Raw genomic sequence first — 57,671 nt, 5'->3', positions numbered from 1 at the left:
CTTAGCCATATCCAGATTAACCTCTTCGGGTTCTCCTTCTCCATTTTTCAAATATTTTGTAATTTCTTTGAATAATGATGTAACCTTATTTTCTCTGGCATATGGTTTAAGTTCTTGTTCTGCATTTCTTAAGGGAGCTAAATATGAATAATATATTTGTTGTGCTTCTTCTGGTTTTACCGGCTGTCCTTCGAGTTCGCCACCCCAAATACTCCATCTTAATACTTTGTTCCCTTTCTCATTTGTATCTAAAAAATATTTGAAATGAATTTGTATATTCTGGTTATCTGGATTATCAGCATCTTGAAACACCATTGAATTAAAATAAAATCTATCCTGTGCATCCTCAATTTTAAAAGTGAGGTCGAATTCTATAGGCTCTAATTCATCTGAAATCACCGTCGTGTCGATATAAAAGTCTTCGTCATTTCTTATTCCAATATCTCGCCATTGTTTACCTATACTTAAGCAAATACGTAAAGCATCTATTATTGCTGACTTACCAGCATTATTTTCTCCGATAATAATGTTTACTCCTTTATTAAATTCTAAGGTAATGTCATTAATTGACCTAAATTTTTTGATGCTTAATGTCTCTAAATACATGATTTTATATTAGGTAGTTTTTTGTTCTTCATAATCGAACTCTGGAGTAACACTTGCTATCCATCTGGTGTATATTTCCTTATGAAATTTATATTTTTCTATTAACCCAAAATCGAAGTTTTGCATGACATCAAATTCCTTAATTAGAAACAAGAAATTAGGATAGCCAAGGCCTTTCTTTAGTGAATTATACAAAATCAAGAAAAGCTCATCTGATGATAATTGTGCTCTCACAATTGAGGCATAAAATTGCTTTTCTTTTTTTTCAATAAGTCTATTTGTAAAAATGAACTTATAAACGTGATAGATATTCCTAAAGTAGTGACTAAGAAGTTGTTTGTATTCATTGAAATAGAAAGTATCGTAGGCTTCCATTAGCCGCGATTCTGCAACTTCTAATGTTTGTGCTTCATTAGGAGTACTTATAATCTGTCCATATTCATCTTGTTTATTTGTGGAATTAATATATTCAATTCTGTGATTCAAATCGATAAATGCTTGAGATAAGACTTCCCTTTTTTCCAGGTGTCTATTCTCTCTGAAACCACCACTTTTTTTAATGAAGTTGAGCTTGTCTATTATTTCATGATGCAAACTAAGTAATTGAAAAAAAGTATTTTCAAATCGTTGATTTTTTAAAGTTATACTTTGTTCCGTAAAAACTTTTCTTGTTTCTTCTAATTCAATTCTTTGTAGTTTAAATTCTTTAATTTGTTGTTGCAGAGCTTCTACTTGTGTTTCTAGTGTTTTCCTATTTATTTGAATATCTTTTTTTTGCTCTGTCAAGGCAACATAGAATAAAATTACTCCAGCTAAAGACCAAATTGATCCAATAATTCCACCGATAAAATCTCCAAACTGAGAGAATTTCTCCGAGTCAACAGCACTACTAAAGGAAATTGACTCTTCCCACAGGAAAAGAAAAATACCCGAAAAGAATAAGATAACTCCACTTGCTAATAATCTGATGCTATTTTTTTCTGATAGTATTTTCATTATAGGTTAGGAATTGTTTTTATTCAAAATTACGCACAAGGTGTGTGTAAGTGTTTGATATACTTATTTCTTATTACCGGTCAGTTTTTTTACTAGCTGTTATTGTTTGTTTTACCTCCCCGAATATATAAAATATGTTTATCAAAAGGAATGATTTCGAAATACAAGTTAAACCTTTCGCTGGTTCTGAGGCGGGCAGAAGGGAAGCGAGCTTGTTTCGGGTTAACTAAACTCACCCCTGAGTCTTTTCAATCCTGTCGGATTGTATCGACTCTTCCCCGCTCTTTTGAAAAAGAGGGGAAAGCCCACTGTGTGGGCTTTGGGAGTATGTTTAAAACTATTCGGATCGTGAGAATAGCAACTGGCCCTAGGCTGCTTTGTTGCTGTGAAGGCCTATTGCTTGCCGGAGGTTCGTCTGCCGATGGCTTCCAGTGCCGGAATCAGCAGTTCGGGTTCATCGGTTTGGATGATGTTGGCCTGGTATTTTAAAAGGTTATCGAGGGCTTTCTGCAGGCTTCCGGAACGTATGATGGAATCCTGAGTTCCGAGGGCATTCAGGCAAATGCGGGCGCCATGGTTTTGGATCAATTGGCAAACTTCTTCGGTGTAAAACGAATGGTCGATATGCACCACCGGCGGTTTGAAAAGCATGAGGGCCGAGTCGGCCATTTGATAGGAGTAGGCACGGGGCATCAACATCGCGCCGGGCTGCCTGTCGCGCACTTCCTGTAAGGCCAGGTAGTCGTTGTCAAAGAAAAAGATGTGATCCCAGGTGTCCGTTTGGGTAATGACATCAACAATGGGCTTGAGATGGCTGGTTTTGATGTCGATGTCAATCATGGCCTTGCCTTTGACCAGCAGCAGCGCCTCTTCGAAAGTGGCTATTCGCTCGTTGGTCAGGGTACCATCCGGCATCTCCAGCCGAAATTGTTGCAGGTCCTTCCAGGCATAAGCTTCCGGATCTCCGGTCCCATTGGTTGTGCGGTCAATGGTTCGGTCGTGGTTTATAACGACCACACTGTCGGTAGTTACTTTCACATCCAGTTCAATGATATCGACGCCCAGGTCAATGGCATGCCGGATGGCCGGAAGCGAGTTTTCGGGGTAACCATTATGGGCCGCGCGGTGGGCAGCCACCATCACATAGCTGGAGCTTGGATTGTGAAATTCGGCCAGAATATGCGCTATGGGCTGCTGTGGTTTGCAGGACCAAATCGTAAGAGCAAGCAGGACTGCGAGGCGGAGAACGGAACTTTTAAGAAAAGGGCGCATATTTTTTTAGTTGTTGGATTGATGACGTTTCATGATTTCTCGCCAGGTGGTGAGCACAATGCCGTGATCTTCAAAAAACCGGATGACCTCCGGATCGGAAAACATCTTGGCTTCCCAAACCCGCTGTTGCCACGAGCCGGTAATGCTTTTAAGGTGGTCGGTTTCAATGGACGGATGAAAGATAATCTCGGTAAGCCCGGGATCGAGCGCGTTGACCAGCTGAAAGAAGTTGGCCTTCTTTTCTTCGTAGCTTGATCCTTTGGGCACACTGGTAAAGTTGTCGAGCTTCGGAAGTTGGTAAGCGGCCAGCTGGGCAATGGTTTCTTCTGAAATGGGATAGCCGGCTTGCTTGTAGTAGGCGGCCACCTTGGGGTTGGAGAGGTCGATGGCATTTGCCGGAATCTGGTATTCCTGCGCCACTTTCAAAAATACGGTCAGAAATTTGGCCGAGCCATAGAGTGTTCCCATGTGCGTATCGATATGCGTTGGTTGGTACCCAAGCGCAAGCATGCGATCAATCTGCGCGCGAATCTCTTGTTCCACCTCTTCGGGACTGGCATGGCGAACCACATCAATGACTTCGGGCCAAAGTTTTCCCTGGGGATCAATCAATCCGGGAACTTCAGCAGCCACAGCCAGGGGCCCCCAGCGATAGCTTTTCCACTCACTGGTCAGCGTCAGGTGAACACCGATGTCGGCCTGTGGGTGTTTCTTAGCCCAGGCCACCATTTCTTCTGCGTTGGGGCAGGGCATCATCACGGCCGCCGATTGAACGTGGTTTTTCAGGGAATAGGCCATCACCGCGAGGTTGGCTTCTTCACACATTCCGGCATCGTCGGAGTGCAGCAGCAGGATCTTTTTTCCTTTGGGGAATCCCAGCTTTTCGGCATTGGTTGGTGCTGAACTTTGGGCGGTCGAGGTCTTGCCTGCAGCAACTATGGCCGCCAGGAATACACCAGCTAAAAGCATTCGACCTGTTTGTTGTAAGGAGTTGGCTCGTTTCATGATGCGCTTATTTTTGTTGGTTGTTTTGATGTGGATTTTCGAGGTAGTAAAAATGCCCGTCTTCCGCTCCAATTAAAAGATCGGGGATGCCATTCTTGTCCCAATCAACAAGGGTTGGCGAGGTGGTGTGTCCAGCCAGCCGGTGCTTGGAAACCGGGCCCATGTCTTCTAGAACTGTCCGGCCGTTTTGGACGCCTTTGTTCCGCAGGAAATTAACGTTTACGCTATTGACCAAGAGGTCGGGCAAGCCATCGCCATCCCAGTCGGTGATGCAGAACTTCCTGCGTCCGGAGCCTCCGGCCTCCCCGGTGTTGAGGCGTAGTAAGCCATCTTTGTCATTGGTAAATTTATCATTGAAGGCTTGTCCTTCAGCAGCGGTGAACAGGCGTTGCCCGGGTTTCAGGTGAAGTTGGCCGTTCTCTTCATAACGCTCCCAAAAGCAAAGGTAGCCTTCGTGATCCAACATGATGAGGTCCATCAGTCCGTCCTGGTTCCAATCGTAGCCAAGCGGTGTCGTGCGCCATTGGGTTGCCAGGGTGTTTCCTTCCGGACTCCACCAGTTCCAAGCCGGCTTGGGATTGTCGCCTGGCCAGGCAACTTCCAGCGGTTGCGAAGCGGCCAAAGCCGGTTTGCCGGGAACGCCAATGTTTTTGAACCAGCCAACTTTCCCCCAAATGGAGTTGTAAAGAATATCAAGCAGCCCATCGTTGTCCCAGTCCACCACGGACAGTGTTGTATAGCCCCATTTCTTTTCGGCAGGCCCTTGGATGGAGCCGTTTTCTCCGGCTTGAATAAGAATGGTTTTGCCATCGGCCTGAAGGTACTTGGGCTCGGCCCATTGAGGTGGATTTCCGCCATCGAGGTTTTCGATGAATCCAATGTGCCCGGCGGTGTTCCCGCAAATTAAGTCCTCATCGCCATCCTGATCCCAATCCACGCTATAGGGCGTAACCAGTGCGCCGAATTTTAGGTGTTGTGCTTCCTGGCGCAGGTATTCCGGCTTTTGAAAGATCGGGCCATCGGAATTGGTTTTTCCGGTATTTCGAAGATAGACCACGCGCCCGTCTTCAATGCCTACAACCAAATCCATGTGTCCGTCCTGGTCCATATCGGCTGCAGTGGGCACGATCATTTCCAAATCCAAGTGAAGTACTTCTCCGTCGATTTTCAGAAACTTAGGCGTGGCATAGTTTGGATGCTTGCGTGTTCCTGTATTCTCAATCCAGCTTAAGCGATCGACAAATTCTCCAAGAATCAAATCCAGATCACCATCGCCATCAAAATCTTCGAAAAGCGCCCCTGAAATGCTGTAATTGTCAATCGGTTGGCCTCCCGCTAAAACAGGAACGGGCTTTTTATACGTATTGGCGGCTTCCTGCTCGATGAGGTAAACGGTTCCATGCAGCGGGCCGTTGGTCCAAATACCTGCTTCATTAAAGGCATTGTCCCAGCCGTAGTCCGTCCAATCGTCAATAGCAAGGATTAAATCCAGATCGCCATCCAGGTCATAATCAACCTGACGCCAGAGGTTAAAACGGGCCTTCTTGACAAGGTGCTTGTAAAAGCTTTCCGAAATGATGGTATCTGGCTTTTGAAAGAAGGAATGCTTAAAATCGCGGTAAACAACACCGGGAGTCATGGCCATGATTTCATTGTCGATCACCGATAGTTGCAGGTTTCGTTTGCTCTCAGCCAACCAAACAGGGGCTTTAAACAGCAGCTCGTTTTGATCGTCCCCATTGTTCTCAAAATACCAAAGCCCGTTGAAAGGCTTATCAGGGCAATTAACCAGTAAGTCGAGGTCTCCGTCGTTGTCAAAATCAACCGGAAAAGGCCAGGCCCACAGCCCGACTCCAAGGTCGGTATGCAGGTCTGTATGGTTGTATTGAACTCTAGTAAGCTGATTGGACTCATTGGGTTGAGCCCCGCAAATGAGAGTCAGCACAACACAGCTTATGAGAAAAAATCCTTTGAGAATAATCGGTTTATTGGTTTTCATTGCGTCGGTTCTAAGCGGATTTTAACGATTGGGCCATTGTCCGTTTTTAATGGGTTTGGTGCTTAATTTTTTGGGATCGACCACCACATGCTTGATTAGCTTTCGGTTCCAGGTGTAGGTAATGTGAATCATGCCATCCCGGGTTTGAATGACGGCCGGATAGGAATATTCAGAATCCGGATCGGAATCGTTTTCAAGCAGAACGGCTGCTTCCCAGTTGATGCCATCTTTGGATACAGCTAGGTTGAGGATGTTGCGATCGCCCCATGATTCAGCCGGACGGACGTGGTTGTAGATCAACACATGTGTGCCATCGTTTAAGGTAACGCCATCAATGCCCGAGTTGGGGTTGGGCAGGTTGATGGGAGTTAAGGGGGTCCAGCTGCGGCCGTTATCTTCCGACCAGGTCGATAAAATCTGCTTATTCTGACTGCGGCACAAAGCCTGCAGTTTGCCATTCGGATGAATCAAGATGGTTGGCTGGATAGCTCCAACTTCTTTACCGTCATTTAAGGATTTGGTCCGCTCCCAGGTTTTTCCCATATCCGAAGTAATTTCCATGTGCACCTGCCAGCCGGTAAGCTCGGTGCTTGAAGGGCAGAGCAGATCGCCATTGGCTAAGCGTACCGGTTTGTTTTTGATGGGCCCCCAGATTTCTTCGGGCAGGTGCTCGGGTGTCGACCAGCTTTTCCCATGATCCGTTGAGCTAATTACTTCTCCCCACCAGTCGGAACAGTTGGGGCCTTCTTTGTAAAAAAGCTCGATGGAATTACCCGTATTGAATAAAACCGGGTTCCAGGTAGGATAGCGCAGGTCTTTGTGCTGAATGCCGTTGGCCACTTCCTTGGGATTAGTCCATTTGCCGTTAGTCCAGCGGCTCACCCAAATCCCCACATCGGGGTCTTTCTCGGCAGTGCCTCCAAACCAGGCAGCAATGAGTCCTTCATCGGTTTGTTCAATGGTGGAAGCATGACAACTTGGAAATGGAACGTCAGCGGACTGGTAGATAAATTCTGATTTTACGATGGCTTGATCGCTATTGAATAAGCTTTGTGCAATGCCCGAAAATGTCGTAAGCAACAGGGCTAGGATTAGCAGGTGTTTCATTGTTCAGTTTATTAATCAGTTAAACAGATTGAGTTTGTTTCTTGTTGAATAGCTTCATACTCAGAAAGCCAACAAGGAAAATAACGAGCGTACCAATAACAATGGTTAGATTACTATGGAAAGGGCTTCGAAAAGCCAAGAGATCTTCATCATTGAAATAGAGGGGCGACAGGCTCATCCAAACGATCACCAGAACACCCAAAATAACCCCAATGAGTGCGTCAATGTTGCGTACTTTTTTCGACATAAATGCCAGTAAAAAAAGGCCGAGCATGCCGCCGCTAAAAATGGAGGCTAAGGACCACCAGGCATCCAGAACACTTTCAACACCAACAAGTGTCAAGGAGATAATGACCCCAAGGCTTCCAAAAACGATCGATGAAATGTAAAGCACAGTCATCGATGATTTCTCAGAGGCTTGCTTGTTGATGTAGCGTTGGTAGTAGTCGGACAAAACAATGGTGGCGGTGCTGTTCAAGCTGGTTGATACCGTACTCATTCCAGCCGCAAAAATAGAGGCAATGAGCAAGCCAGTGATGCCACGGGGAAGCCCATTCACAATGAAATAAGGAAATACCTTGTCGCCGGCACTGGGATCTTGCAGTTCGGCGGGTAAGAGGTTGGGCTGGGCGGTATAGTACGAATACAAGGCGGTTCCGATGTAGAAGAAGACCAGCGAAACAGGAACATACAGTAAGGCGCCAAATAAAGCCGATGATTGGGCTTTTTTATTGGAGCTGGTAGTCATGTAGCGCTGAACAAAGTTTTGGTCGATGCCATAGTTTTGCAGGTTGATAAACAGTCCGTAAATGAGCACAACCCAAAAGGTGGAGTCGGCCAGACTGGAGCCAAAGCTGCCCAAACTAAGTTTATCGTTGGCTGCAGCAATTTCAAATACCTGTGCCGGCCCTTCCGGCATGGAAAAGGTTAACACAGCTGCACAAACCAAAGCTCCAATAATCAGGATGATTCCCTGAATGGCATCGGTCCAGATCACCGCCTGAATTCCTCCCATCATGGAATAAACGGTCACAGCAATGCCGGTGACAATGATGATGGTTTTGATGTTCCAGCCAAATAAGGCGTTGAGGGGGAGTGCCAAGAGTAGCAGAATGGCCCCAGTTCGCATCATTTGCGTTAAAATGTAACAGGTTGAAGCATAAATGCGGGCCCAGCTCCCAAAGCGTACTTCCAGATAGTTGTAGGCTGAAATGCTGCCAAGGCCGCGGTACAGCGGAACAAAAAAGCGGGACGCAAGAATCGCAGCCACCGGGATGGCAAAGCTAAAAACCAAAGCATTCCAGTTGGACATATAGGCTTTGCCGGGCAGTGCCAAGAAACTAATGCTACTCACAAAAGTGGCAAATATGGACATGCCCACTACCCAGGCCGGCAACTTGCCTCCGCCGGAAGTAAACTGATCCGATGTTTTATTTCTTAGGAAAAAGCTGGCTCCAAAAATGACGTTTCCAAGGGTTATAATGATAAAAACAATCAGGTCGATAACCGGTAAGTTCATAAGTCGTTTTTTAGTTGGGTTGGTTTATACCATTTAGTTCTTGCTTGCCATTTCCTGTAGGTTGGCTGCCAGCTGCTTTTGTTGTTCGGGGCCAAATTGCCGGAAAGGCATGGCAACAAACCCATTGCAGATTCCCATGATGGAAAGGGCACATTTAATACTCTTAATGTACTTTGAACCTTCATGCCCGACATTGTAAACCTTATCTTCAATTTGAATGATTTTTTCGCGGAATGCAGCAATTGCTTTCGGATCTTTCTTTTTGCTGGCATCGTATAAGTCAACAAAAAGTTGGGGAAAGAGGTTGGCTCCTCCCGGAACAGCACCATGCCCGCCATTGATCATTGTTTCAGGAATGAATAGTTCAGTTCCTACAATGATAGAAAATTCAGGAGAATCTTTAAACTCTTCGATTAAGGAGTACAGGTAGGCCAAATCGCCTGAACTGTCCTTGATTCCTATAGCTCCCAGCTCTTTGGCTTTTCTTACTGTGTTTAACGACATATGCATTTTAGTACAAGAAGGCATATTGTATAACATAAAAGGTAGTGGAAGCAATGGAACCAGGTAGCGTAGGTAGGCCACCATTTCTTCCTGCGACATGGGAACGTAGTAAGGGGTTGAAATAACAAGGGCATCGGCTCCTGCTTCATAAGCTACTTCGGCAACTTCCAACGATCCGGTAATTGAGGTATCCGTAATTCCTACTACTACCGGAATACGCTTATTAACTAGTTGGCAAGCTTTTCTTACAAACGCTTTTCGCAGCTCATAACTTAAGTTGGGACCTTCGCCTGTCGTTCCCAACAGAAACACGCCATGAACACCGCCAGCAATGAGGTGTTCAATCAACTTCTCCAATCCTGCTATGTCCAGTTCGGTATCGCTAAGCAGAGGGGTTACAATTGGTGGGATCACTCCGGTTAATGGTAATTTCATATTGATTTAAAAAGGTGTTAAAGCTTCTGTTAAAATAATTGGGGATTTTGCAATCCATGTATACAAAGGAACTGCAATCAGCAACCAATTGCTTAGTGTATCTTGTTTGTTTTACATTGAATATTGACCTGAACCTTTCCAATAATTGCCTATATTTGTTAGGAACGGTTAAAAAAGTGTATTATGGAATTTGTCTATGAAAAGATCTTTGTTCCCCACAAACACTCCTTCATCACCCGGCGTCTTCAAATGGATCCCAATTCGGATCAGATGCATTCCCATAAAAATTTTGAGCTAAACCTGATTACCGAAGGGGCAGGCCGACGGATCGTGGGAAACCATATTTCGAGTTATACACCCGGCGATTTGGTCTTGCTGGGACCCAATATTTCACATTGCTGGGAGGTCTTGGAAACGGAAAAGGATAAGGAGCCGGAATGCATTGTAACACACTTTTATGAGAACATCATCAGTTCTGATTTTTTCAATATTCCGGAATTGGAAGATGTCATTGAACTGCTGAAAAAGGCAGATAGTGGAATTTTATTTAAAGGGCCAAAAACAGAGCGGGTGGCAGCAACTTTAAAGCGAATGGTTGACTTGAAAGGGCTTGAACGTTACATTGGCCTGTTGAAGGTGTTTAATCTTTTGCTGAAGATTGAAGATCGTGAATTTCTGGCTTTACCTTCTTCGTTGCCCAGTTCGTATGATAAGGATCGGGATCAGATCAATAAGATCTACGAGTATGTTTTTCAGAACATTCAGGAAGGGATAAACCTGAAAGAGGCTTCGAAACTGGTTTTTATGGAGCCCAGTTCGTTTTGCCGTTATTTTAAAAAGAAAACCAATCAAACTTTTATGGAGTATGTGAAAAGTGTGCGGATTGGTATTGCTGCCAAGCTTTTGGCTGAGACGGATAAGCCCATTACCCAGATTTGTTATGAATGTGGTTATAACAATCTGGCAAATTTCAACCATTATTTTAAAGTTATTATGCAAAAAACACCTTCTGAATACCGAAAGGACTTTAAGTAGTTGACAAAATCAACAGTTTAGTTATTGGCTCTCTTTAAAGGTTTTGACGTTATTGCACCAATTGTTGTTTGTCGTTTGTCTGAATTTATTTCTTAATTTATTCTGTTAATGAGCACGTTGGTGACGGGTTTGCTTTTCTACTTAATCCGGCTTAACTTCCTCAAGTTAATATTGTATTGAAAACAGCCAACAAATGTGAGGTTTAGGAACGTAATCTTTTGTTTTTTTGATTGTTCCCGATTTGCTGGCTATTTTTTAAAGTAAAAGAAAACAGCTTAATTTTTATCGATATGATTTCAGCAAAAGCCATAATTTTTGATATGGATGGGGTATTGGTTGATAGTGAACCGCATCATATCCGGTCGGAAAGACGGATGTTTGAAAAAATGCAAATCCCGATCTCGCAGGAAGAGCATGCTCATTTTATGGGAACAGCCACCGATGTGATGTGGTCCAGGATAATTGAGAATAAGCAACTTGATCTGGAGTTGGAGGAAATGGTGGCTATGCAAAACCGGGAAACTCATTTGTATTTTTCGGGGTTACCATACATGGAACCGATGTCAGGTTTAGTTTCGTTTCTAAAACAGATCAAGAAACAAGGAATACCGATGGCTGTGGCTTCATCATCCAGCGTGGGAACCATTGATATTGTTATGGAGAAATCGGGTTTGCGGAGTTTCTTCGAGCATGTTGTAAGTAGCAGTGTTGTTGGAAAAAGTAAACCAGCACCTGATGTTTTTTTATATGCGGCACAGTTGCTGCAAACACCACCGGAAGACTGCATGGTGATCGAAGATTCAACAAATGGTGTTCGAGCCGCGAAGGCCGCCGGCATGTATTGTGTGGCCTACGCCGGTGCCAGCAGCGAAGGACAAGATCATTCCTTAGCTGACCGGATTATTTACGATTATGCTGAACTTGAGGAACTCGTGACGACAGTAATCGATCGAGGATCCTGAGCAATGAATTGACAACCTAATCATAACTGAATGAAACAACTATTCTCCGATTTTTACTGGATCAACCCGCCTGATGAGTTTTCGATTGAGGAGCAAGAGGTTTGTTGGCAGACCAAACCGCAGACTGATTTGTGGCAACGTACGGGTTATGGCTTTCGGCACGATAGTGCTTCGCTTTTCGTAACGGAGGTCACCGGCGACTTTTCATTCCAGTTAAAAACAGCTTATCCTAATGCGGAGTCTTTGTACGACCAGTGTGGGATCGTGATGTATCAAAATAGCGAGCAATGGCTGAAAGCTTCGGTTGAGCTCATTTCCCGGGACCATGCGCATTTGGGAGCCGTATTGACGCAACAGGGGTATTCGGATTGGAGCAGTACTGATATTCCTGCTTCGGAGAGGGAGATGTGGTACCGCTTGAGTCGGCGCGGCAATGATTTTTATCTTGAAAATTCGGAGGATGGAAAGTTGTTCAAACAAATGCGTCTGTTCCATTTTAAGTTGGAAACAATAAAAGCCCGAATTGGTGTTTATGCTTGCAGCCCCACATCCGGAAGTTTTCAAGCTTCCTTTTCTGAATTTGAGCTCGGCCCATGTACCTGGAACCTGAAATAGATCAAACAAACACCTAAACTTCAATACCATGAATCGAACGAACTGGTTAAAACAAAGTGGCATGATCATTCTTTTAGCATTAATAACAGGTGCTGGACAGCAATTGAAAGCACAGGACAATATGTTGTGCCAAGGACGTTATTGGACCGAAGATGAAGGTGCAGAAATGATGGCTATATTTCAGCAGGAGTGGCATGATCAGGCTTCGTGGGAAAAGCGGGCAAATCGTATTAAACAAGGGCTTATCGAAGGCATGCAGCTGGATCAAATGCCTCCCAGAAGTAGCGAGTTTAACGTTCGAATAAGCCATGCACGGAAAATGGATGGCTATTGGGTTGAAAATATTGTACTGGAGAGTTTTCCTGGCTTTTACATTACTGGTAATTTGTACCGACCAGTTGACTTGAATGGAAAATGTGCAGCTATTCTTTGTCCGCATGGACATTTACCTGATAAACGATTAAAAGAGGATGTACAAACCCGGGCGGCAGCATTCGCGCGGATGGGGGCGGTGGTGTTTGCTTACGATATGGTTGGTTTTGCCGATTCGAAACAGGTCACGCACGATATTCCGATTGCCTTGGTTTTGCAAACATACAACAGTCAGCGCGTGTTGGACTACCTTTTATCGCGAGCGGATGTGGATGCCGAGCGCGTAGGGATAACCGGAGGCTCTGGTGGTGGAACACAGTCTTTTATGTTGACCGCTATTGACAATCGCATAACAGTGGCTGCTCCGGTGGTTCAGGTGTCAGCCCATTTCTTTGGCGGTTGTGTCTGCGAAAGTGGAATGCCGGTACACAAAAGTGCTGATCATCAGACCAACAATGTGGAGATTGCTGCTCTGTGCGCTCCTCGTCCCTTGTTGCTCATCTCCAATGGAGCCGACTGGACCCGAAATACCCCAGCTATTGAATTCCCTTACGTCAAACGTGTTTATGAGGCTTATGGTGTTCCTCATCGGGTGGAGCATGTACACCTGCCGCTCGAGAAACACGACTATGGCCCCTCGAAACGTGCTGCTGCCTATAACTTCTTTGCACACCACCTTAAACTGAAATTGAACAAGCTACCCTATAAGAATGGTTTTGATGAACGTTTCGTGCATGTCTTTCAACCTGACGAATTACGGGTTTATTCAGCCGACAATCCATTGCCTGCAAATGCCTTGAAAGGCAACCAGGCGGTGATGGATTACCTGGGAATTTGGGGAACAGATTCGAAATAACGAATTGCAAGCTAATCAACTAAACGGATTATGGAAAATTCAAGGTATTACTTGGGAATTGATATTGGAGGAACTAAATGTGCGGTGGTGGTTGGCAATGCCAAATTTGAAGTGCTGAAGAAGGTGCAGTTTCCAACGCGAACACAGGAGCGAGGTTATGAGGAAGTACTGCAGGAGTTTCATCGTCATATTGAGAACCTGTTTACGGCATTCCCGAAAGATCAATTTGTAAGCATTGGAATCAGTTGTGGAGGCCCTTTAGACTCTGTTCAAGGGGTGATTAAATCGCCGCCGAACTTGCCGGGATGGGATGAGGTTCCCATTACCGATTGGTTTCGCAAGCAATATGGTATTCCGACTGCCTTGCAGAATGACGCGAATGCCGGCGCATTGGCTGAGTGGATGATGGGAGCAGGTCAGGGAGCACGTAACATGGTGTTTCTGACTTTTGGGACGGGTATGGGTGCTGGCTTAATTTTGAATGGGCAGCTTTACGCCGGAACCAATGACTTGGGCGGTGAAGTTGGGCATATCCGCTTGGCTGATCAAGGTCCTGTTGGCTTTGGAAAGGCTGGATCGTTTGAAGGTTTTTGCAGTGGCGGAGGAATTGCCCAGCTGGCTCAAAAGATGGTGCGCGACAGCTGGGAGCAAGGAAACGATGTTGCCTTTTGTCGGAATGAGGAAGAGTGGGAAGGCCTGGGTGCAAAAACGGTTGCTTTAGCTGCGGCTGAGGGAGATGCTTTGGCGCTGGATATTATTCGGATTTCAGGAGAATTCCTAGGGAGAGGATTGGCTGTATTGGTTGATATTCTGAACCCGGAGTGTATTGTTATTGGCAGCATTTATGCGCGAAATGAATCGCTGTTCAAGCCCTTTGTTGATCGAATTTTACAGGAAGAGGCCATCCCCGGAGCTTGGCGTGTTTGCCAGGTGAAACCTGCCGCTTTGGGTGAAGCTATTGGCGATTTTGCGGCCTTGTGTGTGGCCATTTACTCCAACCAGCAAATGTCAGCCGAATGAATGATCATCCTGCCTTAAAAGAGCTGATAAACCGTTATCCGGAGTTGGAATCGCAGGGGCCTGCTATTTCCGAGGCAGCTTCTTTGTTGGTTCACTCTTTTCGGCAAGGAAACAAGCTGTTGTTGTGCGGGAATGGCGGAAGCGCTTCGGATACCAATCATCTGGTAGGCGAATTGGTTAAAAGCTTTGAGGCCAAACGGCCACTATCAACTTCCTTTCAGCATAAATTGAAAAAAATGGATGAGCAGCGGGGCACTTTTTTGGCTAAAACCCTGCAGCAAGGTGTGTCAGCCATTTCATTAGCCAGCAACACCGCTTTATTGACGGCCATTAGCAATGATCTGTCGGGAGACCTGATCTATGCCCAACAAATCATGGGATACGGACAAGCCAACGATGTGCTGCTGGCAATAAGTAGTTCCGGTAATTCCCGCAATGTGCTCGATGCCTTGCTGGTAGCTCGTGCCAAGTCGTTAAAAACAATTGGGTTGACGGGAGAAACGGGGGGCCAAATGGTTGCTTGCTGCGATGTACTAATTCGTGTTCCGGCTACTTCTACACGCTTGGTTCAGGAATATCATCTACCCGTTTATCATACCATTTGCCTGCTCATTGAAAGCGAGCTATTTGGCTCTGAAGTTTCAGAATTATAGGTATTCACCTGTCTGCAAAGTATTGATGCATCGTTTTCTTTTTCTCTATGAGAAGATGTTGTTAGAACTATTTTGATTTAAATACGGTATAAATGAAGTGAAAAGAAATTGCTAACGATTAAAGCTTTGTGATATGCCTATTTTTATGGATCGCCACGATGTGTCAGAAAACGTAACCGCAGCGCATGTTGCTCAGTTGCATCAGCAGGATTTAAAGATTCAGGACCAGTTTGGCTGTCGGGGATTAACCTATTGGTTTGACGAAGATCGAAAAATGGCATTTTGCTTGATTGAAGCACCTTCAAAAAAAAATATCATTGCCATGCACAATACCGCTCATGGCGAAGTTCCCAATCAAATTATTGAAGTTAATGCTCAGGTGGTTGAGTCTTTTCTGGGGCGAATTAAAGATCCGGTAAGTGAAACGGATGATCATTTAACGATCATTGATGATTCGGCCTTCCGTTTCATTATGGCAGTTGGGTTTATTATTGGTGAGGTAGGTGATCGTTACGGGCCAATGGAAGAAAGAGGGCTTTTAACTTGCATGCAAACACTGGGAGGAATTATCGCCAACTTTGATGGAACCATTGCAAGCCAGGAAAAAGATTATTTTTTGGTGTCTTTTCAGTCAGTTTCTCAAGCAGTTTTGTGTGCCCTTGAGCTTTATTCCACTTTTGAGACTTGGGCCGAAAATGCCCCTTGTGAGCGGGGACACCTTAAAATTGGGATTAGTGCAGGAGTTCCGGTTGAAGGAGAACGTCCATTCTTTGAGGATGTGATTGAGCAGGCCCGGAACCTATTCTTCATTGCCAGTGAACACATTGTGGTTTCTCATGAAATCAAGCGGCTTTATAAGCAGGAAAGCCTGAATACTTTTGTGGATGAGAGCTTGTTCCTGGTGCTCAGTCCAACAGAAGAGAAGTTTTTGACCCTATTGATGAATTACATGGAAGAAGCCTGGCAGAATCCCAACCTACAAGTGGAAGACCTTGGAAAGAACTTAGGCTACAGTAAGTCGCAATTGTACCGAAATATCGTTCGATTAACCGAGATGTCTCCCAATGCTTTCATAAAAAACTACCGTTTAAACCAGGCCATTGATAAGATTGGGAAAAAGGCCGGACAAATTGCAGAGATAGCCTATGAAACAGGCTTCAATAGCCCTTCTTACTTCGCAAAATGCTTTCACGAGCGGTACGGGATGTCGCCCTCTGAATACCAACATCGTAGCTTTTCCTAATTCTTCTTTAGCAGAAGGTTGTCTATCTTCTGTTTTATCTGCTTGATTCGCCTCAAGGAAGTTGAAGACGAGGATGGACAGCCTTTGCACCTTTTTCCTTAGCATTCTTGATTTTTCTGAACTTCCGAAGCAATTAGGCATCTGTTTTAGAAATAAAAAGACTTAAAAGTCTTAATATTTGGTCGAAATGTGATAGGTATCTGCTTTTGGACTGTCGTAACTTTGGTTGTAATCGGCTGATGAACAGCTTTGGTCATTATGGTATGCATCTTACATCCACGGATTTAATCACTCAAAAAAATAGGAATAATATGGAAAAAAGTCTATTCGAACGTCTGGGAGGGACCGATGGGATCACTCAAATTGTAGATGATGCAATTGATGCGCATATGAATAATCCGCAGGTTAGCGCTCGCTTTTTACCCTATCGGGAAATGCCGGAACAATTGGCTCTGGTAAAGAAACATAGTGTTGAATTTTTTAGCGAAGGGAGTGGAGGCCCTACGAAATATTCAGGAAAGGATATGTCTATAGCGCACCGGGGAATGAACATTAGCCCGGCGGAATACATGCATGTGCTCGATGATATTCTGGAAACATTGGATAAGCATAAAATTGATGAAGGGACGAAAAAGGATGTACTATCGATTTTGTGGTCGTTGAAAGATATGATTATTGCGCAGTAATTGGTAATCGTGAAAAAGGGAATAAAATGACACGTAAAGTAGTTGAATTGGATCAGGCTGTCGTCGAGCAGTTTGCTGCTGGAGTTCGGGGGGGAGTTGTGCTCCCGAATGATCCAGACTATAGTGAAGAATGCAAGGTATTCAATGGGATGATTCATAAGCATCCGGGAATGTTTGTTAAATGTGTTGATGTTGCCGATGTAATTTCGGCCGTCAATTTCGGTCGCGATCAGGACTTGTTGGTGGCGGTTCGCGGAGGAGGTCACAATGCCGGAGGTTTAGGCGTTTGTAACGATGGTTTGGTCATTGATTTGGCGGGACTCAAATTTGTGCGAGTTGATACTAAAGACAACACCGTGAGGGTAGGAGGTGGCAATGTGTGGGGAGAAGTTGATCATGCCACGCATGCGTTTGGATTGGCTGTTCCGGCAGGAATTATCTCAACAACCGGAGTGGGCGGATTAACACTTGGCGGTGGCGTTGGACACTTATCCCGCAAGTTTGGCTTAACAATCGACAGCTTATTGGAAGCCGATATGGTTTTAGCCGATGGCTCTTTTGTGACGGTCAATGCCAATGAACACCCCGATTTGTACTGGGCAATTCGCGGTGGAGGCGGAAATTTTGGTGTGGTTACTTCGTTTAAGTTTCAGGGACATCCGTTGAAAAATGTGTTTGCCGGGCCGACCTTGTGGCCGGTTGAGAAAACGGTTGAAATCATGGAATGGTATCACCAGTTCATACATCAGGCACCGGACGATTTGAATGGGTTTATTGCAACCATGATCATTCCGGGACCTCCATTTCCAGAGGAGTTGCACGGTAAAAAATTCTGCGGTATTGTGTGGTGTTACACCGGTGGAACCGAAAAAGCAAAAGACGTTTTTGCGCCTGTTTTGGCCAAAGAACCCCTCTTTGAGCATCTGGGAGAAATGCCTTACCCTATGCTGCAATCTTTGTTTGATCCCCTGTTAGGACCCGGATTACAATGGTATTGGCGGGCCGACTTTTTTGATGAACTGGGGCCGGAAGTGTGTCAAAGTCATCAGGAGTTTGGCTCCTCTATTCCAACGCCATTGTCTCAAATGCACTTGTATCCCATTAGCGGGGCGGCAGCTAAAAATGGCAAAGATGAAACGCCGTGGGCCTATCGGCATGCCAAATACGCCGGGGTGATTGTGGGGGTTGATCCGGAACCTGAGAAGACCGAACAAATCACCCAATGGTGTAAAAACTATTGGGAAGCTTTGCATCCGTATTCTTTGGGGGGCGCTTACTCCAACTTTATGATGGATGAAGGGCAAGACCGGGTGAAAGCGAGTTACCGGCAGAATTACGACCGCCTGGCGAAGATTAAAAAGAAATATGATCCGACGAACTTCTTCCGGGTCAATCAAAATATCCAACCAGCAAATTAGTCAGACCAAGTTAATAAGGAGCTAGCCAACCATCGGTAAAAAAGCCCTATGCCGATGGAATTGGCTAGTTGAAGGGAGGTGATGTGACGATCGGGTTTCCAGCTTCATTCAAACTTGTACTGAGCGGGTGTAGGCTTAGGAACAATTGATGACCTTGGTTTTGGATAAGCGATCGTGCCAGCCAGAGCCTTCAGACCCTAAAAATGAAAAGGGCTCAAAAGGAATAAATCGGCATAACGAACGAACCAGGATGGTGCTAATCTTAGGTTGCTCCCCATGCTCATCGACAACTTTGGTTTTGGTTATAAACTTTGCGGGAGTACGACCACATACAATTTCCAGAGTTGAATAGTAGATCATGCCGGCAATAACTCCAAGCGCATAATTAATGAGCCTGTTGTCTTCTTCAAAAATCCAGAGGGAGTCGGGAGAAAATAAAACAAGGATAAGTCCAAGTATAATTCCAAAAAAGAAACTGAAGATCAGGTAAAATACGAGGTCTATTAAGTAGTTGGCAAACCTTTTGCTTTGGCTCGCTGTCTGTTTTAAAATCTCCGTTTCCTGGGCTTTTAGTTCATGTTGAGCTTTTTGCTCTGCATCTTCTTCATAAAACTGGCAGGATAGCTCAACGTCTGCAGGAGCGTTAGTCAGTCCGCAAATAATTCCTTGCCGGGCATCAAAAGTTTGGTGTTTGCAAACCTTGCAGTAGCTGAGTTGCTCGTCTCTTGTCATCAGTTTACCCTTTCTAGTAATTTAAGTTGAATGATTTTATTGGTAAAATAACAGAAATGTCTGGATTAAATTAGTTTGTATTATGCTTATTTCCAACTGGTCATTTGTTTTTTTCGTAGAGGTCTAGAATTTGATTTGAGCACAACAAGGGCATGTTAGCTTTAATCCTTTCAATATCCCAGTTCCACCATTTCAACTCCAATAAACATTCAATCTCATGGTCTGAGAATCTTTTCTTGATTGGTTTCGCCGGATTTCCTCCAACAATGGTATAGGGTGCTACATCTTTGGTGACAATGGCTGCCGTGGCAATTACTGCACCGTCCCCAACGGTTATGCCGGGCATAATTATGGCCTTGGCACCAATCCATACATCATTACCAATAACGGTGTCGCCGGCTCTTTTAAAGGCATCTTTGGCGTCTTCAAACCCTTGGTAAAAGAAAGGGAAGCTGCTCACCCAATCGTGGCGGTGTCCTTGATTTCCGGCCATCATAAAGATGGCTCCATCGGCGATTGAGCAGAAATTACCAATCCTTAGCTGGTCAACATCATCCCGGTCAGGCATCAAGTATCGGGCGCAATCATCAAACGAGTGACCGCTGTAGTACCCTGAATAATAGCTGTAGTCTCCGACAATAATATTGGGATTGGTAACCTGATCTTTTAGTTGTTTACCAACGAAAGGCGATTCAAAGAAGTTCGTTTTCATGGGTTGCATTTTTTGCATGATCATATTTGTTTTTCGTGGGAGCGTTTTGCTCTGGACTTATTTTTAGGGAATTGGTATAATCTTTTTTGTAATTGTATGAAGGAAATTATAAGTCCGATTGCTATAAGTGGATATATTATAATAAGATCAGCTCGGATGAGGGGACCTTCTGTATTTTGTTTCCATGAATTCAAAAAAACAAATTCCCATAATAAATATGAGGTGATAAGGAGAATGGTAAGCCATTGTATTGTCGTGATTTGTTTAAGGAAAGCTTTCATATACTTATTTGGAGATTAAATCATTTGCCCGGTATAATTGCTTGTCTCGTTTCATAGTTATGATCTAGAATAGCGCGTTTTGAAGCACAACCCGATAAAAGTACAATTAGAAGAGTCGATGTAATCAGTATTAGGTTTCGCATATTATAGGATGTTTTTTACGCTGCTGAAAGTAGTAATAAAAACTTTATGTTGATATATCAGGCTTAGCTATTTAGCCGAAACTGATATTCTCTATCCAACGCTATTCATCGTCTATTACTCGAGCTGTAACTGCTCATCATGTTTTAAGCTTTTAACTAAAGAAAGACTCACAAGCACCAAGATAATTGCAAACGGAAATCCTGTTGAGATGGAGGCTGATTGAAGTGCCGTTAAACCACCTCCGACTAATAAGGCAATGGCAATAGCTCCTTCCATAAAAGCCCAAAATATTTTTTGTCCTTTGGGGGCATTCAGTTTTCCTCCTGCGGTCATCATATCGACAACCAAAGAGCCACTGTCAGATGAGGTGATGAAAAAAGTACCGACTAAAATAATGCATACAAATGCGGTGATTTCATAAAAGGGTAGGGTCTCCAGCATTTTGAAAAGTCCAATGGAGCTGTCTTGTGCTACAATGGATGCCAGATCCAAATTCCCATCCAGTTGCAGGTTAATAGCGGTTCCGCCCAGAACAGACATCCATAAAAATGAAAAGACAGAAGGTAAAACCAAGCCAAAAATGGCAATCTCCCGAATGGTTCTCCCCTTGGAAATCCGGGCAACAAAAGTTCCGACAAAGGGTGACCACGAAATCCACCAAACCCAGTAGAACATCGACCAGCCCTTAAACCAGCTTCCGGCGGTACCATGTTGATTTCGGAATAGGCTTAATTCAATCAAATCAGAAAGGTAGATCCCTAAGCTTTGTACAAACCCATCGATTAAGCGAACGGTGTTTCCTAAGATTAGCACAAATATAAAAACAATGAGGGCGATGATAATATTGGCATTACTTAGGTATTTTAGTCCTTTATTTAAGCCCGTTACAACAGAGATTGTCGCAATTAAAGTAATTCCGATAATAGAACTCACTTGTAAGCTGGTGTTGTTTTCCAAGCCAAAATATTCTGATAAGCCGGTACTGAATTGCAGTGCACCAAAGCCCAGTGAGGTCGCTAATCCAAATAGGGTGGCTAAAACCGCAATGACATCGATGAGATAGCCAGGCCATCTATTCATCCGATGGCCAAATAAGGGAATCAAGGTCGATTTTAATGATAAGGAAGTACCTTTATTAAAGGTAAAGTAGGCCAATGCAATTCCGAGTAACATGTAAATTCCCCAAACATGAAAGCCGTAATGAAAATAGGTGTTGCGAATGGCTAAGCGGGATTTATAAACATCGGAGGCCCCTTTAACAATGGGATGACTAAAATGCAGCATGGGTTCTGCTACACTAAAATAGACTAAGCCAATCCCCATTCCTGCTGAAAACAGCATGGCGACCCAGGAAAACTTGCTGAAGCTGGGTTTCGCATCCTTTCCGCCTATTCTGATTTTGCCATATTTGCTAGATGCCAGGTAGAGTACAAATATTAGGTAGTAATTTATGCTTAGCGAAATAAACCAACCAAAATTACGCGACATATAAGCCTGAAAACCTGAAAATACAGCTTCGGATTGTTCATTAAAAATGATCGTAAAACTGACAAATAAAAAGGTGATTATTGCTGCCGGAATGAAAACGGGCTTTGAGATATCAAAATACTTGTTCTTGAAATTATTCATTACTATTGCTTATGAGATTGAGAACTTCTGTTGATGATTTAAAATGCTTTTTCTTTACTTGAAACCTTTTAGGTGGAGTAGGCCAAAATGGAAATAGGAGCCTGAGCCGTTCTCTTCCTCATTTGACACTGAGAATTTGGAATAATTGTATGGGGAATGGCGTTTGTCGTAGTGAAAAACACATATTCACTTTTCTCGACACCATTTCCTTTAAGGTCTTTTTCTGTGCTGGGTTGGGGTTTAGCCAACGCGGCAGTTTGATCCATAAAAGCTGTTGTTAAAACAAATACTTAAATTTTTAATTGGCAGAAGTATTCTACGAACAAGTTTTAATACGGGAATAATCAGGTTGGTGTCCTGGTAAGAATGAATTAAATTGAATGCATATACCGCACAGTTCAAAGTGAAAAAACACTTTAAAGCTGCATCGTTTTCATTTCTTACACGATTGTATCGGAGCAAAACTGGTTAAGTATTAAAGCGCAGATAGAACCCATCGATGAGTTCTTATTAGAATTGATAAACCCCTCACTCCTCAACCATTTGTTACTTCATTACGGGAAGACAAATTCCACCTTGCGACCGATGGCCTATACTTGTATTGCAGAAATCTTCCCATAGAAATTTTGTCTTTCGTCATAAATAACCATTTTCAAAATGGTGTGCGAAATAACAAAATACATTCAAACTTTTATAATTTTTGAGACATTATCTGTTTGCGGACTAAATGTGTATGTCGTGTAAGTGGTTGCTATAGGTGGTTTTAGGTGCGATAAAAATATTTCAAAGAAAATGGTTTGTTATGGGAATGATGATTTGGTTATCGACTTAAGTCCCATTTCCGAAAAAGTTGAAATAAGCGTATGTAAGTTTCAATGCATCATTTTGTTTACCATGACATAGCTTATTGAACATTACCCAGCCATTGGCTAGACAGTCTTGACAAATCATTAAAAGATGTCGCCTGCTTGCCAGACGAACGCACCAACCAGCCAGAGGATGAAGCCGAGTGCCCGGACGATCTCAGCGACTCGCCGGAAGATGATGGCCAAGCGCCAGACGAACTCGCCGATGTGTTAAATGAACTCGGCGAGAAGCTTGAAGAACTCGCCAACCGTCAAGAAGTCAGTTCGCTAGAGCCGGACGAACTCCGCGACTGCCAAGAAGTCAGTCCGGAGGCGTTAAATTAACTCGCCGAATCGTTAGACGAAGTCCAGCAGCCTCTAAAACAGCTAAATCACCTAAAAACCATCGTTGAGCGCAAACCAAGCAATACCCCATTACAACCAAATAGGCTCTTTTTAATGATTTATGAAATGAATTATTATGATTTTAACCATTATCTTTAGTAGCCAAATGAAGAGCCTTGGAATAGCAATATGTAGTTGCAAGTACAGATACTGTAAGCTTCCCTGGCATGTTGAAAACCGATAAAACCAAATAATACAATGGGAATATTTAATTTTTCGAAAAGTAAAAAAGGCGATGTCTCGACTATAAACAATCAAGCGATAGCAATAAAAAAGCAAATTCCTAATTTAGAACTTCTATACTTTTCTGACCTACCAGCTAATAAAATACCACACATAGGAATGGGGTTTGTAATCAATATAAGCTTCATCGACGGGAGTCCACAAATTAGAGAAGAAGAAAAACTTGACCCAAGCACAATATTCACATCACTTCCCATATCTAAAATAAAATCTCAGGAGGAAGTAGAATCTTTACCTTATTGGCCTAACTATGCATCGATGAGTCCTAAGCAAAGGTTTGCATATTTGACTTGGCTTCAAGATGTAACAAATCCAATTGATACGGGATATGTGTTTACCTATTATTATGGACTTGAAAGACAATTACTTTTTGGAGATTTTGAAAAAGCATTTAATGAGATTATAAAACTTAGAAAACACCATGACAATAAATCATTTCAAAAATATAGTGAGAACGCCTTGATTTTTTCAAGTTTTTATAACAATCGATTGGACATATTACTTAAAGATTCCGAACAGGCCTCTTTAGATAGATTCTCCAATATTCAACTTCAATTCGCAATTAATCAAAATCTTAATCTTTCTCCACAAAATTTAATATCAATCTTTAAGGAACTAAAATTATATAAGTCGCTAATAAAAGGATTTGAGGAGTTATTTGAAAAATGTGTTATAAATACGTTAAGCACAGAATATAACTCAACTTATTTCCCTTTTGGGAATAAGTTTGATATTTCAAAAATAAAAACAAGAAAAGAACAAGCTTTTGCAAACTATTCTTTTCCAGAGGAACTACGTTATCCGGAGGTGAAAGACATTTTAAATTCTAAAGATTTTAAAAATGAAATAACCAAAATCTTCAATTATTCATACGAGGAACTAAAAAAAGAAAAAGCGATACTTAGAAAGGTTAAAAAGGACAATTTAACTGTAGTAGAAAAACAAAAATTAAGACTCCAAAAGGAAAAAAATAGATTGAAAAAATTATATGATACAAATGTTCTTAAAAAAGATGAATATGAATTATTGATTCAAAAATTAGAAAGTGAATCCTAAAAAACAATAAAAACAGGACCACCTAAAACGTGGCATAAGGCGTGGCTTGGGCATTTAGCCAACTCTAAAAAGGAAGCGAATCACAGCAAAAGAAAACTAATGAATGCTGATTTTATAAACTTAACTAATGAAAATATTGATAATGAGCATTTATGTTGCATTATCCGTAGTAAAAAGCCCCATAAAGGTATTACAGCAAAGCGACAATGGCTTTCAGAGCGATTAAATGAAGGGCATGTCTTTAGAAAACTAAATGCTGCAAAGGCTACGGTTTTTATTGAATATGCTCCTCTTGAAACAGCTTGGGTTCCCATAACCGGAGACAATTATTATTATCTGTATTGTTTGTGGGTCTCTGGAAGTTACAAAGGAAAAGGATACGGCAAGTTGCTGTTGGAGTATTGCTTGGCTGATGCCAAAGAAAAGGGTAAATCTGGTATTTGTATGCTCGGAGCAAAAAAGCAAAAATCGTTTCTCTCAGACCAATCATTTGTAAAGAAGTATGGTTTTGAAGTTGTTGATATCACTGATAATGGATATGAACTCCTTGCGCTTTCTTTTGACGGAACAATGCCGAAGTTTGCACAGAATGTAAAGACTCAGGAAATCGAAAACAAAGAGCTAACAATTTATTATGACATGCAATGCCCCTTTGTCTGCCAAACCATTGATCGGATAAAACAATATTGTGAAGTCCATGACGTCCCGGTATGCCTGATTCATGTGGATACACTGCAAAAAGCAAAGGAATTGCCTTGTGTTTTCAATAACTGGGGCGTGTTTTATAAAGGAAAATTTGAGACCGTTAATTTGTTAGATGTCGCTTATTTAAAAAGAATACTTAAAAAATGAAGAACGAGGATAACACAGCACATATTGAAGGGCTGGGGGCGGAGGTGTGCCACCAATTGCGCCCCGATAGCTATCGGGACCGCTCGATCAAATAGAAGTGATCGTCACCAAAATTTTAGAAATAAAGAAAATGGAAACCAAGTATTTTATAGCAAGGCAGGAGTGGAGAGCATGGCTCGAAAACAATTTTGAGACGAAGGATGAAGTTTGGTTGAAATATCCATTAAAGAAGACGGGTAAAGCACGAATTTTATACAATGATGCGGTTGAGGAAGCGCTATGCTTTGGATGGATCGACAGTACGGTTAAAGCCCTGAATGAAGAGACTACGATTCAACGATTTTGCAAAAGAAGAAAGAACTCAAGCTTTTCGCAACCAAACATCGAACGCTTGAAATGGCTCTATGAAAACAACATGATTCATCCAACAGTTAAGAAGGACGTTTTAGGGATCATTCAACAAGATTTTGTTTTTCCGGAAGACATCATCAAGCAGTTAAAATCGGATCAAACTGTTTGGGAAAACTATCAAAGCTTTTCGGAACCCTATAAACGGATTCGAATTGCCTATATTGACAGTGCGCGCAAGCGGCCCGATGAGTTTGACAAACGTTTGAAGAATTTCATTGAAAAAACAAAAGAGAATAAACTCATTAAAGGGTTTGGAGGAATTGAAAAATACTATTGAGAAGAATAGCAACTGCCGCCAATGATGTACGAGATGGTCGTAAGTTTAAGTGTTCCGGCTTCTTTATCGACGAACTGTTGTGCTTGATATCATAAAACCAAACAACCGATTATGAAACCGAAAGAATTAGTAAAAAAGTGGGTCGATATTTTCAACACAGGAGATACAGACCAAATAGCGGAACTTTATCATGATGATGCGATCAATCATCAAGTTGCCAATGAACCAATCGCTGGGCGTGACTCAATAAAGGAGATGTTTAGAGCTGAATTTGCACAAGCAAAAATGGTTTGCCTTGTCGAGAATCTGTTTGAAGATGGTGATTGGGCAATACTTGAATGGAAAGATCCTCTTGGCTTAAGAGGATGTGGCTTTTTTCAGGTAATTGATGGGAAAATCAAATTTCAACGAGGCTATTGGGATAAATTATCCTTTTTGAGACAGCACGATTTACCAATCCCTAAAGTATAGCGAATAAGATTGATAAATCGATTCCTGTCTTGCCGAGAACATAACGGCAGGTGAATGAAAGGCTTTTGAATAACCTACGAGACTGCCTTGACATAGATAACTCCTTTTAGCATCAAAAAAAACACGACAGCTTATTTGTAAGTGTTAGGTACGATTATCGCCTAATAGCTGTATCATCAGCTATTGGAATTGTTTCTTTTTCAACCACCAGTCCAATCGGGTTTCTGGCTTATAGTTGGTGGTTTTGGGCTTGCCCTCGGCCCGTTCGATCCTTAATTCCTTTAGCTCAGCAACTACCGACCAAATGGTGCCGAACTTTTCTTTTTTGAGGTCTAAACACACACAGCGATCCGATAAGATCGCTTTGGCTTGTTCAAGATCCAGATGATCAATGGCACTCAGGTGTTGTTGCAGTCCTTCATAGCGTTCGGCACTTTTGCTCCATTCAATGCCTCCCTTGTCAAACTGTTTCATTGTGGGGGACTAAAACTGGTTAGTGATGTTTAAAAATTGCTCCTTGTGCGGTGGTCGTCGAATCACACTTTGTTGTGGCGCAGACTCGACTACTGCCAGGTCGCCCGAAGCATCGGCAAGTAGAAAGTTATTGGCCGAAGAAACCCTGCTTGTCTGAATAAGTTCAATGGCTTGGGCGGTTGTCTTGCAGTTCTCTAAAACCTTTTTCACTACGAAGTGAAAGCTCACTCCTGGCTGAATTTCTGTGCCATTTACAAACGACATCGCAACAAAAAGCCCCTTTTCATTGATGCCGTCCGAACGCCCGATAAAAACATCGGATTGGCTGATGTAGGCATATTTGTCTTTAGGGGCAATCAGACTGCTCTCTGTAAATTTTTTAAACTGAAACAGCATATCGTAATTGCGTCCTACCACCACCGAATCGTTATTCTTAAAGGCAAATACGCTGCATTGTCCCGTGTTCTCAAAAATACCAAGGCTGAGTAGAAAAGCGCCTAAATTCTCAGGTTTATCGTGAATGCCTTTGGCAAAACCTTCAATTTCTTCGATGGCCTCAGGATAATCTTTTTTTAGCAGCTCGTAAGAGGCTAGTCCAAAGGCATGCTTGTGTTCAGATATGGGAGGAATCGTAAAGTTCGCTTTTTCATAAAGCAGTTGTCCATACTTAAGGCCCATGTCATAGAATGCTCCGTACAATCTTGGATGATACATACTTTTTTGTGTTTAGGATTGATGTTCAATGAATAATGACTAAATAATGGGCGACTTTATGTAATCTAACTAAACTGTTAAAGTGAATATTTGGTTCATAGTTTTTTAATGATTTCGTCAAACGCCGGATTAGAGGCTTTGGGGAGGTAATGAAGAGAACAAATTACGATAGGAGGATTTGCTCACATATGGATTAGAGCAACTTGCATTTCCAAATTTACGAAGTCGCATGTGCCAATATTAACAATTCGTATCACATAAGAATAGACGAGGAAAGCAACCATTTGAACGTTAATACATCTATGTAATATATTGAACTTTAAATTAATGACCTATGAAAAAAAATCTATTAGCTGTTCTTGTAATCATGGCAGCGTTTCTAATCTCATGTGAAAAAGAAGATAATATTTCATTCGCTAAAATGCGTATAAATCATTACCAACAACCGGTAAATATGCAGGAACTTTACACTGGTTTGTCATTTAAAGTACAAGAAGGCAGCCAGATTGGAAAGGAAGAATGGTATGGCTTTTCAAACAGGATCTCTGGATTTGAATATGAACTTGGATATATTTATGATATTGTAGTTCAGAAGGAAAAGATTGAGAATCCTATGGTAGATATGCCAAGTGTAAAATATTCTTTAGTTAAAGTTAATTCAAAGTCTAAGGTGCCTCAAGAAACAACCTTTACAATTACTTTAGCAATTAATTATTTTAATGGATTTGAGTCATTGGTGGTTGAAAATGAATCATCTAACTATACTCTTTTGGGCGAAACAGAAATTGACTGTGGAGAATTATGTGACGCATTAGAAGAGAACATTAAAAACGAAAATGGGATGGTTGGGACGTTTAAACATATTGATAGAAAAACAATACAATTATTGGAACTTGAAGTTCAGGAAGACTATTAGTAGCACAGTATCATCTATTTTATTACAATGCTAGGGCAATCATTTATCTAGCAAAAAAAGCCACCTTCCCGAAGGAAGATGGCTTTTGGAATTATAGTAAACGGTTTTTTTATTTTTCTTCAGCTGATTCAGGAGTGAAGTCCATTGCAGCCAAACGCTTGTATGAAGCGTGACGCCATTTGGCATTCTCTTCAGAAGCTTTGAACAGTTCTGCAGCTTGTTCTGGGAATGACTTTTTCAGTGAAGTATAACGAACCTCTCCGTTCAAGAAATCCTGGAATTTGCTCCAATCTGGTTCTTTTGAATCGAGTACAAATGGGTTTTTCCCATCAACTTCATGCTCTGGGTTGTAGCGGTACAGTGACCAGTAACCTGCTTCAACTGCTTTTTTCTCTTCAGCTTGAGAAGCTCCCATGCTGGCACGTAGTCCGTGGTTGATACATGGAGAATAAGCAATGATCAGTGATGGTCCTGGGTAAGCTTCAGCTTCGCGAATTGCTTTCAGATATTGAGCCTGGTTAGCTCCCATAGCAACTTGCGCAACATAGACATAACCGTATGACATCGCCATTACACCCAAGTCTTTTTTACGGATTTTCTTACCTGAAGCGGCAAATTTAGCAACGGCACCAACTGGCGTTGATTTAGAAGCCTGACCACCGGTGTTGGAGTAAACCTCGGTATCCATAACCAATACGTTTACATCTTCACCTGAAGCCAATACGTGGTCTAAACCACCGTAACCGATGTCGTAAGCCCATCCGTCACCACCAAATACCCAAACTGATTTTTTCACCAGGTATTTTTTCAGTCCAAGGATGTCTTTAGCGTAATCGCCATCTTTACCTTCCAGTACAGCCAATACTTTTGCAGATGCTTCTTTTGAAGCTTCGGCGTTGTCTTTGCCTTCAATCCAAGCAGTGAAAGCTGTTTTTTCTTCGTCGCTAATTCCGTTTTGAAGTGCTTCACTCATGATGCTTTCAATACGGTCGCGTTGAGCCGAAACACCTTCAGCCATACCAAAACCATACTCGGCATTGTCTTCAAATAAAGAGTTTGCCCAAGCTGGTCCTTGTCCGCTTTCTTTGTGTTTACAGTATGGAGTTGCAGGAGCCGAACCACCGTAGATTGAAGAACAACCGGTAGCGTTGGCAACCATCATACGCTCGCCATAAAGTTGTGTAATCAGTTTGATGTATGGTGTTTCACCACAACCAGCACAAGCTCCGGAGAACTCAAACAATGGTTGAGCAAACTGTGAGTTTTTAACTGATTTGTATTTGTCGACAACTTTTTCTTTGTAAGTAACATTTTTGTCCATGTACTCCCAGCGGGCAACTTGGTCTTCTTGAGTGCCAAGAGGCTTCATGACCAGTGCTTTTTCTTTTGAAGGACAAACATCGGCACAGTTACCACAACCAGTACAGTCAAGTACTGAAACCTGAATACGGAAGTTCAAGCCAGGGAATTGTTTGGTTGGAGTAGCCGTTTTAGTAGCTGTTCCTTCAGGAGCATTTGCAATTTCTTCTTCTGTCATCAGGAATGGACGGATTGCTGCGTGAGGACAAACGTAAGCACATTGGTTACATTGGATACAGTTGTCATCTTGCCACTCAGGAACGTTTACAGCAACACCACGCTTTTCAAATGCGGCAGTCCCTTGCTCGAATGTACCATCTTCATATCCTTTAAAAGTCGATACTGGCAGGCTGTTTCCTTTTTGAGCGTTGATTACGTCAACAAATTTGCTGATGTATTCAGGACGGTCGGTAGCAGCTACTTCTTCTTCCAGTTTCAGTTCTGCCCACTCAGCAGGAACTTCAACTTTCTCTACATTTTTACCTCCTGCTTCAACAGCAGCAAAGTTCATGTTAACGATTTTCTCACCTTTAGCACCGTATGATTTTACAATGGCTTTTTTCATTTCTTCAACCGCTTGGTCGTAAGGAATTACGCCAGTGATTTTGAAGAAAGCCGATTGCATGATGGTGTTGGTACGTGTTCCCAAGCCCAGTTCTTCACCTAATTTGGTTCCGTTGATGATGTAGAAGTTAATTTTGTTTGCAGCCATGTAACGCTTCATGGTGTCTGGCAAACGTTTTTTAGTTTCTTCTGCATCCCAGATCGAGTTCAACAGGAATGATCCTCCAGCTTTCAACCCTTTCAGTACATCGTAAAGGTTTACGTAAGCAGGAACGTGGCAAGCAACAAAGTCAGGAGTTGTTACCAGGTAAGTTGAACGGATAGGGCTATCGCCGAAGCGCAAGTGAGAACAAGTGAAACCACCTGATTTTTTTGAGTCATATTCAAAATATCCTTGGCAGAATTTGTCTGTTGCACTACCAATAATCTTGATGGAGTTTTTGTTGGCACCAACAGTACCATCAGAACCTAAACCATAAAATTTAGCTTCGTAGATTCCTTCAGGAGAAATTTTTACTTCTTCTTTTAAAGGAAGTGATTTGAATGTAACATCATCTAGGATACCTAGCGTGAAGCCATTTTTAGGCTCAGCCATTTCCAGGTTTTCGTAAACAGCGATGATTTGTGAAGGAGTGGTGTCTTTAGAGCCCAATCCATAACGTCCACCAACAATAACAGGCGCATTTTCTTTTCCGTAGAACAAGTCTTTAATATCCAGGTACAATGGTTCGCCATTTGCTCCTGGCTCTTTGCTACGGTCAAGTACAGCAATACGCTTAACGCTAGCTGGCAATACGTTCATGAAATATTTTGCACTGAACGGACGGTATAAGTGAACAGATAATAAACCAACTTTTTTACCTTGAGCAGCCAAGTGGTCAATTGTTTCTTTAATGGTTTCAGTAACTGATCCCATAGCGATGATGATGTCTTCAGCATCTTCAGCACCGTAGTATGTAAATGGGTGATACTGACGTCCAGTCAATTTCGAAATCTCTTGCATGTACTCATTTACGATATCAGGAACGGCATCGTAAAATGGGTTTGAAGCTTCTTTAGCCTGGAAGAAAATATCCGGGTTTTGAGCTGTACCACGAGTTAGAGGAGACTCAGGATTCAACGCACGGTCGCGGAATGCTTGTAGTGCATTGTGGTCAATCAATGGACGAATGTCTTCTTCGTCGATAACTTCAATTTTCTGAATTTCGTGTGAAGTACGGAATCCGTCGAAAAATGAAAGGAATGGAACGCGTGATTTCAGCGTGGCTAAGTGAGATACACCAGCCAAGTCCATTTCTTCTTGAACTGAACCGGCAGCCAACATTGCAAAACCAGTTTGGCGTGCAGCATACACGTCAGAGTGGTCTCCAAAGATTGACAAAGCATGTCCGGCTAAGGCACGGGCACTAACATGGAAAACAGTCGGCAACAATTCACCGGCAATTTTATACATGTTAGGAATCATCAGCAACAATCCCTGTGAAGCCGTATAAGTAGACGTTAAGGCACCTGATTGAAGCGCTCCGTGAACAGCACCAGCGGCACCTCCTTCACTTTGCATCTCAGCCAAACGCACTGGACGGCCAAACAAGTTCTTCTTTCCTTTAGCTGCCCACTCATCCACATACTCAGCCATCGTTGACGAAGGAGTAATTGGATAAATACAGGCAACTTCGCTAAACATGTAACTCATATACGCGGCTGCGTAGTTTCCGTCACATGTAATGAATTTTTTTTCTTTTGCCATTTCTATTCAAGTTAAATTTTGATTTATATTTTCTTTAGATTCTTGGTTTTTACGCTAGTACAAAAAACCGAATAGCCACAAGGGGATTTTATTTCCACGGCCTTCTTCGATCATGTCGGCAGCCGCGTAAGTTCCCGCTTCTGGTTCCGTATATTTTCCACCTACAATGAAGTGGTAATTGTCGTTCACTTTAAAGTCTGCTTTTTTTGAACCTTTAATCGTATGCTGATAGCCCACTTGATTGTAGAAAAAAGTGGTGCGTAAATTCCGGTTATTGATGTTGTTGGGCTCCACCGCAAAAAGAATGTTGGTGTTGTGCGCATAAACCAAGTCGGGCTTTTTCATCTGATCTTCGCTTCCATTGGAGAAGAGCAGGTTGATTAATCGCGCATTTTTTAAATAGCGCAAATAATTCATAATGGTCGCCCTCGATGTTTCAACATCGTTACTGATTTTACTGACGTTGGGTGAAAAAGGAACTTCCCCGGCAATAATCTGAAGCAGCTTCCTTAGTTTGGGTAAATACTTCAATTCAATTTGGTTGAGGTAAGTAACATCCAGCTCCAAAGCCAGGTTAACGTGTTTCAGTAATGTTTCGTTGTAAAACGATTTGTTTTTCAGAAAGTAGGGGTAGAAACCTGTTTGTAAATATTCTTCGAAATAGGCCAGTGGCTTTACCTGGTCGGTAATTTCGCGGGAGATCTCCTGGTGGTTTGAAACAAGTTCCTCCAAACGATACCGGCGAAAATTAAAATCGCCATGAAAGTTCAGGTATTCGCGAAAAGACAAACCTTCGAGATGATACACCTTGGCAATGTTTTTAAGGTGAGCATTTCCCTCGATAACTCTCAAAACAGGAGACGCTGTGAAAATAATCTTCAATTCAGGAAGGTTGTCGTAACAGGCGCGTAGCTCTTCAGACCATTCCGGGTACTTATGAATTTGGTCCAGAATAAGCACTTTGCCTCCCTTTTTGTAGAATTCATCGGCAAAGTTGTAAATCTTCCTTTTGGTGAAATAGAAGTTATTTAGGTTGACATACAAGCATGTTTTATCCTCCGGGTATTTGTCGTGTACCAGATCGAACAGAAAGGTCGTTTTACCAACCCCGCGAAAACCTTTGATGCAAATTAACCGGTGCGACCAGTCAATTTCATTCATTAATTCTCTCCGGATTGTCTGGCGAGGCTGCTCAAACAAGGCTTGATGTATTTGTATAAGGTTTTCCACAAGCAATCTTATTTCTGCAAACAAAAGTAAACAGGAACTTTTATTTTTTGCAATCTAGAGATAACAATTTTGACCGAATTGTGTAATTTATAATTAGTAAAAATAAGCTAAAGCAAAAGCTTCTTCTTCCGCAAACTGCCCGGGCTACAAAAGAATATAGCTATTTTTGCAGAAATTGAATTTGCTATGGGAAATCGGAAGACTGAATTACTACTGCCTGCTGGAAATACGGAATCGTTTTACGCTGCACTTGATGGTGGCGCTGATGCGGTTTATCTCGGATTGAAGAACTTTAACGCCCGGGGGAGGGCTGCTAACTTTGGTGAAAGTCATTTGATGGCGGCTCTAAAGGAAGCCCAAAAGCGAAAAGTAAAGATCTATGTCACTCTAAATACAGTCATCAAAAATAAGGAAATTGATGATTTGTTGGATGTGTTGGCTTTTTTGGAAAAGGCAGGAGTTGACGCGATTATTATTCAGGATTGGGGCGTGTACCACATTGCCCGCTTGCGTTTTCCGAAATTGGTTATTCATGCCAGTACCCAAATGGGGAATCACAATTCGCTAGGCGTAGAATTTTCAACCCAGAAGAAGATTGCCCGTGTAATTTTGGCTCGTGAGTTAACCATGACTGAATTGAAGCATATTGCCAAGCGCTCGACCACCGAGTTGGAGCTGTTTATTCATGGGGCTTTGTGTTACTCATTTTCAGGACTGTGTTTTTTCAGTAGTTACCTTGGAGGGCGTGGGGCCAACCGTGGCTTGTGTGCTCAACCTTGCCGGCGTATTTACCAAGATGATCAGCAAAGCAAATTCCTGTTTAACTTAAAAGATAACCAACAGTTGCCCAATCTAAAGCAGCTTCAGCAATTGGGTATTCACTCGTTGAAAGTTGAAGGTCGGATGAAATCAGCCGACTATGTCTACCGGGTGGCTAAAGCTTACCGGATGGCCATCGATGATCCTTCGAAAAAAGAAGAGGCCGAACAACTGCTTCGGATGGACTTTGGTCGCGAGAAAATCGCTTACTTTCTCGGAAAAGATGTCCGCGATGGAATTACCAATACCTCGAATACCGGGATCTTGATTGGTAAAGTCATTCTGGCTAAAGATGGTAAAGTGACTTTTGAATCGGATACGGCTATGCAGGAAGGAGACCGAATCAGAATTCGCCACATTCAAGATGATAGCACGATTAACTTGAAGCTGCGGGAGCTGGAGGTTGCTGAAAGCCGCTACTCCTTTGTTTACGATGGACAGGAGAAGGTTCGGGTAGGCGATGAGTTGTATTGGGTAGGGCGCCGTGAGCAGCGTTTCCCTGGGAAGTTTGCTGATTTGCCACATGCTCGAATGAAGTCCTTACCCTATGGTGAAAAGAAAAAAGTACGGCAGCAGTTGCTGATCAAGTCGCGCCCTTCAAAGCCACGCTTGTTCGTGCGTGTTGACCAGCCCGACTGGTTGCGTAAAATCAGGATTGAAGATGTCGATGGTTTGATTCTTTCATTTACACGAAAAGAACTGGAGAGTTTTGATTTTGCCGCACGATTTATTCAGCAAAATAAACATCGAATTTATATTGAAACCCCCAAGTTTATTTCGGAAGAGCATTTGGAGGACTATCAAAAATTGATTCGACGAATTGAAAAACAAGGTTTCCGACAGTTCTTTATTAGCCATTTGTCGCAGCGTTTGTTGCTCAGTAAGGATAGCCAGGTAAGCAGCAATGAGAATGTGTATGTGTATAATGATGCAGCAGCAAAAATGCTCAACGATACTCGAATCCGAAACTTTTGTTACCCATTGGAGAATGATTTCGACAACCTGAAAAGTATGCAAAATAAGCAAGGAATCGTTCTTCTTCATGCTTATCCGGAGTTGTTTTATTCGCGCATGCCGGTTCGCGTGGCCAGTGAGGAACAGCAGTTCAAAGACGACACGAACAAAACTTTTCAGAAAGCCAGTCGTGATGGCATTACCATCGTTACGCCAGAGGCTCCAGTTAGTTTGTTTCAGTATAAAAAGCAGTTGCAAAAAGAAGGTTTTTCCAACTTTATGATTGACTTGAGCCATGAGAAACCATCGAAACATACCTTTAAAAAAGTGCTTAATAAGTTTCGGTTTGCTGAGCAGTATCAGCCGTCAACAACTTTCAACTTTAAAAAAGGCTTGCAATAGAATGGAGCGTTTAGAAGAAGGAAAAAACAAAGGGGGTACTTCTTAAGTTTTAGAACATGAAATAAAGCGCAGAGAAATATCGGTTGGTGTGGGCAATTTTATATCTTAGTCAAGCTAATAACTTCTGTTAAGCAGAAGCTTTTGCTAAACCAACTATGAAAAATAAAGCTCCATATTTATTTCTTATAATCAGTCTGTTAATGCCCTGTCTTGTCTCGGCTCAGATGAGCATGAAGCGAGAAGGTGATGGTATTTTGATTACTGAAGGTGATCAAAAGGTGGCCTTTTATGCTAAGGAAGCGCCGGCAATGAACCTGGATAAGGGCAGAGCAAACTACTTTCATCCGGTTTATTTGCCCGATGGAACCGTTATTACCGAGAATGCTCCGGAAGATCATATTCATCATCGGGGAATCTTTTGGGCTTGGCATCAAGTCCTAATTGATGGCACTTCAATTGGCGATCAATGGACACTTTCTGATTTTATCCATGATGTGAAAAGTGTTGAATTTTTTCGTCTTCCACAAGGAATGGCAATGATGAAGACGATTGTGCATTGGAAATCGCCTAAGTACGCGGCAGGAGCTCGTCCTTTTGTCGAAGAAAAGGCAACGGTCAGCTTTTTTGAGCAGCGAAGAAATTACCGGATTATTCAGTTTCGCATTCAGCTGCGGTCGCAGGTAAATGGACTGATGCTTGGGGGCTCCGATGACTCGAAAGGTTATGGCGGATTTTCAGCTCGGATTGATTTGCCAGACGATGTCCGTTTTTCTTCGGAAGGAAAAAAAGTTGAACCTCATAAGAATGCAGTACAAGCCGGAAAGTATATGAATGTTAGTGGTTCAATGGCTAAGAATGGGCATCATGGTGGTGTTTTGATTTATTCGGCCAACTCGTTTGATACAAGTACGCAATGGATTTTGCGGAATAAGGAGAGCATGCAAAATGCTGTTTGGCCGGGAAGAGAACCGGTTGCCTTGTCTAAAGTTACTCCTTTGGTACTTAAATATGCCGTGGTTTTATATACCGGAAGACTGAATGAAAAGCGCGTGCTGAAAGATCTTCAAAAACTGGAGTGGGACTAGACCCCTGGAAGATCAGAGGATGAGAATGTTGGAGTATTAGATGGGGGATTGAGGCTATGAATTTCTGACAGAGTATAAATTAACGGATTGGAATTGTTCTTTTTTCCTCGTTGCTTTGCAGACAGTAGTCAAGTAGCTGAATAACTTCTCTGCTTTGTTCTGCCTTCACGGCCAGCTCTTTTCCTAAAGCAATTGCTTCATAGATATTTTCATAGAAAATTTTATAGTCTCCAGGAATGGTTTCAATTTTTCCCTGATGATGGAGTCCATGCCACTCGGTATTGATTGTACCCCAAGCTTCGGAAGGCTCTTGTCCCCAGTTATCTTCGTTAGGAAGATGTCCTTTTTTGAGTAACTCCTCCTGCGGATCGATTCCCCATTTATGAAAAGACCCATGTGTGCCGTGCAGGCTATAGCGTGGTCCGGGTTCTCTCACGAGGTAGGATGATTTCAAGATTGCAGCAAAGTCCTCGTATTGAAATCGAAGGTCATAGTAGTCATCAACCAAGCTTCCCTTGCGGAGCTTATCCAGGTGTGCCGTGACTGTTCGTGGAGTTCCAAAAAGTTGAAGTATTTGATCGACCATATGCGATCCGAGATTAAAAAGAACTCCGTTTCGCTCATCGCTGGTTTCTTTCCAGGTATTGGCCTGAATGAAGTTGCGGTAACGATCAAAATGAGATTCAAACTCAACCAGACGCCCGAGCATGCCATTTCCCAGTATTTTCTTAACCGTTAAGAAATCGCCATCCCATCGCCGGTTTTGATAGACTGAAAGGATCCTGTTTTTTTGGTGTGCGAGGTCTATCAGACAATCAGCTTGCTCGATTGTATGCGTAAATGGCTTTTCAACAACCACATGTTTGCCGGCATTTAGCGCTTGTTTACACATGTCAAAATGGAACTGATCTGGCGTATTGATAATGACCAAGTCAACTTCTGATTGTTGCAGAAGCTCAGCGAAACTTCTGACTATTTTAGCTTCGGGAAATAATTCAAGTGATTGATTTTTTGTCCGTTCCAGTATGGAATGAACCCGAAAGCCTTGATTTACTTTCAGGCTTGGTCCGTGAAAAACCTTTCCAGACATGCCAAAGGAGGCCAGCGCTACTTGAATTATTTTTTCCATAATCAAAGTTTTGGGCAAGATACTAAAATGATTGCAGTTCCGTAGAATTGTTTTAAAACATCAATGAAATCAGGTATTGTAGAACACTTTTACTGATTTGTTTCGTTTGTAAGTTGTAGTTTTAGTAAACGTATTTAAGCAATAAAAACCAAAACGATATGAAGAACTTTTTGAGTAACTTTTTGCTGGGAGCAACCAGTCAACAAAAAAAGACCAAATACCCAGGACCAGTGATTATGATTTCGCGTGAGTGCGGTTGTTCTGCCAAACGAATAGCCATTAAGCTATCCAAAATTCTTTCAGGGTATAGCTATCATTCAGAGACCAAAACCGATGTTGAATGGCGCTGGGTGAGTAAGGAAATTATCGAGGAAGCTGCACAGGAGTTGGAGATGGATCCGGGGCGGGTTAAAAATGTGTTTCTATCGGAAGCAAAAATGAATTTGCATGAGGTGACTACCGCTTTTTCAACAGATAAGGTGTACGATGCAGAGGATCAGCAAGTGATTGATACGGTTCGGAACGTTATTTTAAGAATTGCCGAGGTGGGTAACTTTATCATTGTTGGAAGGGCTGCGGGCTCAATTGCACGCGATATTTCGCACAAGCTAAGCATTAAGCTGCAGGCTCCTTTGGATTGGCGTATCAACCGAATTATGCAAATCAGTAACATGTCGAAGGATGAAGCGCAAGAATATGTTTTGGAGATCGATCGGCAGCGGGATTTGTTTGTTGAGCATGTTAATGGGCAAAAGATGAACAACAACGATTTTGATTTGATTTTTAATTATGCCACCATGCAGGACGACTATATTGTCGATGCCATTATTAATATCATGAAGAATAAAGGCATCATTATTAATAATGAAAACGAATCATAAGCACATAAAAAAGCCATCCGGAAAAGGATGGCTTTCTATCTGTTTGAAAAAATGTGTTTGTTCTGTGTGTGTGATTACTCTTCGGTAACTACTTCAAAGTCAAAATCAACAACAACTTCTTTGTGTAGTTTAATTTTGGCTGTGTATTTACCAACTTCCTTAATTGTATCTTCAGCAATTTTGATTTGCTTCCGGTCAATTTCAAAACCTTTTTTGTTAATCGCTTCAGCTAACTGAATGGTATTAACAGAACCAAAGATTTTACCGGTTGCGCTGGTTTTAGTTGCAATAACAACTTGCTTGCCTTGCAATTTCTCAGCAAGAGTTAAAGCCTCCTCTTTCAATTTGGCTTCTTTGTGAGCACGTTGTTTTGTGTTTTCAGCCAGCACTTTTTTTGCTGATTCAGTGGCGACAATCGCCATTTTGTTAGGGATTAAGTAATTACGACCGTAACCATCTTTAACAGTAACTAGATCGTCTTTGCTCCCTAAATTCTGAATATCTTGTAATAAAATGATTTCCATTTGTTTTCAATCTTTAAATTATTTCAACATATCTGTTAAGTAGGGAAGCATCGCTAAATGACGAGCTCTTTTTACTGCTTTGGCCACTTTACGTTGGTATTTCAATGAAGTACCGGTAATACGACGAGGAAGAATCCGTCCTTGTTCGTTCAAGAATTTCTTCAAGAACTCAGGATCTTTGTAATCGACGTACTTAATTTTGTTCTTTTTAAAGCGGCAGTACTTTTTCTTTTTAATCTCTACTGACGGGGGAGTCAGGTACCTGATTTCACTTTGATTGTTAGCCATAGCTTATTTCTCCTTTTCAGATTTAGCTTTCAAGTTATTTCTTCTCTTCTCACTGTACTCAGCAGCGTATTTGTCCTGTTTGAAAGTCAGGAAGCGAATGATACGCTCGTCACGTCTGTACTGGGTTTCTAATTTCTCAATCAAAGAAGGCTCTGCCGTAAATTCGATTAAGTGATAAAAACCGGTGCTTTTTTTCTGAATGGGATAAGCTAATTTGCGTAATCCCCAGTCTTCTTCATTGACAATTTCGCCACCGTCGCCGGTGATGATGTCTCTGAACTTACTTACCGCTTCCTTTATCTGTACGTCAGATAAAACGGGAGTTGCAATGAAAACGGTTTCATACTGGTTTTTCATAAAACATCTAATTTATTAAACATTAATAGTTGATACCCATAAAATATGGTCGCGCAAAATTAGAAATTATTTGTGATTCTACAAAGCATTTTTTTGAATGATTTGGATGGGCTAGTTTCTTGTTGGCGAGCCGGTTTTAGATTTTTCGGACATCTTGAAAAAGACCACTTTCCATCTCCCTGACTTTTTCAATGGCAGCAGCAATTTTATAAGCTGCTTTTTCTCCGGTAGGCATGAGGTCGGTGCCTTTGGCTTGTTTTAAACGTTTAACAACCGGAAACTTGTCTTCATCGGGCAGGCTATAGATGTAGTCTTGCATGCCCGTATCTATCAATCCAGGAGCTAAAGCACAAAAGTGAGTTTTGGGTAACTCGTTAGCGTAAAGGTTGATTAGCATGTTGAGTGTTGCTTTTGACAGCGAATAGGCATTCCATCCACGAGCACCACTCACGGAGGCGCCGGAAGAGATGGCAACAACTTGTTTGATTGTATCGATTTGGGCAAAAAGTGTTTCAATGAGTTGCTTATTGGCCCATACATTTACGTCCATAACTTGTTTAATCTCATTGAGATCGGTATCCCTTAAGTCTTTTATTTCATTTAAAATACCTGCATTTAAGACTACTAAGTCAAGTTGGTTGACGGGTTGAAGAAATTGGCTTACTTCTTTGGCGGTTTCTTCGAACTTACTTAGATCCTGTGCCAAGAAATGAAATTGGGAGAATGTTTCGAGCTTGGGATTGTGTTTGCGGCTAATACCATAGACAGTATGGCCATTTTGAAGGTAGAATAAGGCCAGGCCTTCTCCAAGCCCTGAACTTATTCCGGTAATCAGTACATTCATGGTATTCAAGTTTCTTTGCTTATGTTTTTTCAACTTCTGCGAATTCTTTGCTTGTGGGCAAGATACCTATTTTTTGAGTCAGTACCTTAAAACGGCATTGGCAGCAGCTGTTGTAACAGGAAGTTCATCTTCCTGTTCAATGAATACCTGTCCACCTTGTCTGAATGTTGACTTCGCCGCATCATCCAGTAGACAATAGTCCAAGGGCTCTTTTTCTTCATGAACCTTAATAATCCCATTTTCAACATCGAAAAAGCCCCAGGTATTGACTCCCTTTTTGATGAATAAAGTAGCTATTCTTCCTCCACTTGCAGCTAGAAGCAATTCATTTAAATCAGTGGTTGTTTGTTGACTAATTTCGGCGTACTGTTTTTTACGGTTTGTTCTATTTTGATTAAAATATGACTTAAGTAGCGAACAAGCCTTAGCGTGAAGTTGGGCTGAGTTCCCGTTATCATAGTTTCCGGCAACACACTTTGGAAAGATTGTTTTATAGTCAGAGAGTTGTTTAAAATGGGCATAAATGTGTTCAACAGAGGCAATAATCAAAGGCCGATCGGAATTCCCAATGAGCTGGTTGACTCCGTCAGAAACAGCCTGTAAATACTTGATGATTTCCTTTTCTTTGTCCTCTTTCCCTTCGCCCTTTCCGTGATAAAGTCCATGTCCGGATTGGGTCTGGCCACTTCTGTATTGCAGAGATTTTTGCCTGACGTCGCTACCAATGACCGTTTCGATGTTTTGAGGGAGGTGTCCTTCGGTTTCAATCCGAGTATATCCATGTGTATTCGCATGGAAGAGCTGATTTTGATTTAAGCTTAGCTGGAGAATGTAGAAGTCTTCATTTGGGCGATAGGCATCTAAAAGAGGAAGTAAATAAAAGCGGTCGGAAACCATGGAGAACTCCCTCGTTTCAAACGAAAATGGTTGGCAAATAAAAGTATCCTGACTTTTTAAGATAACCAACGTTCTTGACAGGTGACGCCAGAATGAGGAGTCTTGTGGTAGTCTGTAAATTGGATCCGTGTAATGCTGAAGCTCCGATGATTTTACCCCTAGTTCAAGCAATGAGTCTTCTATTTGAGATAATTGATTTTTTAATCGAATAAGACTGTCTTTGTTCTCTCCACTTTGGTGCGTTGGTATATAAATAGAGATACAGAAATCTTGTTTTTTAACGGCAAGCTTATCTAACTTTTCTTTTTCTAGTAGTGTCATAATTGATTTGTTTATAGGAGTTAACTCTAACTAAAATCACTCGTTTCGCGGACTGGCATTTGCAGCTTTAAGTATTATATGAGGCACAACTTCTGTTCCTATCTTCAAGAGATTTAAAAGGCAGATCCGTGTAGGTCGCCATTGTCAGGTAAAGCCAGCCGAAGTATTCGAGAGGAAGATGCAGGATGAAGAGCTTGAGTTGTGGAAAAACTTCCGGTAAACTGTGGAAAAAAAGCACACATAAATCGAAATACCAAGATAATTCAGAAATAAAAAAATGAAGAATATGAGAATTATAGTAGTAAGTGATATCCGAGGAGAACAGTAAGGTATAATCCCATATGGTTTGCAGCTCGCTAAACAATTGGAGGTAGAAGTTGAAGTCCTTCATGTAATTGATCCGAGAGTGGTGCATGGCGTAACTAGTCGTTATTCAGACTCTCAAACGATTGCAGCTGGTAGTAAACTCTCGCATAGAGAAATTATTGAACGGGAAAAATACCATGTTGCTAAGGAATTAGATGAGCTGTTATGTCAAGAAACATCACGCTTAAACTTCCCAATTAAGCTAAAGCAAACAATTGAAGAAAATGAGATACTGAAAAAAGTTTTAGAAGAGTTAAACCGCGACACCTCTTCGCTGTTACTTATCAATAAGGCAGTAGACAACATGATTTTTGGGTCGCAAAGTGAGCTGGTTGAAACTTGCCAAAGCTATGAGGGAGTTGCTCTTGTTGTTCCTCCTAATTATTGTTTTCAACGAATGACAAATGTATTGATGCCAGCTGCCTTTGGCAATCTTTCAGTTCAAAAGCAACAATTCGTCGCTGATTGGATCTTGAAAATGGCCCCAGTGATTAATATTGCCGAAGATGATAAAAGAAGAGTAGACGAGGGGGCACGTGTGAGTATGGAATCTCTTTTTTATGCTTTAAGTGTTAATTATCAGGAATTTCATTCCGGTGATTTTGAGGAAGAATATCTTGACTATGCAAAAATGCTTGAGCCTGATATACTGTTTGTCGAAAAGCAACGTCCCGGTTTGGTGGCGAGTTTAGTCAAGAAGGGATTGTTAGAAAAGGCATTTGAGCAAGCCGATGTTCCAATTGCTTGCTTCTAATTAAACGCAGGCTTGGAGCTATATTTTATACTTAAAAATGAATGTATTTAAAATCAATTTATTATGAGAAAGAAAAATTTGTTGTACTTGATGGCATTTGCCACGATCTTGTTTGTTGGGCAGGCCTGTAATCAGCAACAGGGCAGTAAGGAAAAAAGTACTGTCGTTGCCGAGCATGACCATGGCCACGATCATGGGCATGGGCATGATCATGATGCAAAGGCCGAGGTGATTAAAAAAGCGATTTGTGTTCTTCATCCTACAGCGGGGAATGAGGTAACTGGAATTGTTACGTTTACAGATTCTCCAGAAGGAGTTGTGGTTGAGGCAACAGTAGAAGGATTAACCCCTGGGAAACATGGTTTTCATGTACATCACTACGGAGATTGCTCGGCTCCTGATGGAACAAGTGCAGGCGGGCATTTTAACCCCGATGGAACAGATCATGGTGGCCCTCATGCACACGTAAGGCATGTTGGTGACCTCGGAAATTTAGAGGCAGATGAAAATGGAAAAGCTCATTATCGGATGGTCGATAAGATGCTTGAATTAAATGGAGCCCACTCAATAATTGGGCGTTCCATTATTGTCCATGCCGGAGAGGATGACCTAACTTCTCAGCCTACAGGAGCCGCTGGTGCCCGGGTTGCTTATGGAGTAATTGGGGTGGCAAAGCACGAATAACAGATTATTCCAAGAATAGAGATATACAAAAATCCCGTCCGGTTATGGACGGGATTTTTATTTCGTTCTTGTGAAATGTGTTTGGTTAAATTTCCACTAAATCATTTTTTAGCGCGTAAATAATGACTTCAACAATATTTTTAGCGCCCGTTTTTTCCATCAAACTGGCTCTGTGTTTTTCAACTGTTCGGTCAGAAATTGACAATTGATCAGCTATGATTTTAATTGGCAATCCTTTGCAAGACAATGTGAGTACTTCTTGTTCTCTCTTAGAAAAGACTGATTTGGCAACTAAAGTGGTGGTGGTGATTGAATGTGAGGTGCCATTGCCATTCTCAAAAGCTTCATGCAGTTTGTTGGCTAAATGCCCCGAGACGTGAATCTTTTCTTCCTCAAGGATATTCACAATCTTTTGGTATTCCATTTGCGTCGGCTCTCCTGCTTGTTCTTTAGGAGAAAGCAATCCAATGAGTAAGGTAAAACCATTGTATTTCTGGCTCGGAGAAACATGTAGAACAAATTTTTCGAAGTTTCCGTTAGCTGTCTTTATCTGGATTTCTTCACTAAAATTACCACTTAAGCCATTCGAGCATTTCATGATTCGACCTTCAATTTTCTCATATTGTTTGTTTGTAATCAAATCCTTGAAGGTAATTTTTTTAACCTCTGTTTCACTCAATCCGGTTAAATCGTGAAAAGCTTTATTGGTTTCGTAAATCGTTTCTCCATCAAACACAAAAACTCCGTTTGGGGATAGGTTCAGGAGCGTGTTGTAGTCGTTTTTACCAATGTTTACTAACTTCTCGTATTTCTCGATCCTTACTTTTATAGATTTTAAAAGCTCTTCGTTTTCAAATGGCTTGACGATGTAATCGTCAACACCCAGCTCCAAGCCAAAACGGATGTCGTTTAGTTCGGAACGGCCAGTAATGAAAATGAATGGGATACGACTTGTAAGAGCACTATCTTTTAGGATATTGTATACTTGATAGCCATCAATGGGTTTCATGTTAATATCGCATAAAATCAGATCTGGGCAATATTCGTAAGCTTTTTGTATTCCTTCAGCTCCGGTGCTGGCAATGTTCGCTTCGTAATTATTTAATTTTAAAACATTTTTTAACGTTTTGCTCAAAGCTAAATCATCTTCAATAATCAATATCTTTTTAGAATTCATCTGAAAGAATTTTTAGTTTGACTTTTGTCCCTTTAGTAAGAGTACTTTCAATTTTAATCTCTCCATTTAAACAGTTAATGGCTTGTTGGGTGATTGAAAGCCCTAACCCTGAGCCACTAAGCATTTTCACATTATCGCATCGATAAAATGGCATGAAAATCAAATCCATTTCTCTGGCAGGAATTCCTGCTCCTTGGTCCTCAATTTCAATTGTCAGGCATTTATTGGCATTGGTTAACTTTAACCATACTTCTTTCCCTGAAAATTTATACGCATTATCTAGCAAGTTAGTGATTGCTTTGCTTAATAGCAATTCATCTGAAAGAAAAGAATCATCTTCAAGATGAATCTCTGTCTTGATTCTAGGCGAATGATAAAACTTGGTATGATGATCATTTAAAATATGATTGATCATATGGTCTATCGAGAATTTCTTTGATTTTTTTCGAAGTTCTCCTTTATTCGCAATATTCAAAAAGTGAATATCGTCCAAAAATTGGGTAACAGAGTGTAGCGCTTCCTCACAGAGTTGGAAGGTCTCTTTTCGCAACTCATCTTCTAATTTGAATTGGTGATCTTTTAATAATTGAAGGTTTGAACTAAGAATCGTAAGTGGCGTTCTTAGTTCATGTGATAAAGAGCTTATTATTTGTTTGACATTATAACTGTCCGATTGTTCCATGCTAATTTTAATACTAAAATGTAATTGGTTTTGGTCTTTTTTGTTTTGTAACTCTCCAAATTTGTGCAATTTAAGACATCTCTTCAACAATATGATGCTTTTTGTTATTTATTTTATGAAGCGCACATTTTTCATGAAGAACTCCCCATTTGAGCCAACGAAGCGACATTTTTGGCGTATTTTGATACTAAAGTCTGCGCACTTCGAATATGGCTAACCATTGCAATTAAACGTATAAACGTTCAGTATGTTCGATAGCATGCATTTTTGTTTGTTATTGAATGTTTAAATAAATGTTATCACAACCTAGAGATTGCCGATGCTTTCTGTACCTGATTTAGGTAGAGCGTGTTGTCTGTTGTTGTTTGGTTGAGTTGTGTGGTTTGAGGATCTAGCTTTTTCGAAGTGAAGATTCCCTGACAATCAGTTCTGTTGGCATTGTAATCGTCTGGTATTTTCTCGGATTTTCCTTGTGCTCAATTTCAAAAATTAACAGCTCAGCAGCCTTTTGTCCCATTTCTTGTGCCGGTTGCTTAATTGTTGATATTGAGGGTGTAACAACTTCAGAGAACGGTTCGTTACTGAAGCCAACAATCCCGAAATCTTCCGGAACTCGGATTCCTATAGATTTTAAATAAACAATTATACTAAGAGCAGAGGTGTCATTTCCGCAGAATACGGCATCAGGCGGAGTGTCCAAAGCTAGCAACTGCTTAATCGCTTGTTGCCCATCCATGCGAGTTAAACGGTTAAAAATAATTAGTTCATCGTTCACTGGGAGGTTGTTCTTTTCAAGTGCAGATCGATAGCCCTCCATCCGGGCTTTGTATGTGTTTAATGCCGTAGGACCCGCAAGGTGAGCAATACGTTTAAACCCTTGGTCGATCAAGTGTTGTGTTGCCTTAAAGCCGCATGCAAAATCATCTACGATAATTTTATCCGCATCGAGCTGTGGAGCAACACGGTCGAAAAAAACTAATGGAATATTCTTTTTTGAAAAAAGTTGAAAATGATCAAACTGTTGAGTTTGCATGCTTAATGACACAATCATTCCATCGACGCGATTAGAGAAGAGAGAGTGTACAATTTGCTTTTCTTTCTCAAAAAGATCATTCGACTGAGAGATGATAACGTTGTAACCAGCTTCAAAGGCAACATCTTCGACACCACTAATGAAGGTGGAAAAAAAGTGACGATTGATTAACGGAACAACAATTCCGATGGTATTGGTTTTCTGATTACGCAAATTGGAGGCAATGATGTTGGGCTGATAGCCTAATTTTAATGCGAGCGCTTTTATCTTATCTTTTGTTGCCTGGCTGATTCTTGGGTTATTATTGAGGGCTCGGGATACCGTTGATGCTGATATGTTTAGTTCTCGAGCAATGTCGTGAATTGTGACTGACGTTTTTTTATCCATTTTGTATGTTTGCTGTATTGTGCTAGCTAATTCAGTTTTAACCAACATACAAATATGCCAAATTATTTTTAATAAAACAGAAATGCAATCGATTGCATTTCTCATTTCTTTCTTCTAAATTTGTAAGCTGATTAAATCGATAACTTAACGACAAATAAACATGAGAAGACTGATTTTTATTGGCGTAATAGTGGCAATTGTTGCTGCTTGTTCTAGTGGTAAAAAGGATCAAACCCAATTGACAAGTAAATTGGCAGACCAATTAAAAGTATTGGTGGATTCAACCAATGCTCAAGCTAAACTGCCGCGATCATGGACACCCGAAAAGGGGTACCGAATGATTGGTAAATACGATTGGTGCAGTGGATTTCCTGCAGGAATGTATTGGTACATGTATGAGTTAAGCCAAGACAATTATTGGAAAGAGGTTGCTACTCGAAGTACTTTGAAGCTTGATGGGCTTCAACATTATACAAAAACACACGATTTAGGGTTCATGGTTTTTTGTAGTTATGGAAATGCCTATCGGCTTACCGGTGATGAAGCTTATAAAGAATTTGTTATAGAAGCTGCCGAAAGTTTGGCTTCGCGGTTTAACCCGGTAACCGGAGCGATTCGTTCCTGGGATTGGGGAAAATGGCAGTTCCCAGTTATTATTGATAATATGATGAACTTGGAAATGTTGTTTTGGGCATCCAAGGTTTCAGGAGATAACCGTTTCAGGGATATTGCCGTAACGCATGCAAACACAACATTGGAACATCACTTTCGTGAAGATATGAGCTCATACCATGTGGTTAGTTACGATACGATTACCGGGGAAGTTGAGCGGAAACAAACACATCAGGGATACAGCGATGAGTCAGCTTGGGCGCGTGGCCAATCATGGGGCTTGTACGGTTACGTGGTGTGTTACCGGGAAACAGGCGATCCAAAATACTTGAAAGCTGCAGAAGATATTGCTGCTTTTATTATTCCAAACTTGCCGGAAGATTTGGTTCCTTATTGGGATTACAATGATCCTAAGATTCCGAATGTAAAAAGAGATGCTTCTGCTGGAGCATTGTTGGCTTCTGCTTTTTACGAGTTAGGAACAATGGTGGAAGATGGACAGCGTTATTTTGATTTGGCAGATCAGTTGGTTGAATCGCTTTCTTCTCCTGAATATTTAGCTGAAGGTGGTGCCAATGGAGGTTTCTTGTTAAAGCATTGTGTTGGACACTTGCCAGGTAATTCTGAAATTGATGTGCCTTTGAATTATGCCGATTATTATTATCTGGAAGCATTGAAACGAAAACAAGACTTAAAAAAATAGTTAGTTATGAAAACAAATTTTGAAGAAAGGTATGCTTATCATCCCGAAGATTTCAAAGGGTATGATACATCAAGAATTAGAAAAGAATTTTTGATGGAAAAAGTAATGGAAGCTGATACCATCAATATGGTTTACTCGCATATTGAGCGTTACATTGTAGGTGGAGCAGTTCCTGTTACCAAAGCACTTACACTGGAAACAGTTGATGCATTAAAAGCAAACTATTTTTGTGAGCGTCGCGAAGTAGGTATCATCAACGTTGGTGGAAAAGGAACTGTTTCAGTTGACGGAACAAAATATGTTCTTGAGTTTAAAGATGCACTGTATATTGGAAAAGGTGCGAAAGAAGTCGTTTTTGAATCGGAAGACTCAGCAAAACCTGCTCATTTTTACTTCAATTCGGCTCCTGCGCATAAAACTTGCCCAACAAAGCATGTTACTTTAAAAGATGCGAATGTGTTGCATTTGGGCTCTTTGGAGTCGTCTAATGAACGAAACATTAATCAGCTGCTGATTAATACAGTTGTTGAAACATGCCAATTGCAAATGGGAATGACTGAGTTGAAGCCTGGAAGCGTTTGGAATACCATGCCAGCGCATACGCACAGTCGTCGGAATGAAGTTTATTTCTATTTTAATGTTCCAGAAGATCAGGCTGTGTGCCACTTTATGGGACAGCCTGAAGAGACTCGCCATATTTGGATGAAAAATGAGCAAGCTGTCATTTCTCCAAGCTGGTCGATTCATTCAGCCGCCGGAACAAGCAACTACATCTTCATTTGGGGGATGGCAGGCGAGAACCTCGACTACACCGATATGGACATTATTGCTCCAACTGAGTTAAGATAAACTTTTTACAATACCCCTTTTTAGGGGTATTGTTGTCTTTCCGAGATAATACTTACTAAATGAAAAGAAGAGACGTTTTTAAATATTTATCCTTAGCGGGCTTGTTGCCGCTAAGCGGAAAAGCAACTGCTTCAGTTTTTGCTGCGGCAGAACCCACCAATCACCGTGAATACTGGGTGCATGTTTTAACAACTATTTCTTCTCCTTTGCTGGAGTCACTGAGTAAAGGGGAATTGAAGAAAAACATGCCTGTCGAATGCAAGCCAGGAATGAAAGCCAATAGGGAAGAGGTTACTTACCTGGAAGCTTTTGGAAGGCTGATGGCAGGACTGGCACCTTGGCTGGAATTAGGAGCAGATAATAGCAAGGAAGGGAAACAGCGTAAGCACTTCATTGAGTTGGCTCAGAAGAGTTTGAAAATGGCTGTCGATCCAAAATCGCCTGATTTCATGAATTTTACTAAAGGGTATCAGCCATTGGTGGATGCGGCGTTTTTGGCACATGCTATTTTAAGAGCTCCTAATGTATTATGGAAGCAACTGGACCAAACGACAAAACGACAGCTGGTTGAGGCCATGAAAAGCTCACGAGAGATTACTCCGTGGTACAATAACTGGTTGTTGTTTAGCGGGATGGTTGAAGCTTTTTTGGCTTTTGCTGGCGAAGACTGGGATCAAATGCGTGTTGACCTGACCATCAAGAAACACATGGAATGGTATGTCGGTGATGGAATGTATGGTGATGGTCCTCAGTTTCACTGGGATTATTACAACAGCTATGTCATTCAACCAATGATGGTCGATATCTTGAAGGAGGTCGTGAAACATCGCAAACGCTACGAAAAAACATATGAGATTGTAATGAAGCGTGCTACTCGTTATGCGGCTATTCAGGAAAAATTGATTTCACCAGAAGGAACTTTCCCGGCTATTGGGAGGTCATTGCCTTACCGTTTTGGTGCATTCCAGCATTTGTCTCAAATGGCCCTGCAGCATCATTTACCCGAGTCGGTTAAACCTGCACAGGTACGGTGTGCGCTTACTGCAGTCATTGAGCGCATGTTTGAAGCCGACGGCGTATTCGACTCCAATGGTTGGCTGAAAATTGGCTTTGTCGGACATCAACCAGATATTGCAGAGAGTTATATCTCAACTGGAAGTTTGTACTTGTGCTCGGTTGGTTTATTGGCTCTTGGCTTGCCTGAAAATGATCCGTTTTGGGCAGACCCGGCTACGGACTGGACGGCAAAAACAATTTGGGGAGGAACGAATTACCCCGCAGACCATGCATTAAAAGATTAATTAACAAGCGATTCAAATACAATTGAAATGAACGAATTATTTGATTTATCAGGAAAAGTTGCTCTTATTACCGGTGGAACCCATGGTATTGGTATGGCCATCGGTAAAGTATTAGGAAAAGCAGGAGCAAAAATTTGTGTCAACGATTTATCAGGCGATAAGCTGGATAGCTGTCGCGAAGAATATAAAAAAGAAGGCATTGACGTTTTTGCCTTGAAATTTGACGTTACAAACGAGGCGGATGTTGATCGCGGGATTACCGAGATTGAAAAGGAAGTTGGCGAGATTGATATTTTGGTAAACAATGCCGGAATTATCAAGCGAATTCCAATTCTGGATATGCCAGTTGAAGAATACAAACAGGTGATTGATGTTGACTTGGTAGCTCCATTAATTGTTGCTAAAAGGGTTGCTCCTAAAATGATTGCCAAACGCAGCGGAAAAATCATCAATATGTGTTCGATGATGAGCGTGTATGGTCGTAACTCCGTATCAGCCTACGCTTCAGCAAAAGGTGGCTTGAAACTTTTAACAGCTAACATGTGCTGCGAGTGGGCTAAATACAACCTTCAAATTAATGGTATTGGTCCTGGTTATATTGCAACAGCTCAAACCGCACCAATTCGCGAAGGTAATCATCCTTTCAATGACTTGGTGATGACTCGTACTCCTGCCGGACGCTGGGGAGAACCTCAGGATGTGGGTAATGCTGCCCTGTTCCTGGCTTCTGAAGCAAGTAACTTTGTCAATGGTCATGTCCTTTATGTTGATGGAGGTATTTTGGCCAACTTCGGTTATGTAAAAGGTGAAAACGACTTATAGAAAAGTATCATGAGAGCATTGGCTTATTTTTTATTGGCAGTGTTGATGGGAGGGGCGAGTGCTTGTTCTGAGAAGGAACAAGCAGTTAGCCTGAAAAACCCATCGGCTATCGTTCGGCCGGATGAAACAATTGTTATCCAACGTCAGGCATTAGAGGCCAAGTTTGGAGCAATTGAGGCTGGACAGGCACCCGTGTTAAAGTTTGCCGGCGAGTTGATCCCTTCTCAGGTGGACGATATAACCGGTGATGGCGTTTGGGATGAGCTGGTTGTCAACCTGGACTTTGATGCATCGCAGGAAATAAAGCTTGGTGTTGAATTCGTGAATGTGGCGGATTATCCTGTTTTTGAAAAGCGGACAAATCTTCGCTTGGGAATCAAACAGGATGATGGAAGTTTTGTCGAAGTTGATCACTATGAGGCTCCCCAAGGGCTGGATGGTTTTCCTACAATTGCGCAGGGAGAAAGTGTTAACTGGGAGAACGATAAAATGGGCTTCCGTAACTATTTCGACTGTCGAAATGTGAAGGACCTGTTTGGAAAGTTGCAGCCAGGCTTGATCATCGATAAGATCCATACTCCGGAGATGGGCAGTTATCATGACTTAGCCGACTGGGGAATGGATGTGCTGCATTGTGGAAGCAGTTTAGGATCTGGCGGATTGGCAATGCTGGTGCAGGATTCTCTCTACCGGCTTGGATCAACTGATGTTTATGAATACCAGAAAGTTGTTGAAGGTCCTATCCGTTCCGTATTCGATTTGAAATATGAAGGATGGGATGTTGCTGGGAAAAAACTGAATGCGGTTGAGCGCATTACCATTTATCCTGGAAAATACTGGTTTCAGTCTGATGTTACAGTAACCGGAGCTGAAGAAGGTATGGAGTTGGTAACTGGTATTGTAACCAGCATGCTGAAGAATGAACCTCATGCTTTTGACGCAGGAGAAGCGTTCACAGCAATAGCAACCCTTGATGTTCAATCGCTGAATAACGATGAGCTTGGGATGGCTGTTATGCTTCCTAAGGCGGAGAAAGGAAAAGTAGACCGGACAACGGATATCAATTTTTTTAAGGAAGGATATAAAACGGTTCCGGCTAAGAATTTCAGCCATGTAATTTCTGAAACTTATTATATTTCTCAGAAAATAAAAGATCAGAAACCAGCAAGACATTACTTCCTATCTGTCTGGGGACTTGAAAATGACAAATGGAAAACTATTGATGGTTTTAAGGAGTATATTAATAGCGAAGCAGAAAAGCTAGATCAGCCAATTATAGTTAAATAAACTGAATCTCCTTACTGTTGTTCGTAAGATTTTTTTCTCAACTAATTTGCCTGTTGAGATGTTTAAGAGCAGAGAAATTATGTTTTTGTAATTTCTCTGCTCTTTTTGTAAGCTAGCCAATTGTTTACAGTGGCTAGAATGTAGATTAGGCCGGTGATAGAGTGTATTTGTTCTGTTTTTTATCGAATAAACTTGTTACCTTTCATCGCTAATTGTTGATTGCTTGTGGGTTAGGTAGCTATTAAAAACAAAAATAATTTCTATCTTTCTTAAGCCTTAAACTTATGAAATAGTGACACATGGCAAAACTGGATCATATTCTTTTTGAACAATTAAAGAATAATGATGATCAAAAGTCCTTTGAGCATCTTTTCCACGCGTACTATGCTCCTTTGTGTGCATTTGCTTACGGGTTTCTTGGAACTCATGAAGATGCTCAGGATATTGTCAATGATTGTTTCATGGAATTATGGAGTAAACGGGAATCCATCCAGATTCAAAGTTCAGTTAAATCATACCTATTTGTTGCCGTCCGAAATTTAAGTATCAACCACCTTAAGAAATCACAAAAAAAGGTATTGGTTGATTCGGATATCAAGTACCCTTTTTACAAGCAAGAAGAAGTAGCCTCCCAAATAGAGCGACTTCAGCAAATTGAAGACTTGGAGAAAAAACTGAAAACATCGATAGACGCTCTGCCTGAGCAATGTCGATACATTTTCTACCTTAATCGCTTCGAACACCTGTCTTATAAGGCGATTGCCGAAAAACTTAATCTTTCCGTTGGAACGGTGAAAACACAAATTGCCCGGGCATTAAAAAAAATTCGGTTTGATTTTGAGGAGGTTAAGCAGAAAGGGCAAATTTTCTTGTTAAATCTTGTACGCCATTTTTAAACCTGTTTGTCTTACTTCTAAAAACAGGCTAATTCTTGATCATTTAAAGATGAAAATGAAATCTGATATTGATTTATTGATACTGGACTATATTGATGGTTCAATAACAAAAGAGCAGGAGGTAGAACTCTTTGAATGGGTGGAGGCATCAGAGCAGAATGTTGAATACTTTAGCCAGTCAGTTGCTTATTTGGAACTAACCTATACTTCTGGTAAATCAGAAAAATACAATGCAGAAAAAGGATGGAAACGTTTATCTGATAAGTTGAATAAACGTTCCATTCTTTTTCAGATGTGGCAATCTTACGGGAAAATTGCTGCTGTATTCTTGTTCGCATTTTTGATGGGATACGGAGTGTTTCGGTATGAGTTGATCCCTGCTGGCGAGCAATTAAGTCAAGATTACATTACAACTGAAGTTCCCTTGGGAAGTAAGTCGGTTGTTACCTTGCCCGATGGTTCCAGGGTGTGGATTAATGCCGGAAGTGCCATGAGTTATCCGGTTAAGTTTGATGAAAATCATCGAACAGTAAAGTTGGAAGGTGAAGCTTTTTTTGATGTGGTAACCAATCGCAAACGACCGTTTTTTGTCGAAACTGAAGGGATCAAAGTTAAAGCGACGGGGACCCAGTTTAATGTACGAGCTTATGCCGATGAAGCTTTTGTCGAAACAATTCTGGTGAAGGGAGAGATCGCCGTTAATCGAACGAATGTGACTGATGATGAGTTGGTAATGCATCCCAATCAGAAGCTTACACTTTATAAAGATCAGGCGAAGAAGGAACATGCAGCCCATCATGATGTTGAAAAGGAAGAAGCAGAGGCTCCGAAAGCTCCGAAGAATATTCCATTAAAAGTTAAAAAGGTTGAGTTGACATCTAACGTAAGAACCGACATCTATACTTCCTGGAAAGATCGTGAATGGATCATTTTTAAAGAAAAGTTTGGAATGTTAGCTCAGAAGTTGGAGAAACGCTATGATGTGAAAATTAAGATCAAAGATCGCCAGGTGTGTGATTTTGCTTACAGTGGGACGTTAAAAGATGAAAACCTTAAAGATGTTTTAGATGTGTTAAGCATCACTTCTCCAATCAAATACGAATTCGATAGTAAAAATGTAACTATATGGTATAATCCTAAATTTTATGACAGTAACTAAAAGGTAAAAAAAGAGTAACAGGATGGTTCCAGCATCCTGTTACTTAACTTAAACAACAGCATACGTAAGTATGTATTGTCTAACTAATTATTTGTAAAACTATGAAAAAAAATCTGTTCTTTGAGTCCGGATGGGCCCATTTGAAAAAACTTTTTCTTCTTATGAAACTAACAGCCTTTCTATTATTGCTGGGTTTGCTTCAGGTTAGTGCTACCGTTAGTTCGCAAAACACGAAGCTTAATCTGGATGTGAAAAATCAAACACTTCGTACTGCTCTTAGTGCCATTGAGCAGTCAAGTAATTATCGTTTTTTCTATTCTGAAGATGTCCTGTCACTCGATGATGTTGTTGACATAGATGTCAGGAATAAGGATATCAATGAAGTTTTGAATGTACTTTTTGCTGGTAAGGATTTGTCTTACAGTGTGAAAAACAATAACCTGATTGTTCTGAAACCAGTTAAAGCAGAACAACAGGGAGAACGTGTTATTGCCGGGGTCGTAAAAGGAGGAGATGGTTCTCCGATTCCTGGGGTGTCTATTGTTTTTGAAGGTACGACAACTGGAACAATTACAGATCTGGATGGAAAATTTAATTTGAAAGTTCCTGAAGGAGCATCTGCGATTGTTGTTTCTTACATCGGTATGATTACCCAAACCATTGAACTTGGAAACCAAGCTACGTTCGACATTGCCATGCAGGACGACGTCATTGGTGTTGACGAAGTTGTGGTTGTGGGGTATGGTTCTCAACAAAAAAAGACAGTTACCGGAGCCGTTTCTTCAGTAAATGCTGATGAGCTAAGGGCTGTTCCTGTTGCCAATGCTGCTGCTCGATTGCAAGGTCGGGTTTCTGGGGTGACGATTACAACAGATAACTCTCCAGGTGGTGATGCCACAGTTCGTGTTCGTGGTTTTGGTTCGGTGAATAATAACGATCCATTATTCATTGTTGATGGTGTTCCAACAACAGGAGGATTGAGTAAGATTAACCCCAATGATATTGAATCAATGACGGTTTTGAAAGATGCTTCTTCGTCTGCTATTTACGGGGTGCGTGCAGCTAATGGTGTTATCATTATCACTACTAAGCGTGGTAAGGCAGGGGAGCCTCGTATTTCGTTTGATGCTCGTTATGGTGTGCAAAAAGCCATCAACCAATTGGATTTGATGAATACGCAGGAATATGGCGAAATGTTGTTTATGGAAATGCGCAATGCAGGTTTACAGCCTGGAGATGCAGGTTGGGGAACTCAGCAATATGGAAATGGTGCCGAACCAGTAATTCCAATGTACGCGAAACCAGTAGGTAATACAGCAGATGAAAGTGCTTACAGTTATCCAAATAACACAATTTATCGTGCTTCTGTTCCAGGAACAGATTGGTATGATGAGATTTTTGATGCTGCGCCAATTCAGGAGTACAACTTCTCAATAACCGGCGGAACGAATAAGGGAAGTTATTCCGTATCGGCTGGTTATTTGAATCAGGAAGGTACGGTTATTTATACCGGTTTTAAACGCTATGCTGCTCGTATAAATGCTGACGTTGAATTGAAAGACTGGTTGAAAATCGGTGAGAGCATTGGTGTAACTTATACGGATCGGGTTGGATTTGAGAATAATCGTGAAGGAAATGCAATTTCACAAACTTACCGGATGCAACCCATTATTCCGGTTCGCGATATCGCTGGAAATTTTGCTGGAACTAAAGCTCCGGGAACAGGTAATGGAGATAATCCGGTAGCCATGTTATATCGCGATAAGGATGACCACAATCGTCAAATGCGGATCATTGGCAATGCTTATGCTCAAGTTGACTTGATGGATGGTCTTTCTGTAAAGACTTTGTTTGGGGTTAACTACGAAAGTCAGCGTTTGCGGGATCGTTTCCTGAAAAACCCAGAATTTGCTGAAGCTAGACCCACTGATCGGTTAACCGAAAATTTTGATGGTGGTATTCAGTGGAACTGGTCAAATACTTTGAACTATACCAAGACTTTTGCCGATAATCATAAATTTGATGTTTTGGTTGGAACAGAAGCCGTGAATAATTATTGGGAGTATTTTGATGGTGGCCGTGCCTCCTATTTCTCTACAGATCTTGATTATATGGTTCTAAATGGAGGGGAGTCTGATCAGATTTCATCAGGTTCGTTTGATGAGTGGGCTACCTTCTCTTATTTTGGACGTATCAATTATAGCTATCAAGGAAAATACCTGGCTGAAGCGGTTGTTCGTCGTGATGCTTCTTCTCGTTTCTCAGAAGAAAATCGTTGGGGAACATTTCCTGCCTTTTCTTTGGGATGGAGACTTTCGGAAGAAACTTTCATGGAAAGTAGTCGGAATTGGCTCGATGATTTGAAGTTAAGATTTGGTTGGGGCCAGAATGGTAATGACCGTATCGGAAATTACAACATTTACAGTACTTACCGTGCTAATATCGATGAATCATTCTATGATTTGAATGGTTCTGGTTCATCGACTCAATCTGGTTTTCGTAAATATAAGTTGGGGAATCCCGATGCTGTTTGGGAAACAACAACAACAACTAACTTGGGGCTAGATGCGACATTTCTTGGCAATCGTTTGGAAGTTAATGTTGACTGGTACACTCGAAATACAACAGACATGCTTTATGGCCAGCAGCTTCCAAATACTTGGGGCCAACTTCAGTTGCCGGATGTGAATGTTGGTGAGATGAAGAATACTGGTTGGGATTTGATGTTGACTTATCATGGTGAAGTTGGCAATGACCTGAAATTTGATGTTCGCGGAAATATTTCGCATTACAAAAATGAGGTGGTCAAATTAAATGATAATGCTAATGAGATCCTTTATGGTACTCAGTTGAGACAGAATGTTTATACTGCTTCTACTACTGGACAACCAATATCTTCATTCTATGGATATGTTGTTGAGGGAACTTTCAATACCTGGGATGAAGTGTATGATCATGTCCCTTACAGTGCTGATAGCTTTGACGAAGATACCTATAGTAGACCTGGGGTGTTTAAGTATAAAGATATTTCGAAAGATGGAAAGATTGACGGAAATGACCGCACATTTATTGGCTCTCCTCATCCTGACTTCA

General features: G+C 41.6%; 53 protein-coding genes (2 of these 53 only partly in view). 28 read left to right on the top strand and 25 right to left on the bottom strand.

Translation table 11 applies throughout. The features are described from left to right. The 8 genes from BM156_RS10805 to BM156_RS10770 all read right to left on the bottom strand — a co-directional run. A protein-coding gene (locus tag BM156_RS10805) for an ATP-dependent nuclease (protein ID WP_093919882.1) crosses the window boundary here: on the bottom strand, positions 1–606 show its 5' portion. Its footprint begins 1,398 nt before the window's first position; 606 of the gene's 2,004 nt are visible here — the first part of the coding sequence; the start codon lies at positions 604–606; its stop codon lies beyond the left edge, outside the window. A gap of 9 nt (positions 607–615) precedes the next feature. Further along, entirely contained in the window at positions 616–1,602 is a 987-nt protein-coding gene (locus BM156_RS10800; RefSeq protein WP_093919881.1) for a putative phage abortive infection protein, read from the bottom strand. Between the two features lie 393 nt (positions 1,603–1,995). After that, the gene (locus BM156_RS10795; RefSeq protein WP_093919880.1) at positions 1,996–2,874 is read right to left on the bottom strand and encodes a glycerophosphodiester phosphodiesterase family protein; all 879 of its coding nucleotides are present in this window, start codon (positions 2,872–2,874) and stop codon (positions 1,996–1,998) included. A 6-nt stretch (positions 2,875–2,880) separates the two neighbouring features. Continuing rightward, positions 2,881–3,879: a polysaccharide deacetylase family protein gene (locus BM156_RS10790; RefSeq protein WP_212733484.1), complete on the bottom strand. Its 999-nt coding sequence runs from the start codon at positions 3,877–3,879 to the stop codon at positions 2,881–2,883. A gap of 7 nt (positions 3,880–3,886) precedes the next feature. Next, positions 3,887–5,878: an FG-GAP repeat domain-containing protein gene (locus BM156_RS10785; RefSeq protein ID WP_093919879.1), complete on the bottom strand. Its 1,992-nt coding sequence runs from the start codon at positions 5,876–5,878 to the stop codon at positions 3,887–3,889. A gap of 21 nt (positions 5,879–5,899) precedes the next feature. Beyond that, the gene (locus BM156_RS10780) at positions 5,900–6,985 is read right to left on the bottom strand and encodes a sialidase family protein (RefSeq protein WP_093919878.1); all 1,086 of its coding nucleotides are present in this window, start codon (positions 6,983–6,985) and stop codon (positions 5,900–5,902) included. Positions 6,986–7,004: 19 nt separating this feature from the next. Next, the gene (locus BM156_RS10775) at positions 7,005–8,504 is read right to left on the bottom strand and encodes a sodium:solute symporter family protein (RefSeq protein WP_093919877.1); all 1,500 of its coding nucleotides are present in this window, start codon (positions 8,502–8,504) and stop codon (positions 7,005–7,007) included. Positions 8,505–8,537: 33 nt separating this feature from the next. Next, positions 8,538–9,443 (bottom strand): dihydrodipicolinate synthase family protein, encoded by a 906-nt coding sequence (locus BM156_RS10770; protein ID WP_093919876.1) that lies wholly within the window; start codon positions 9,441–9,443, stop codon positions 8,538–8,540. Positions 9,444–9,626: 183 nt separating this feature from the next. Between BM156_RS10770 and BM156_RS10765 the strand changes: the two genes are divergently transcribed. The 9 genes from BM156_RS10765 to BM156_RS10725 all read left to right on the top strand — a co-directional run bounded on the left by BM156_RS10765 (position 9,627) and on the right by BM156_RS10725 (position 18,303). Beyond that, positions 9,627–10,478 (top strand): AraC family transcriptional regulator, encoded by an 852-nt coding sequence (locus BM156_RS10765; RefSeq protein ID WP_093919875.1) that lies wholly within the window; start codon positions 9,627–9,629, stop codon positions 10,476–10,478. Positions 10,479–10,768: 290 nt separating this feature from the next. Beyond that, positions 10,769–11,440, top strand: a complete 672-nt coding sequence (locus BM156_RS10760; RefSeq protein WP_093919874.1) for an HAD family hydrolase — start codon at positions 10,769–10,771, stop codon at positions 11,438–11,440. 30 nt (positions 11,441–11,470) lie between these two features. Beyond that, positions 11,471–12,055 carry a DUF1349 domain-containing protein gene (locus BM156_RS10755; protein ID WP_093919873.1) on the top strand — a complete coding sequence of 195 codons (585 nt, stop codon included), beginning with the start codon at positions 11,471–11,473 and terminating at the stop codon, positions 12,053–12,055. A 28-nt stretch (positions 12,056–12,083) separates the two neighbouring features. Further along, positions 12,084–13,283: an alpha/beta hydrolase family protein gene (locus BM156_RS10750; RefSeq protein ID WP_212733483.1), complete on the top strand. Its 1,200-nt coding sequence runs from the start codon at positions 12,084–12,086 to the stop codon at positions 13,281–13,283. 30 nt (positions 13,284–13,313) lie between these two features. Then, on the top strand, positions 13,314–14,303 hold the full coding sequence (locus BM156_RS10745) for an ROK family protein (RefSeq protein WP_093919872.1): 990 nt from the start codon (positions 13,314–13,316) through the stop codon (positions 14,301–14,303). After that, positions 14,300–14,956, top strand: a complete 657-nt coding sequence (locus BM156_RS10740) for a D-sedoheptulose-7-phosphate isomerase (protein WP_093919871.1) — start codon at positions 14,300–14,302, stop codon at positions 14,954–14,956. Before BM156_RS10745 ends, BM156_RS10740 begins: the two co-directional genes overlap by 4 nt. Before the next feature lie 133 nt (positions 14,957–15,089). Then, positions 15,090–16,199: a nickel-binding protein gene (locus BM156_RS10735; RefSeq protein ID WP_093919870.1), complete on the top strand. Its 1,110-nt coding sequence runs from the start codon at positions 15,090–15,092 to the stop codon at positions 16,197–16,199. 311 nt (positions 16,200–16,510) lie between these two features. Then, on the top strand, positions 16,511–16,885 hold the full coding sequence (locus BM156_RS10730; protein ID WP_093919869.1) for a group I truncated hemoglobin: 375 nt from the start codon (positions 16,511–16,513) through the stop codon (positions 16,883–16,885). A gap of 26 nt (positions 16,886–16,911) precedes the next feature. Further along, positions 16,912–18,303, top strand: coding sequence for an FAD-binding oxidoreductase (locus BM156_RS10725; protein WP_093919868.1), 1,392 nt, complete (start codon positions 16,912–16,914; stop codon positions 18,301–18,303). 135 nt (positions 18,304–18,438) lie between these two features. Here the strand turns inward: BM156_RS10725 and BM156_RS10720 are convergent, their stop codons facing one another. The 4 genes from BM156_RS10720 to BM156_RS10700 all read right to left on the bottom strand — a co-directional run bounded on the left by BM156_RS10720 (position 18,439) and on the right by BM156_RS10700 (position 22,067). Then, positions 18,439–19,035, bottom strand: a complete 597-nt coding sequence (locus BM156_RS10720) for an RDD family protein (protein ID WP_093919867.1) — start codon at positions 19,033–19,035, stop codon at positions 18,439–18,441. A 100-nt stretch (positions 19,036–19,135) separates the two neighbouring features. Beyond that, a complete protein-coding gene (gene catB, locus BM156_RS10715) occupies positions 19,136–19,747 on the bottom strand; it encodes a type B chloramphenicol O-acetyltransferase (protein WP_093919921.1) in 612 nt (203 codons plus the stop codon). A 539-nt stretch (positions 19,748–20,286) separates the two neighbouring features. After that, the gene (locus BM156_RS10705; protein ID WP_093919865.1) at positions 20,287–21,801 is read right to left on the bottom strand and encodes a BCCT family transporter; all 1,515 of its coding nucleotides are present in this window, start codon (positions 21,799–21,801) and stop codon (positions 20,287–20,289) included. Between the two features lie 68 nt (positions 21,802–21,869). Continuing rightward, positions 21,870–22,067, bottom strand: a complete 198-nt coding sequence (locus tag BM156_RS10700; protein WP_093919864.1) for a hypothetical protein — start codon at positions 22,065–22,067, stop codon at positions 21,870–21,872. Between the two features lie 702 nt (positions 22,068–22,769). Here BM156_RS10700 and BM156_RS10695 point away from each other — a divergent pair. The 5 genes from BM156_RS10695 to BM156_RS10675 all read left to right on the top strand — a co-directional run bounded on the left by BM156_RS10695 (position 22,770) and on the right by BM156_RS10675 (position 26,361). Then, positions 22,770–22,991: a hypothetical protein gene (locus BM156_RS10695; protein ID WP_093919863.1), complete on the top strand. Its 222-nt coding sequence runs from the start codon at positions 22,770–22,772 to the stop codon at positions 22,989–22,991. 258 nt (positions 22,992–23,249) lie between these two features. Further along, positions 23,250–24,350 (top strand): TerB N-terminal domain-containing protein, encoded by a 1,101-nt coding sequence (locus tag BM156_RS10690; RefSeq protein WP_093919862.1) that lies wholly within the window; start codon positions 23,250–23,252, stop codon positions 24,348–24,350. Between the two features lie 99 nt (positions 24,351–24,449). Then, positions 24,450–25,202, top strand: a complete 753-nt coding sequence (locus BM156_RS10685) for a GNAT family N-acetyltransferase (protein ID WP_093919861.1) — start codon at positions 24,450–24,452, stop codon at positions 25,200–25,202. Positions 25,203–25,332: 130 nt separating this feature from the next. Then, on the top strand, positions 25,333–25,890 hold the full coding sequence (locus BM156_RS10680) for a YdeI/OmpD-associated family protein (protein ID WP_093919860.1): 558 nt from the start codon (positions 25,333–25,335) through the stop codon (positions 25,888–25,890). Positions 25,891–26,001: 111 nt separating this feature from the next. Continuing rightward, complete coding sequence (locus tag BM156_RS10675; RefSeq protein ID WP_093919859.1) at positions 26,002–26,361, top strand: nuclear transport factor 2 family protein; 360 nt, start codon at positions 26,002–26,004, stop codon at positions 26,359–26,361. Between the two features lie 180 nt (positions 26,362–26,541). On the opposite strand, the gene BM156_RS20770 is transcribed toward BM156_RS10675, so the two are convergent. After that, complete coding sequence (locus tag BM156_RS20770) at positions 26,542–26,835, bottom strand: C45 family peptidase (protein ID WP_212733482.1); 294 nt, start codon at positions 26,833–26,835, stop codon at positions 26,542–26,544. A gap of 9 nt (positions 26,836–26,844) precedes the next feature. Further along, a complete protein-coding gene (locus BM156_RS10670) occupies positions 26,845–27,549 on the bottom strand; it encodes a C45 family autoproteolytic acyltransferase/hydrolase (protein WP_212733481.1) in 705 nt (234 codons plus the stop codon). Positions 27,550–27,883: 334 nt separating this feature from the next. Between BM156_RS10670 and BM156_RS10665 the strand changes: the two genes are divergently transcribed. Then, on the top strand, positions 27,884–28,465 hold the full coding sequence (locus tag BM156_RS10665; protein WP_093919858.1) for a DUF4377 domain-containing protein: 582 nt from the start codon (positions 27,884–27,886) through the stop codon (positions 28,463–28,465). Positions 28,466–28,574: 109 nt separating this feature from the next. On the opposite strand, the gene nifJ is transcribed toward BM156_RS10665, so the two are convergent. Then, positions 28,575–32,135, bottom strand: a complete 3,561-nt coding sequence (gene nifJ, locus BM156_RS10660; RefSeq protein ID WP_093919857.1) for a pyruvate:ferredoxin (flavodoxin) oxidoreductase — start codon at positions 32,133–32,135, stop codon at positions 28,575–28,577. 54 nt (positions 32,136–32,189) lie between these two features. After that, positions 32,190–33,365 carry an AAA family ATPase gene (locus BM156_RS10655; protein WP_244525733.1) on the bottom strand — a complete coding sequence of 392 codons (1,176 nt, stop codon included), beginning with the start codon at positions 33,363–33,365 and terminating at the stop codon, positions 32,190–32,192. A 186-nt stretch (positions 33,366–33,551) separates the two neighbouring features. Here BM156_RS10655 and BM156_RS10650 point away from each other — a divergent pair, with 186 nt between their 5' ends. Both BM156_RS10650 and BM156_RS10645 read left to right on the top strand, forming a co-directional pair. Further along, positions 33,552–35,540: a peptidase U32 family protein gene (locus tag BM156_RS10650; RefSeq protein WP_093919856.1), complete on the top strand. Its 1,989-nt coding sequence runs from the start codon at positions 33,552–33,554 to the stop codon at positions 35,538–35,540. A gap of 224 nt (positions 35,541–35,764) precedes the next feature. Then, complete coding sequence (locus BM156_RS10645) at positions 35,765–36,625, top strand: DUF6807 family protein (RefSeq protein ID WP_170846934.1); 861 nt, start codon at positions 35,765–35,767, stop codon at positions 36,623–36,625. Positions 36,626–36,704: 79 nt separating this feature from the next. Here BM156_RS10645 and BM156_RS10640 read toward each other — a convergent pair whose 3' ends face one another. Further along, positions 36,705–37,754 carry a Gfo/Idh/MocA family oxidoreductase gene (locus BM156_RS10640; protein WP_093919854.1) on the bottom strand — a complete coding sequence of 350 codons (1,050 nt, stop codon included), beginning with the start codon at positions 37,752–37,754 and terminating at the stop codon, positions 36,705–36,707. Positions 37,755–37,912: 158 nt separating this feature from the next. Between BM156_RS10640 and BM156_RS10635 the strand changes: the two genes are divergently transcribed. After that, positions 37,913–38,635 carry a cytidylate kinase-like family protein gene (locus BM156_RS10635; protein ID WP_093919853.1) on the top strand — a complete coding sequence of 241 codons (723 nt, stop codon included), beginning with the start codon at positions 37,913–37,915 and terminating at the stop codon, positions 38,633–38,635. Positions 38,636–38,709: 74 nt separating this feature from the next. Here BM156_RS10635 and rplI read toward each other — a convergent pair whose 3' ends face one another. The 5 genes from rplI to BM156_RS10610 form a co-directional block, all read right to left on the bottom strand. Further along, a complete protein-coding gene (gene rplI / locus BM156_RS10630; RefSeq protein WP_093919852.1) occupies positions 38,710–39,159 on the bottom strand; it encodes a 50S ribosomal protein L9 in 450 nt (149 codons plus the stop codon). Between the two features lie 18 nt (positions 39,160–39,177). Continuing rightward, positions 39,178–39,447: a 30S ribosomal protein S18 gene (gene rpsR, locus BM156_RS10625; protein WP_093919851.1), complete on the bottom strand. Its 270-nt coding sequence runs from the start codon at positions 39,445–39,447 to the stop codon at positions 39,178–39,180. A gap of 3 nt (positions 39,448–39,450) precedes the next feature. Then, on the bottom strand, positions 39,451–39,804 hold the full coding sequence (gene rpsF, locus BM156_RS10620; protein ID WP_093919850.1) for a 30S ribosomal protein S6: 354 nt from the start codon (positions 39,802–39,804) through the stop codon (positions 39,451–39,453). Positions 39,805–39,940: 136 nt separating this feature from the next. Next, the gene (locus BM156_RS10615; RefSeq protein WP_093919849.1) at positions 39,941–40,648 is read right to left on the bottom strand and encodes an SDR family NAD(P)-dependent oxidoreductase; all 708 of its coding nucleotides are present in this window, start codon (positions 40,646–40,648) and stop codon (positions 39,941–39,943) included. 78 nt (positions 40,649–40,726) lie between these two features. Further along, positions 40,727–41,866 carry a baeRF7 domain-containing protein gene (locus BM156_RS10610; RefSeq protein WP_093919848.1) on the bottom strand — a complete coding sequence of 380 codons (1,140 nt, stop codon included), beginning with the start codon at positions 41,864–41,866 and terminating at the stop codon, positions 40,727–40,729. A gap of 364 nt (positions 41,867–42,230) precedes the next feature. On the opposite strand from BM156_RS10610, the gene BM156_RS10605 reads away from it, so the two are divergent. Next, positions 42,231–42,986: a hypothetical protein gene (locus BM156_RS10605; RefSeq protein WP_093919847.1), complete on the top strand. Its 756-nt coding sequence runs from the start codon at positions 42,231–42,233 to the stop codon at positions 42,984–42,986. Between the two features lie 63 nt (positions 42,987–43,049). Next, a complete protein-coding gene (locus BM156_RS10600) occupies positions 43,050–43,670 on the top strand; it encodes a superoxide dismutase family protein (RefSeq protein ID WP_212733480.1) in 621 nt (206 codons plus the stop codon). 85 nt (positions 43,671–43,755) lie between these two features. Here BM156_RS10600 and BM156_RS10595 read toward each other — a convergent pair whose 3' ends face one another. The 3 genes from BM156_RS10595 to BM156_RS10585 form a co-directional block, all read right to left on the bottom strand. Beyond that, complete coding sequence (locus tag BM156_RS10595) at positions 43,756–44,847, bottom strand: response regulator (protein WP_093919846.1); 1,092 nt, start codon at positions 44,845–44,847, stop codon at positions 43,756–43,758. Beyond that, a complete protein-coding gene (locus BM156_RS10590) occupies positions 44,837–45,529 on the bottom strand; it encodes a sensor histidine kinase (protein WP_139218260.1) in 693 nt (230 codons plus the stop codon). The genes BM156_RS10595 and BM156_RS10590 overlap by 11 nt, the downstream gene beginning before the upstream one ends. 391 nt (positions 45,530–45,920) lie before the next feature. Next, positions 45,921–46,949 carry a LacI family DNA-binding transcriptional regulator gene (locus tag BM156_RS10585; RefSeq protein WP_170846933.1) on the bottom strand — a complete coding sequence of 343 codons (1,029 nt, stop codon included), beginning with the start codon at positions 46,947–46,949 and terminating at the stop codon, positions 45,921–45,923. A 160-nt stretch (positions 46,950–47,109) separates the two neighbouring features. Here BM156_RS10585 and BM156_RS10580 point away from each other — a divergent pair, with 160 nt between their 5' ends. From BM156_RS10580 to BM156_RS10545, 8 genes are all read left to right on the top strand, one after another. Then, positions 47,110–48,264, top strand: coding sequence for a glycoside hydrolase family 88 protein (locus BM156_RS10580; protein ID WP_093919843.1), 1,155 nt, complete (start codon positions 47,110–47,112; stop codon positions 48,262–48,264). Between the two features lie 6 nt (positions 48,265–48,270). Continuing rightward, positions 48,271–49,113, top strand: coding sequence for a 5-dehydro-4-deoxy-D-glucuronate isomerase (kduI, locus tag BM156_RS10575; protein ID WP_093919842.1), 843 nt, complete (start codon positions 48,271–48,273; stop codon positions 49,111–49,113). A 59-nt stretch (positions 49,114–49,172) separates the two neighbouring features. Beyond that, on the top strand, positions 49,173–50,414 hold the full coding sequence (locus BM156_RS10570) for a DUF2264 domain-containing protein (RefSeq protein WP_093919841.1): 1,242 nt from the start codon (positions 49,173–49,175) through the stop codon (positions 50,412–50,414). 27 nt (positions 50,415–50,441) lie between these two features. Further along, positions 50,442–51,236, top strand: coding sequence for a gluconate 5-dehydrogenase (locus BM156_RS10565; protein ID WP_093919840.1), 795 nt, complete (start codon positions 50,442–50,444; stop codon positions 51,234–51,236). Between the two features lie 9 nt (positions 51,237–51,245). Beyond that, the gene (locus tag BM156_RS10560; RefSeq protein WP_093919839.1) at positions 51,246–52,523 is read left to right on the top strand and encodes a DUF4861 domain-containing protein; all 1,278 of its coding nucleotides are present in this window, start codon (positions 51,246–51,248) and stop codon (positions 52,521–52,523) included. Between the two features lie 299 nt (positions 52,524–52,822). Beyond that, the gene (locus BM156_RS10555; RefSeq protein WP_093919838.1) at positions 52,823–53,419 is read left to right on the top strand and encodes an RNA polymerase sigma-70 factor; all 597 of its coding nucleotides are present in this window, start codon (positions 52,823–52,825) and stop codon (positions 53,417–53,419) included. A gap of 49 nt (positions 53,420–53,468) precedes the next feature. Next, entirely contained in the window at positions 53,469–54,578 is a 1,110-nt protein-coding gene (locus tag BM156_RS10550) for a FecR family protein (RefSeq protein ID WP_093919837.1), read from the top strand. A 161-nt stretch (positions 54,579–54,739) separates the two neighbouring features. Continuing rightward, on the top strand, positions 54,740–57,671 hold the 5' portion of the coding sequence (locus BM156_RS10545; RefSeq protein WP_170846932.1) for a TonB-dependent receptor. 500 nt of this gene lie beyond the right edge of the window; 2,932 of the gene's 3,432 nt are visible here — the first part of the coding sequence; it begins with the start codon at positions 54,740–54,742; its stop codon lies off the right edge, out of view.

This window comes from Sunxiuqinia elliptica (genome assembly GCF_900113005.1).
Classification (GTDB): Bacteria; Bacteroidota; Bacteroidia; order Bacteroidales; family Prolixibacteraceae; genus Sunxiuqinia; species Sunxiuqinia elliptica.
This window is presented reverse-complemented; position numbering and strand designations above follow the sequence as displayed.

What these genes read in the sequence shown, in the direction of transcription:
- BM156_RS10645 (WP_170846934.1), top strand. Translation starts at nt 35,765, where the DNA reads ATGAGCATGAAGCGAGAAGGTGATGGTATTTTGATTACTGAAGGTGAT.
- BM156_RS10685 (WP_093919861.1), top strand. Translation starts at nt 24,450, where the DNA reads ATGAATGCTGATTTTATAAACTTAACTAATGAAAATATTGATAATGAG.
- rpsR (WP_093919851.1), bottom strand. Translation starts at nt 39,447, where the DNA reads ATGGCTAACAATCAAAGTGAAATCAGGTACCTGACTCCCCCGTCAGTA.
- BM156_RS10775 (WP_093919877.1), bottom strand. Translation starts at nt 8,504, where the DNA reads ATGAACTTACCGGTTATCGACCTGATTGTTTTTATCATTATAACCCTT.
- kduI (WP_093919842.1), top strand. Translation starts at nt 48,271, where the DNA reads ATGAAAACAAATTTTGAAGAAAGGTATGCTTATCATCCCGAAGATTTC.
- BM156_RS10570 (WP_093919841.1), top strand. Translation starts at nt 49,173, where the DNA reads ATGAAAAGAAGAGACGTTTTTAAATATTTATCCTTAGCGGGCTTGTTG.
- rpsF (WP_093919850.1), bottom strand. Translation starts at nt 39,804, where the DNA reads ATGAAAAACCAGTATGAAACCGTTTTCATTGCAACTCCCGTTTTATCT.
- BM156_RS10580 (WP_093919843.1), top strand. Translation starts at nt 47,110, where the DNA reads ATGAGAAGACTGATTTTTATTGGCGTAATAGTGGCAATTGTTGCTGCT.
- BM156_RS10705 (WP_093919865.1), bottom strand. Translation starts at nt 21,801, where the DNA reads ATGAATAATTTCAAGAACAAGTATTTTGATATCTCAAAGCCCGTTTTC.
- BM156_RS10670 (WP_212733481.1), bottom strand. Translation starts at nt 27,549, where the DNA reads ATGTATCATCCAAGATTGTACGGAGCATTCTATGACATGGGCCTTAAG.
- BM156_RS10740 (WP_093919871.1), top strand. Translation starts at nt 14,300, where the DNA reads ATGAATGATCATCCTGCCTTAAAAGAGCTGATAAACCGTTATCCGGAG.
- BM156_RS10720 (WP_093919867.1), bottom strand. Translation starts at nt 19,035, where the DNA reads ATGACAAGAGACGAGCAACTCAGCTACTGCAAGGTTTGCAAACACCAA.
- BM156_RS10700 (WP_093919864.1), bottom strand. Translation starts at nt 22,067, where the DNA reads ATGGATCAAACTGCCGCGTTGGCTAAACCCCAACCCAGCACAGAAAAA.
- BM156_RS10795 (WP_093919880.1), bottom strand. Translation starts at nt 2,874, where the DNA reads ATGCGCCCTTTTCTTAAAAGTTCCGTTCTCCGCCTCGCAGTCCTGCTT.
- BM156_RS10595 (WP_093919846.1), bottom strand. Translation starts at nt 44,847, where the DNA reads ATGAATTCTAAAAAGATATTGATTATTGAAGATGATTTAGCTTTGAGC.
- BM156_RS10755 (WP_093919873.1), top strand. Translation starts at nt 11,471, where the DNA reads ATGAAACAACTATTCTCCGATTTTTACTGGATCAACCCGCCTGATGAG.
- BM156_RS10680 (WP_093919860.1), top strand. Translation starts at nt 25,333, where the DNA reads ATGGAAACCAAGTATTTTATAGCAAGGCAGGAGTGGAGAGCATGGCTC.
- BM156_RS10770 (WP_093919876.1), bottom strand. Translation starts at nt 9,443, where the DNA reads ATGAAATTACCATTAACCGGAGTGATCCCACCAATTGTAACCCCTCTG.
- BM156_RS10725 (WP_093919868.1), top strand. Translation starts at nt 16,912, where the DNA reads ATGACACGTAAAGTAGTTGAATTGGATCAGGCTGTCGTCGAGCAGTTT.
- BM156_RS10760 (WP_093919874.1), top strand. Translation starts at nt 10,769, where the DNA reads ATGATTTCAGCAAAAGCCATAATTTTTGATATGGATGGGGTATTGGTT.
- BM156_RS10800 (WP_093919881.1), bottom strand. Translation starts at nt 1,602, where the DNA reads ATGAAAATACTATCAGAAAAAAATAGCATCAGATTATTAGCAAGTGGA.
- catB (WP_093919921.1), bottom strand. Translation starts at nt 19,747, where the DNA reads ATGAAAACGAACTTCTTTGAATCGCCTTTCGTTGGTAAACAACTAAAA.
- BM156_RS10650 (WP_093919856.1), top strand. Translation starts at nt 33,552, where the DNA reads ATGGGAAATCGGAAGACTGAATTACTACTGCCTGCTGGAAATACGGAA.
- BM156_RS10765 (WP_093919875.1), top strand. Translation starts at nt 9,627, where the DNA reads ATGGAATTTGTCTATGAAAAGATCTTTGTTCCCCACAAACACTCCTTC.
- BM156_RS10610 (WP_093919848.1), bottom strand. Translation starts at nt 41,866, where the DNA reads ATGACACTACTAGAAAAAGAAAAGTTAGATAAGCTTGCCGTTAAAAAA.
- BM156_RS10600 (WP_212733480.1), top strand. Translation starts at nt 43,050, where the DNA reads ATGAGAAAGAAAAATTTGTTGTACTTGATGGCATTTGCCACGATCTTG.
- BM156_RS10780 (WP_093919878.1), bottom strand. Translation starts at nt 6,985, where the DNA reads ATGAAACACCTGCTAATCCTAGCCCTGTTGCTTACGACATTTTCGGGC.
- BM156_RS10790 (WP_212733484.1), bottom strand. Translation starts at nt 3,879, where the DNA reads ATGAAACGAGCCAACTCCTTACAACAAACAGGTCGAATGCTTTTAGCT.
- BM156_RS10640 (WP_093919854.1), bottom strand. Translation starts at nt 37,754, where the DNA reads ATGGAAAAAATAATTCAAGTAGCGCTGGCCTCCTTTGGCATGTCTGGA.
- BM156_RS10555 (WP_093919838.1), top strand. Translation starts at nt 52,823, where the DNA reads ATGGCAAAACTGGATCATATTCTTTTTGAACAATTAAAGAATAATGAT.
- BM156_RS10560 (WP_093919839.1), top strand. Translation starts at nt 51,246, where the DNA reads ATGAGAGCATTGGCTTATTTTTTATTGGCAGTGTTGATGGGAGGGGCG.
- BM156_RS10615 (WP_093919849.1), bottom strand. Translation starts at nt 40,648, where the DNA reads ATGAATGTACTGATTACCGGAATAAGTTCAGGGCTTGGAGAAGGCCTG.
- BM156_RS10590 (WP_139218260.1), bottom strand. Translation starts at nt 45,529, where the DNA reads ATGGAACAATCGGACAGTTATAATGTCAAACAAATAATAAGCTCTTTA.
- BM156_RS10730 (WP_093919869.1), top strand. Translation starts at nt 16,511, where the DNA reads ATGGAAAAAAGTCTATTCGAACGTCTGGGAGGGACCGATGGGATCACT.
- BM156_RS10745 (WP_093919872.1), top strand. Translation starts at nt 13,314, where the DNA reads ATGGAAAATTCAAGGTATTACTTGGGAATTGATATTGGAGGAACTAAA.
- nifJ (WP_093919857.1), bottom strand. Translation starts at nt 32,135, where the DNA reads ATGGCAAAAGAAAAAAAATTCATTACATGTGACGGAAACTACGCAGCC.
- BM156_RS20770 (WP_212733482.1), bottom strand. Translation starts at nt 26,835, where the DNA reads ATGAAACAGTTTGACAAGGGAGGCATTGAATGGAGCAAAAGTGCCGAA.
- rplI (WP_093919852.1), bottom strand. Translation starts at nt 39,159, where the DNA reads ATGGAAATCATTTTATTACAAGATATTCAGAATTTAGGGAGCAAAGAC.
- BM156_RS10785 (WP_093919879.1), bottom strand. Translation starts at nt 5,878, where the DNA reads ATGAAAACCAATAAACCGATTATTCTCAAAGGATTTTTTCTCATAAGC.
- BM156_RS10750 (WP_212733483.1), top strand. Translation starts at nt 12,084, where the DNA reads ATGAATCGAACGAACTGGTTAAAACAAAGTGGCATGATCATTCTTTTA.
- BM156_RS10735 (WP_093919870.1), top strand. Translation starts at nt 15,090, where the DNA reads ATGCCTATTTTTATGGATCGCCACGATGTGTCAGAAAACGTAACCGCA.
- BM156_RS10675 (WP_093919859.1), top strand. Translation starts at nt 26,002, where the DNA reads ATGAAACCGAAAGAATTAGTAAAAAAGTGGGTCGATATTTTCAACACA.
- BM156_RS10690 (WP_093919862.1), top strand. Translation starts at nt 23,250, where the DNA reads ATGGGAATATTTAATTTTTCGAAAAGTAAAAAAGGCGATGTCTCGACT.
- BM156_RS10635 (WP_093919853.1), top strand. Translation starts at nt 37,913, where the DNA reads ATGAAGAACTTTTTGAGTAACTTTTTGCTGGGAGCAACCAGTCAACAA.
- BM156_RS10550 (WP_093919837.1), top strand. Translation starts at nt 53,469, where the DNA reads ATGAAAATGAAATCTGATATTGATTTATTGATACTGGACTATATTGAT.
- BM156_RS10585 (WP_170846933.1), bottom strand. Translation starts at nt 46,949, where the DNA reads ATGGATAAAAAAACGTCAGTCACAATTCACGACATTGCTCGAGAACTA.
- BM156_RS10665 (WP_093919858.1), top strand. Translation starts at nt 27,884, where the DNA reads ATGAAAAAAAATCTATTAGCTGTTCTTGTAATCATGGCAGCGTTTCTA.
- BM156_RS10565 (WP_093919840.1), top strand. Translation starts at nt 50,442, where the DNA reads ATGAACGAATTATTTGATTTATCAGGAAAAGTTGCTCTTATTACCGGT.